The sequence below is a fragment of the Streptomyces sp. NPDC002926 genome, assembly GCF_053591755.1.
The window spans coordinates 1-54,345 of the sequence record NZ_JBSFUK010000032.1; the positions used below are offsets into that span (position 1 = coordinate 1).

A 54,345-nucleotide genomic window follows, 5' to 3' on the forward strand; every position below is an offset into this window, starting at 1 on the left:
CGGCGGGCGCCGAGGCGCGGCTGCCGCGGCTGGTGGTCGCCCTGCACGCCGACCTGAGCGGCAGCGGCCGTACGACGGGCCGCGCCCACGAGAACGGCGTACGGCTCGCCGTCGACCACCTCAACTCCCGCGCCGGCCGCGGCTTCGACCTGACACTCCAGGTGCACGACGACGAAGGCAGCGCGACCCTGGCACGCCAGGTCGCCCGGCGACTGGCGGCCGACGAGCGTGTCCGCGCGGTGCTCGGGCCGACCACCGATGCCTGTGCGAAGGCCACCCTCGGCCTCTACCAGCAGGCACTGCTCCCGATGGTCTCCGTGTCGGTCGGACTCGACGATGTCTCCCCCACCACCTACCGGGTGTACACGGCCACCCGCCCCAACGACACGACCCTGGCGGCGCCGGTCGTCGCGTACCTCGTCCGCACCGCCGGGACCCACAACACGGTGCTGATCGACGACGCCGCTGAGGGCGACTTCAGCTGGCGTCTGTGCGCGGGCGTCGACGAGGCCGTGCGATCCGGGCAGCGCACCACGGTTCGGCGCACCCTCGCCACCGAGGACGACTCGGCCGACGGCTTCCGTATCCTCGCGGAGTCGGTGACGGATGCCGGAGCGGACGCGGTGGTGTTCGCCGGCGGGTACGCGCGGGCCGCGCGGCTGGCCCGCGCGCTGCGCTCCGCCGGCTACTCCGGTGCGCGGCTGGCCACCCAGCGCGCCCTCGACTCCCGCTTCCTCGCCTCGGCGGGCGATGCCGCCGAGGGCTGGGTGTTCGCCACCGCCTTCCTCGATCCGACCACGGTGACTGCCGCGAAGTCGTTCGTCACCGCCTACCGCGCACGCTTCGGCACCGCCCCGCCCTGGTACTCCGCCGAGGCCTACGACGCGACGCACTTCGTGGCCCGCGCCATGACGGCGCTGGGCGCGGCGCGCGCGGAGCGGGGCGCGATCGTGGGCCGGTTGCGCGAGACCGACTACCGGGGGAACACCAAACGGCTGCGCTACGACTCGTCCACCTACCGCTACACGGACGCGATGTACCTGTTCCGGGTGTCCGGGGGCGCCTTCCGCTGCCTCGGCGACTACCGGGACGCCACGGCCTGAGCCATGCGTCGTTCCTCAACTGTGGTGCGTTGTTCACGCGCGACGGTCCAGGGCCGCACGCGTCATGAGGCCTGCCAGTGCCGAGCGGGACGGCACGGTGGTCTTCCGGTAGATGGCCGACAGGTGGGTTTCGACCGTGCGGCGGCTGAGGTACAGCTTCGTCGCGATGGCTTGGTTGCTCAGACCTTCGGCAACGAGTTCGGCGATCTCCCGTTCACGTGCGGTCAGTTGGTCGAGCTCCGTGGGTGCGCGCACGGATTCCTCGGCCTGGGGGCGCACCATCGAGGCCAGGTCGGACAGCAGGCGCGCGCCGCCGTCGTCGGCGAGACGGCGGGCCCGCTCCCACATGGCGACGGCGCGCGAACCGTCGCCGGCGGCCTGCGCCTGGGCGGTCGCCAGCAGCAGGGAGTACGCCTCCCAGAGCGTCGCACCGGACGGCGCGTACGCCTGCGCGGCGCGCTCGAAGAGGTGTGCTGCGGCGCGGCTGTCACCGTGGTGCTGGGCGAGCGCCGCCTCGGCGCGCAGTGCCGCCCCGCGCTGACCGTGAAGACCCATCCGGTCGGCTTCCTCGACGGCTTGTGCGGCCCAGCGCGCGGCCTGCTCGGCGTCGCCGATGGCGATGGCGGTGCTGACGAGGGTGTCCAGCTGGCCGGGGCGTATGGAGGGCTGCAGCCCCAGCAGTTCGGGACCGCCGGCGTTCAGGATGGCGTCCTGCGCACGGTGCGGGTCGCCGCTCACGAGCGCCGTGTGACCGAGCATGCACCTGGCCAACGACGCCCACCAGTGTCTGCTTCCACCGGCCGCGGCCACGGCCTCCTCGGCGGTCGTCAAGGCCCTGGTGTCACCCAGGGGGCTCCGCACGAGGAGGATCAGCGCCTTGAAGCACAGAGTGAAGGCCAGGAGGTCGCTGCTGCCGATGGCTCGTGCGACGGCTTCCGCCTCCTCGGCCGACTCCAGGGCGGACGGCAGCCGACAGGTGTTGAGGTGCACGAAGGCCTTGCTGCTCAGCAGGTGTGGCAGGACGTGGACCTGACCGCTGCGGCGGGCGATGTCCAGACCCCGGTCGGCGTGGCGTTCCGCGTCGGCGTAGCGCTCGAGCAGGGCTTCCGCCCAGGCCAGCCACACCAGCGACTCGCACAGTTCCGTGAGGTTGGGGTCGGTGAGACCGTCTGCGAGCCCGGCGGCGACATCGGCGAACCGGCGGGCAGCCGCCGTCTCCCCTTCGTATGCCTCTCCCAACGCCCCCAGCGCCAAGGCCCCCAGCTCTCCCATGAGGTCGCCGTGGGAGCGGGCCACCGCGAGCGTCCGCTCGATCTCGTCACGTACGTCGGGGTAGGAAACGGTGTTCAGGGCGGCCATGCCCAGCGCGAGTCCCATGGAGACCGCCTGGCGGGGCTCGGGGCCGGGACTGCGGGCCAGTTCCCGCTGCAGCAGGGCTGTCGCTTCCGGGGAGTGTCCGAGATGCCGTTCCATCATGGCGCACAGTGCTATCGCATCCCTGCGCAGCGACGCGTCGTCCTGCCCGGACCTACTGATCAGCGTGTGGAGCAGGTCACGGCTTTCCCGCAGGCTGCCGCCCACAGCGAGTGCTCTGGCGCGCGACAGCGTCAACTCTCCACGCTGCTGTGCGCAGGCGGGCGTGTCCGGCATGAGCCGGAGGACGACGTCCAGCAGATGAGCGGCCGTCGCGGGCGCCGTGTGGGCGCACTGGGCGGCCGCCTCACTCAACACGGCCGCCGACACGGGATCCCAGCCGACCAGCGACCGCTCGACGTGATGAGCACGCTCGGCGGCGGAGGCACCTGCCCGGGCCAGTTCGTCCGCCGCGCCACGGTGGATCTCGGCACGGCGTGGTGCGGCGGTGTTCTCGTAGACCAGTGCCCGCAGCAGCGGGTGGCGCAGTGTCCAGCGGCCGTCGGACCCCATGCGCAGCAGATCGCGCCGCGTCAGTGCACCGATGCAGTCGTCGAGTTCCTCCGGCGTGGTGTGTCCGGTCGTCAGGCTCAGCATTGTGGGCGTGGCATGGTCGCCGAGGACCGCCACGGCTTCGGCGGTACGGCGCTGCGTCGCGGTCAGCGCAGTCAGTTCGGCCAGAAGCAGGGATCCCAGTCCGCTCGGCACTGCGGACGCGATGTCGTCGTGGGCCCGGACGGTCGTGCCACGCGACGACGCGCCATGCCGGTAGGCGTGCAGAAGGCAGTGGAGGTACAGCGGGTTGCCCTCGCTGGATTCATAGATCTGCTTCGCGTCGCCCGGTGGCAGGTCGGAGGCGAGCGCCTCGATCGACGCCTGCTCGGGCAGCGGTCGCAGCGCCATGCGCAGTACGGCCCCACTGTCGACGCCGCGTGTCAGAGCAGCGGCAAGGGAATGCGGCGTCTGCCGTTCCCGTCGGGCCACGACCAGAAGCACCCGGCCGCCCACCGGGTGCCGGATCACATGGTCCAACAACTCCAAAGACGCGGGATCCGCCCAGTGCAGGTCGTCCAGGGCCATCACCAACCCGCTGCGCTCCCCGAGCCTGGTCAGCACTTCCGCGACGGCGCGATAGAGGCCGAAACGGTCACGGTTGCCCGAACCCGAATCCGAGCCCTGCACACCGTCGGCTCCGCGCAGCACCGTTGCCGCCACCTCGGGCACGGCATCCGAGTCGAGAAAGGCACGATCGACGTCGGCGAACGCATCCGTGAACGTCTGGAACGGAGTGTGCTGCTCGTACTCCGTGGCCCTGCCGCGCAGCACGGTCAGCCCATCCTGCCGCGCCCGCGCACAGAGCTCGCTCAGCAGCCGGCTCTTCCCCATGCCGGCTTCTCCGGCGATGTCTACGACAGCGGGAACGCCGTCCTGCCCCAGACTGCCGATCACCGAGATGAGCCGCTTCAGTTCGTCAGCTCTGCCGACCAGCATCGTGGCCGTCTGGTCCCACGCCGGTTCCACCGCGTCTCCATTCCCCCACCACATCCGCGTGTTCATTCCCGAGTGGTCGCTCCTCCGCAACCCTGACTGCACAACCAGCCGATACCTTCATAGAAACGTCATCATCCCCGTAGAGAGCCGACTGCACAGTCCCTCGGGGCGTCATTCGACCAGGTTGATTCCGGTCTGGCCTCCGTGTCCCACCGTAATGCCCGGCTGACGGTTCGCGGCAGGCGGCTGCTGGTCGGACGTGTCTGTGCCGGCCGCCCCATCGCACATGTCGCAGCCGAGATGGGCATCTCCCGCGCCACGGCCCACAAATGGACCCGCCGCCGGCGAGCCGAGGGAGATGGAGGGCCTGGACCGCTCCGGCCGACCCCGAACCACACCGCACCCCCGGATGACGGAGCAGCGGCTGCTGCCCGTCGTTCCGGCCGACGACGAACTCGTCTTCGTGTACTACGCGTACAAGCTCAGGACGGGCGCCCGGCTCCACAACGTCGAGGCGATCACCGTCCAGGACGGCCGCGGATGCGCCGATCCGAAGTCCACGGTCCCGGCCGAACCGCTGAGCGCCGTCCATCCTCCCTGGCGGTACCCGCCGAGGAGGATGATCTACGACCTGATTCCTCCCCGGCCGACAACAGAGCGCTCCCATCGGCCAAGCCGTCCGGAGTCGAGGACGTGGCCCCGGCCGGACACTCTCCCGGGCCTGGAGCCGGTGGCCAAGGTCAAGGCCCCGGCCAAGCCCGGCCGTTCGCTGGAGGACATTCGGGCGGCCGTGGCTCCCTGCAGGCGGACGGCCAGGACGTCAACGGCACGACGTACGCGGAGCCGGTGGGCGTGTCCGCCCGGACGGCCCGCCGGGACCTGGCCGCCTGATCCCGGACACAACACGGGCCCTCCAGGCTCACCGGGGGAAGTGGCGTGAGGATGGACGTATGACTGACACCTTCAGTACGCGAACCATCGACGTGACGACCGGCTCCAGTGAAACCGTGCACGACTTGACCGACGCATGTACGTCGTTCCTCCGTGAAGTGGCCCAGGCTCGGGACGGACTGCTCAACGTCTTCACACCCCACGCAACTGCCGGGCTGGCCCTTATCGAGACAGGGGCGGGGAGTGACGCGGACCTCCTGGCGGCCCTCCACCAGCTACTCCCGGCGGACAACCGTTGGCAGCATCGGCACGGTTCACCGGGACACGGCCGGGACCATGTCCTCCCCGCCATCGTCCCGCCCCACGCGACACTCCCTGTCATCGGTGGAGCGCTGCAGCTGGGGACCTGGCAATCCGTGGTCCTGGTGGACACGAACAGGGACAACACCCAACGTCAGGTCCGGCTCTCCTTCCTGGGGTGACCGCCCTCCGCCGGACACGACGAAGGGCCCCGATCTCCAGGTGGGGCCCAGGTGTCCGTCCGGGGCCAGGCATCCCCCCAGGCGGACACGTCTCATGTCCGGCCGGTCACTCCCGGCCCACGTCCGGAGGGGAGCCCGGCCAACCACCGATCAGCCGTGCAAACAACGCTTCAGGTCAATACACCTAGAGCTTTGCGATGTCCTTGTGGATCACTTCCATCCCGCCGTCGTGGTAAGCGGCTAGGCGCACCTTGAGCTGATGGCCCTTGGGTGCCTTGATGATCCGGTTGAGCGTCTCCCCCATGCTGCCGCCGTAACACGGAGGCTCGGAGTTGAGGGCGGCCCAGCCGTCCCCCACGTCCTTCGGGTCGTTCCACTCCACCCAGACGCAGTCGGGCTCGCCGGAGAAGGCCTGCAGCGAGATGATCTTGACCGAGTTCACCGCGCCGTCGACACGCTCATAGGTCACAGTCGCGGAATTGTGGTGAAGGCCGGCACCGGCCTCCAGGTTGACCGTGCTGGCCGCGGTGTCGGCAGCGGCTGGAGCCGCTCCTCCCGCTACCGTCGCGGCCAGGACCGCGACGGTGACAGACAGGGCAGGTAAGCGCATGATCCGTCTCCACGAAGCTAGTTGAGGAAGACTCACCTTGCAAGGTTGACTTCCGTGGGAAACGCGAAGCCTCCGGCTCCGCCGTCACACGACGAGCGCGTCGGAATTATCCCGCCTCCCAGAACGCCCTCACCCTCTCGCAGAGTAACGGCCGAGCGCATCGGTGAAACCACTTAGTTCGACTACGTAAGCGCGCGTTAACCTCGGTGTTTCATGACGGTCCGTCGGGTGTTCGGCGGGCCGTTTCGGCTGTTCAGGCTGAGTGTGGGCAGGTTGGGGAGCCGGCTGACGCGCGGTGGGCGGCGGGTTCCACGGCTCCGCCGGGTGGTGCGGGTGGCGTGGTTCAGGCAAGAACCGGAAGCCAGCTTTCCGTCCGGCTGAGTGTCCGGGACCGGCCGCTCGATGTTCTCCTCGTCCATGACAACGACGCCCAGGCCAAAAGGCGGCCACGGCGGACGCCATGACGGAGAGGGTTACGGACCTTTGTGCTCACGATGCGGCCCGGAGTGAAGTTGCACTTTCAACAACTCATTTACGCCTTTGCGGCGAGTAGACAACGCGAAGCGACCCGCCCACATGTCCCGGGGGAGAGACACGTGAGCAGGCCGCAAAATAGGAAGGAAGGGGCCCAGGGCACTTTCCTTGCCCCCGGACACGCGAAACGGCCCAGCCCCGTGATCGAACGGGGCCCGGGAGTGGGAGCGGGTCTCCTGGCGTCAGTCGTCCAGGGAGTCCAACTCCTGGAGAGCCGCCTCCGCCTGGTCCCGGGTCGCTTGCATCTGCTCCCGGAAAGTCCTTCGCTGGGCCGGGGACATGACCCGGAGGGAGGTCGTGGAGAACACGGCCACGCCGTGCTCGATCTGCTGTGCGAGCGTCACGAGCTGGGCCCCGGTCGCTTTTCCCTTGCGGGCCTCCTCGGCGGTGGCCTTGGCCGTGTCGGAGACCTCCGCCAGGGCCCTGGCCGCTTTCTTCTCCAGGCCCGCGCGTTCGCCACGCGTCAGCGGCTCCACACCGAACTTGTCCCACTTGGCCGGAGGGATGATCTCCCGCTTACGGTCCTCGACGTGGTGGAGGATGGCCCGCTGGGCCGACTTGTCCGCGCCCAGGTCCTGATACAGGAGGGCCGCCAGGGCCTGGTACTCCGATGACTGGCCGTTGTAGTCCGGATCTCCCCGGTACGTGAACATCTGGCGTAGCTCCATCAGCTTGGCGGACATGGCCCGCTTGGCCTCCGTCGCGCGGCCCTCCGCGTCCAGCCACTGACGGCCCAGAGTCTTGGTCTCCTGGTACGCCTGGGCCACATCCGCCCGCTTCAGCGCCCGCTCCGCATTGGGGTCCACGTGCTCCGTGACCACGCGGGTACCCTCCAGGACCTGGGGAGTGTGGACGACTACGGCCGCCGCTTTCTCCCTGGCCTCGGCCGCCGTACGGGCCTCCAGCTTCTCCGCGGATTCCGTGACGACCGGGGCCGACAGTTCCGCAGCGTCACGGCCGGCTGAACCCTCCATGTCCGCCGGGATCAGGCCCTCCGCCACGTTCCACACGTCCCCGTCGGCCACCACCACGCCGTCATCCCCCAGGAGAGCAAGGGCCCGGGACACCGTGGCCTGGGTAGTGCCGTACTTCTCCACGAGCTCCGCCACGTCCAGGCCCACGCCCCCCGCGTAGGTCCCCGCCCGGATCTCCTGACGGATGCCCTCCGCCACGGTTTCATACTTGGCTGACTTGGCCATCGCGCTCTCCCCCTGTCTCGATGGAGCGGGGCCACCGTACCGCCGGAGACCCCGTCGTCTCCCGCGTTTCGATGTCCCAGCCGATCCGAAAGGGGTTACACCCCAGGCCAATTCGGAGATCCAGGACGAGACGGACGCCCACTCGATTGCCGCTCAGGAACAGGCCCACATAAACGCGTCCCGCTTCAGGACCTGAGCTCTCAGGGCACGCCAATTACGGGGGAGCCTGGAGCGTCTGTCACTGCCATGCCACGCCACTGCCAACTCCCCCGAGGTCGGAACATGTTCTGAGACTCAACCCCGCACAGCATGCGAATCGCGGTTTCTCATCGAGCTGCGTTCGCGGACTTCCGCACCATGGCGAACGGTGGCGAATACCGCCATCCCAGGTCGCGGCCCCGCCTGCAGTCACCTACCGCAAGCCGTTCGCCACCCCAGGCATGCCCAGGTGCGTACGCAGTTGCGTACGCACCTGCGAGTTCCCTGAGGAACTGCTCGATCTCCCGGGGAACTTATGAGTCAATGAGATGCACGCGGCCGGGGCGCATCGAGGATTACGCACTCATCGGAGACATGCAGACCTCAGCGCCGGCCTGCCGGGACGGGACAGCGGACTGGCTGTGCCTGCCCCCCGCCTCCGCACCCGCCCTCGCGGACCTCTTGCCCAGGACCGTTGTCCCCGGCCGGGCCCCGCGACTCTTTCGAGTTACGGGCTACACGGCTAATGAACGACGCGCACCGCCAAATAGGCCGCCGGGAGTGGTCGATTTGCACGCCGACCTCTCCACCAGCCGTCGGAAACCGTCAACCTGAACGACGGTCCACTCTGCCGCTCGCCGACAGCCGCCGAATTGGAAGCCGATCCGGTCCATCCCCCATCAGGAGTCGTAGATTTGAAAGATCCACCTTGCGGGTCGCAGATTTGAAGGACACCGCTCCCATCACGCGCCAGGAGTCGCGGACATGAAAGATCCCCAACGCCGGCGGGTGACAGATTCTCAGTACTGCGAATCCGTCACCCGTTGACTGGCTCCAGGGCAACCAACTCCCCCCAACCAGTGGGTAGTCAAAAGCAGGTGAACGAGTTCACGCGCCTGACCAGCGCGGCTAGTCAACGCACATGAAACGTGCTGAAGTTGAACCGCGCGCACCGTTCCCGCGATGATGCGAAAGAAAGGCATGTCGTGAACCCGGAAACACCTTCGCCGTACTTTGTGCTGGTGGTGGGCACCTTTCGCGTGACCGCCGACCGGCTCCCGGTCCGGATCATCACGGCCATGGCGGGGGCAGCAACTTCCGCCCTCGGTACGTGGTTGTTCATGCGGTAAGTCAAGTGATGGGCTCAACACCCCGCTCCACCCGAAGGAGAGTACGGGGAGCGGGGGCGGAGCTGGGCCGAGCCGCTGCCACCTCCACGTCAGACGCGGGAGCGTGAGCCGGTGACCCGCCTTCATATGCACTGACTGGTGACGGTGACACATGGTCAGGCACGTTCACATCGCCAGGAGTTGGGCTCTCCGGCCAGGGGGCAGGAAAAGAGCCCATGGTCCTTCTTCTCCGCACACGCGTATAGCGAAGAAGGGTCCCAGGGCGCTTCTTGTGCCCTGGGACCCCGGTTCTTCACTGCCGGCTCGGCCGGCCATCGCAGAACGCAAGAGGGGTCGGCTCGTTGGCTGGGCTGACCCCCTCAATTCGCAAGACAAGCGTGGTGCCATGCGATGTCCTGGGCATCTTCCCGCGCGCTCCACCAGCACAGCGAAGATGATTCGCCGGCCGGGGACACTGGAGTCCAGGCCCTCCTTCACTACCCGGAGGCACACCCTCCGCTTTTCCGTTCGTCCGGCTGGAACCGTGGGCCCTCCGCTCAGGGCAGACTGAGCGACTGCCAAGGGGTTCGGCACGGAGGTTCGGTCGGCAGGTTCGGTACGCAGGTTCGCCACCGAGGTCCGGCACCCCGCCACCGGACGCGGTGACCGGTAGCCGCACATGGCGTCAGGGCTCGGCCCTCGCCGCCCGCCGCAGTGCCTCGATGAGCACCTCCACCGACGGCCGCCCCCGCGAGGCGGCGCGTACGGCCACCACGACATGGCGTTCGACCAGGTCGTCCAGCGGCACCGAGGCGATGCCCTCCGAGCGCAGCCTCAGCATCAGCCCGGTCAGCGGCGCCACGCCGAGCCCCGCCCCGACCATGGCCAGGGAGGTGGCGGTGTCGGTGACCTCGTGCGCGACGCGCGGTTCGAATCCGGCCCGGCGGCAGGCCGTACGTACGGCACGTCCGTAGTACGTGCGGTGCGCGGGCAGGATCCAGTCCCGGTCGGCCAGCTCGGTCAGCCGCCAGGACGTCGCGGCGGGCGGCGCCTGATCGGCCGGCACAGCCACAGTGAAGCGCTCCGAGTGGAGTCGTACGAGCTCGGAGACCTCGTCCCGGGCCAGCGGAGCGTCCGGATAGTCGAGTCCGAGCGCCAGGTCCACCCGACCGGCTGAGACCTCCGCGTGGGCCTGGTCGACGTCCACTTCCTGGCTCACCACCTCGACGCCGGGGTGGTGTTCGGCGAGCCGGCGCAGGGCGGGCGGCAGAAAGGCCGCAGCCGCTGTGCCGAACACGCCGAGCCGCAGCCGCGCCGAGATCTCCGTGCGGGTGCGCTCGATGGCGGCCGCCGCCTCGGCCTGGGCCCGCAGGATGTGGCCGGCGTGGATGACCAGGGTGTGCCCGGCGTCCGTGAGCTCGACCCGGCGCCCGGCTCTGCGTATCAGCTGCGCGCCCGCGGTCCGCTCCAGCTGGGCGATCTGCTGGGAGATCGCGCCGGGGGTGTAGCCGAGCGCCGCGGCAGCCGCCGTCATGGTGCCGTGGCGGGCGAGTTCGGCCAGTGCGCGCAGATGTACTCCGCCCAGTTCCATAGAGAGGATCTAAAAGATCGACTGCTGAAACTGTCAATGGACGCGAAGAGTCGGTGGCGTCCACCATGGATTCACCGCACTGGTTCCGCCTCATGCCGCGATGTACCGCGATGTGTCGAGCAGAGGGGACGGCTCTTTCATGGTTCACAGCGCTGAGGTCGTCATCGTCGGCGGTGGCGTCGTCGGGGCGAGCGTCGCCTTCCATCTGGCCGAGGCCGGGGTGCGGGACATCCTGGTTCTGGAGCGCGACGAACCGGCGTCGGGCTCGTCGGGCAAGCCGATCGGCGGGATTCGCGCCCAGTTCTCGGATCCGCTCAACATCAGGCTGGGGCAGCGCAGTCTGGAGGCCTGGCGGGCGTTCACCACCCGCCCCGGGGCCGACATCGGCATCGAGAGCGTCGGCTACCTCTTCCTCCTCGGCAGCGAGGAGGAGGTGGAGACATTCCAGCAGGCCGTCGACGTGCAGAACGAGCTCGGCGTCCGCAGCGGGATCATCACACCCCGCGAGGCGCACGAGCTGTGCCCCTACGTGGATCCGCGCTCCATCGTCGCCGCCGCGTACTCCCCCGACGACGGCTATGCGCTGCCGAAGGCGGCCGTGCACGGCTATCTGTGTGCCGCCCGGCGCCTCGGCGCGACCCTCCGTACGCACTGCACGGTCACCGGCATCGATGTCGACGGCGGGCGGGTGCGGGCGGTGCGTACGACGTCGGGGACCGTACGCACAGCGGCGGTGGTCTGCGCCGCGGGCCCCTGGTCCGCCGCTGTCGGCGCGATGGCCGGGGTCGAGCTGCCGGTCACCCCGCTGCGCCGGCAGATCGGACTGACCGGGCCACTGAGTCCGGTGCCGCCCCGGGTCCCCTTCACCCTCGACTTCGGCTCCACGCTCTACTTCCACAACGACGGAGCGGGCGGGCTGGTCCTCGGCCTGTCCGACCCACGTCAGGAGCCTGGATTCGGGCGCGAGTTCAGCCAGGAGTGGCTGGAGCCGTTCCGGGAGGCGGCGGCCCGGCGGGCACCAGCACTGGCCGGTCTTGAGGCCCGGAGCGGCTGGGCGGGTCTGTACGAGATGACTCCGGACCGCAATGCGCTGATCGGCCGGGCGGGCGAGGTGAGCGGCTTTCTGTACGCCACCGGATTCTCCGGACACGGATTTCTGCAGGCGCCCGCGGTCGGCGAGATCGTGCGTGACCTCTACCTCGACAGGACGCCCTTCATCGATGTCGGGCCGCTCTCCGCGGCCCGCTTCGGGGGACATGCCGCGGCCGTCCGCCCCGAGGCCCACATCATCTGATCCCGCGGTACACCGGAAGGGAAGGAGGAACGCATGATTCCCACCTGGCGGCTGCGCGCCGCGTTCGCCCGCCGTCTCTCCGACATGTACGGCGTGGAAGTTCCCGCGTACACCACGCTTCTGGAGGTGTCGGCGCAGGTCAACGACGAGGTGATCAGCAAGGACGGCGACGCGGGACGGCTGGGCGGCATCGAGAGGGTCACCGCGGAGCGGCACGGTGCCATCCGCGTCGGCACCGAGCACGAGATGCGCCAGGCCGCCCAGGTCTTCGCCGCGCTGGGTATGGAGCCCGTCGGCTTCTACGATCTGCGCGAGGCCGCGGCCAGCGCCGTCCCGGTCGTCTCCACCGCCTTCAGGCCCATCGAGGCCGAGGAGCTGGAGCGCAACCCCTTCCGGGTCTTCACCTCCATGCTCACCACGGCCGACCGGCGTTTTTTCGACGCCGGGCTCGAGGCCCGGCTGGAGTCCTTCCTCGGCCGCCGCGAGCTGTTCCCGCCGGAGCTCCTCGACCTTGCCTCGCGGGCCGAGCGGGAGCAGGGCCTCGACGAGGCCCCGGCGATGCGCTTCCTGACTCTGGCGGTCGCCGCCTTCGAGCTGTCACCCGAGCCCGTGGACCGTTCCTGGTACACGGAACTGGAGCGGATCTCCGCCGTCGCCGCCGACGTCGGCGGCGTCACCAGCACCCACATCAACCACCTCACCCCCCGCGTACTCGACATCGACGAGCTCTACCGGCGGATGGCGGACCGCGGCATCACGATGATCGACCGGATCCAGGGCCCGCCGCGCTGGGAAGGCCCGGATGTGCTGCTGCGCCAGACGTCGTTCCGGGCGCTGGCCGAGCCCCGCCGGTTCCGCGAACCCGACGGCAGTGTCGCGGCCGGTTCCCTGCGGGTCCGTTTCGGCGAGGTCGAGGCACGCGGCATCGCGCTCACCCGGTCGGGCCGCGCCCTCTACGACGAGCTGATCGGCGAACCGGCCGAGGTCTGGACCGGCCGTTTCCCGCGTACCGAACACCAACTGGCCGTCCAGGAAAAGGCGTTCTTCCGCTACGAGCCGGAAGAGAGCCGACCCGGCGACGGCCGGCGCCCGCCGGAGGATCTCGCGGGCCTCCTCGACGGAGGCTGGGTGAGCGCACACCCCATCGTCTACGAGGACTTCCTGCCCGCGTCCGCCGCCGGGATCTTCCAGTCGAACCTCACCGACGAGGGCACCCGGGACACCACCGTCACCGGCGCCCACTACGACCAGCAGCGGCTCTCCGGCGTGCTGGAGCGCACCGTCCACGACCCCTTCGACCTCTACGCCGCTCAGCAGGACACTTCACTTCGGCAGGCCCGCCGGGCCCTCGGACTCTCCAAGGACACGCCTTGACCACCAACGCCATCACGCTCCCCGACACCGACTCCCTGCGCACCCGGGCGAAAGAGAGTCTGCTCCGCTGCGGTGCGCAACTGCCCGCGGACGGTGGCGGTCTCATCGCCCGCACACCGCTGACCGGCGAGGCTCTCTTCACGCTGCCCGCCACGCCACCCGAGCACGCCGACGCGGCGATCGGCGCTGCCGAGGAGGCGTTCAGGCAGTGGCGTACCGTTCCCGCCCCGCAGCGTGGCGCGCTGGTCAAGCGGCTCGGCGAGCTGCTGACCGAGCACAAGGAGCACCTGGCCGACCTCGTCACCATCGAAGCCGGCAAGATCCGTTCCGAGGCGCTCGGCGAAGTACAGGAAATGATCGACATCTGTGAGTTCGCCGTCGGACTCTCGCGTCAGCTGTACGGGCGGACCATGGCCTCCGAGCGGCCGGGCCACCGGCTCTCGGAGAACTGGCACCCGCTGGGTGTCGTCGGTGTGATCTCCGCCTTCAACTTCCCGGTCGCCGTCTGGTCGTGGAACACCGCGCTCGCACTGGTCTGCGGTGACACAGTCGTCTGGAAGCCCTCGGAATTGACCCCGCTGACCGCTCTCGCCTGCGACGCCCTGCTCGCCAGCGCCGCCGCCGACACCGGTGCGCCCTCGGGCGTGCACCGGCTGCTGCTCGGCGGGCGCGGGGCAGGTGAGCGGCTGGTCGACGACGCGCGCGTGGCCCTGGTGAGCGCGACGGGATCGGTCCGTATGGGACGCGAGGTCGCTCCGCGTGTGGCCAGCCGCTTCGGCCGCTGTCTGCTCGAGCTGGGCGGGAACAACGCGGCGATCGTCACTCCGTCCGCCGATCTCGACCTCGCCGTGCGCGGGATCGTCTTCTCCGCCGCGGGCACGGCGGGCCAGCGCTGTACCAGCCTGCGTCGGCTGATCGTCCACGAGGACATCGCGGACCAGCTGGTGGAGAAGATCGTCCATGCCTACGGCCAGCTGCCGGTCGGCGACCCGTTCCAGGGGACCACCCTGGTGGGCCCGCTGATCTCCGGCACGGCGCACCGGGCCATGACCGAGGCACTGGCGGCGGCCGAGGCCGACGGCGGGAAGGTCCTGACCGGCGGCGACCGGCAGCTGGAGGAGCAGGCGCCGGAGGCGGCGTATGTACGGCCCGCGGTCGTGCGGATGCCCTCGCAGACCGCCGTCGTGCGCCGCGAGACCTTCGCCCCGATCCTGTACGTGCTCAGTTATCGGACCCTGGCGGAGGCCGTCGCGCTGCAGAACGGGGTCCCGCAGGGCCTGTCCTCCAGCATCTTCACGCAGGACCAGCGGGAGGCGGAGTGCTTCCTGGCCGCCGACGGCTCCGACTGCGGTATCGCCAATGTCAATATCGGCACGTCGGGCGCCGAGATCGGCGGCGCGTTCGGCGGGGAGAAGGAGACCGGCGGCGGCCGCGAATCGGGGTCGGACGCCTGGAAGGCGTATATGCGCCGGGCCACGAACACGGTGAACTACTCGGACAGCCTGCCGCTGGCCCAGGGGGTCAACTTCCTCTGACCCTTCGAACTCTCCGGTCCCTCGGGCCCATCCGAATCATCCGGTCCTTCCGAATCCTCGGAGCGGAGCGGGAAGGTCCATGCCCCTGACGCAGTTAGTAGAACCGTGAACAACTTCGGGGTGCGCGACGTGGCCGTCATCGTTATCGGCGCCGGACAGGCGGGGCTGTCCGGCGCCTACCATCTGCGACGCGCCGGACTGGAGCCGGACCGCGACTTCGTGGTGCTCGACCATGCACCGCGGGCCGGCGGCGCCTGGCAGCTCCGCTGGCCCTCGCTGACGTACGGCAAGGTCCACGGCATGCATGCGCTGCCCGGCATGGAGCTGACCGGAGCCGATGAAGGGCGCCCCTCCTCCGAGGTGATCGGCGAGTACTTCACGGCGTACGAGGAGCGCTTCGGCCTGAAGGTCCACCGGCCCGTCGATGTCACGGCGGTGCGCGAGGGCGCGGGTGGGCGGCTGCTCGTCGAGACCTCGGAGGGGACGTGGTCGGCGCGGGCGCTGATCAATGCGACGGGCACCTGGGACCGTCCGTTCTGGCCGCGCTACCCCGGCCAGGAGACCTTCCGGGGGCGGCAGTTGCACACCGTGAACTACCCGGGGCCCGAGGAGTTCACCGGGCAGCGGGTGATCGTGGTGGGCGGTGGCGCCTCAGGGACGCAGCATCTTATGGAGATCTCGGAGGTGGCCGCGGACACGACCTGGGTGACGCGCCGGCCCCCCGTTTTCCGCGAGGGGCCGTTCGACGAGGACGCCGGCCGGGCGGCGGTGGCCATGGTGGAGGAGCGGGTCCGGCTCGGACTGCCGCCGATGAGCGTGGTCTCCGTCACCGGGCTGCCGGTCAACGACGCCGTACGCCGCGCCCGCGCGAACGGGGTTCTCGACCGGCTGCCGGTGTTCGACCGGATCACTCCGACCGGGGTCGCCTGGGACGACGGGCGGACGGTGGAGGCGGATGTGATCCTCTGGGCGACCGGTTTCCGCGCGGCGATCGACCATCTCGCACCGCTGCGGCTGCGCGAGCCGGGCGGCGGCATCCAGCTGGCAGGCACCCGCGCAGTCCGGGACGCCCGCATCCATCTGGTCGGATACGGGCCATCGGCCTCGACGATCGGCGCCAACCGGGCGGGCCGGGCGGCGGTCCGTGAGATCCAGCGGTTGCTGGAGGGCGAACGTGAGATCGAACCGGCTCTTGGCTGAAGGTTGTCAGCCGCTGCTGCTCGCGCTCGCACGCTTGGCGTTGAAATCCTCGACGTTGCGCTGGTGCTCTCCGTAGCTGGAGGTGAACCGGGTGTCCCCCGGCGCCACGGTGACGAAGTAGAGCCATGTACCGGACGCAGGATTGACCGCCGCGTTCATCGCCTCCTCCCCCGGGTTGTCGATCGGGGTGGGCGGCAGCCCCTGGCGGTCATAGCTGTTGTACGGACTGTCGATCTTGATGTCGCTCGCCGTGGTGTCCAGGGTGCTGCGGTTCAGCGCGTAGTTCAGCGTCGAGTCCATCTGCAGCGGCATCCCCTGGGCGAGCCGGTTGTAGATGACCCGCGCCACCTTCCCCATGTCCTGGGGCGTATCGGCCTCGGCCTGCACGATGCTGGCGATGTTCACCGTCTGGTAGTCCGTCACTCCGCCGTGCTGGGCGCCGTTGCTGATGCGCTTGGCCCCGAACCGCTCCCTGGCCGTGTTGACCATGTAGCTGAGCAGGGTCGTGGGCGTGGTCTTGGAGTCGACCGGATAGGTGGCCGGGAAGAGATAACCCTCGGGATTGCCCTTGGCGTCGGCGGGCAGCTGCAGTTTCGCCGCACCTGCCGCCTTCCGGGTGGTGCCCGGTACCGCGTCGAGGGCCTTGTCCACCGCCGCGTACACCTGCGAGGCGCGCCAGCCCTCGGGCACGACCAGTGTCACCTTCTTCTCCTTCTTCTCCTTCTTCTCCGTGGTCTCCTTCAGCAGCGGCGGCACCAGCACCGCGGCGGCCGCGACGAGACCCGCGCTCAGCACGATCAGGACCAGTCGGCCACGGCGGGTCAGGCGGAACCTGCGCCCGGGCTGTGCCGACGAGGGTTCGTTCTTCATATAGGCACGCTAACCCGGAGCCTGTGCCGATCCCGGCACCCGGCGCGGCGACGCGAGCGGGGCGCCGGGAACCGTACGGCAGGAGGCCCACCGCGCGGCGTATGGCGGGAGGCCTCCCGCGCACGTCTACCGCACGAAGGGCGGCAGTGCCGCGAACTCCGGTACCACCTGCACGGCCTCGGCGAGGGTGTCGAGGGCGCGCCTGACCCTGGTCAGCGGGTGGTCGGGGAACTGCGCGTCCCACTGGGCACGGTCGGCGGCGTGGAAGGGCAGACCGCCCTGGACCTCCGGCGCGTACGGGTGCGGCCCGAAGTACTTGTCGGTGCCGACCTGGGCCATCACCATCGCCCTGGTCGTTCGCCCATACGTCGTTGTCAACGGGCCGGTATCCGGGCAGTCCCACCCCAAGAAGAGCTCTCATGGGCGGTGATCATGCCGTAGGGCACGGGGCACGGGGCCCGGCCCGTGTCAGGGTGCGACGGGGGCCAACTGTGCGTCCCTGCGCACCAGAGCGGCGTAGCGGCCGTCCCGGTCGAGCAGCTCCTCATGGCTGCCGCGCTCGGCTATGCGCCCGGCGTCGAGAACGACGATCTGGTCGGCGTCCCGGACCGTGGAGAGCCGGTGGGCGATGGTGATGGTCGTACGGCCTGCGGAGAGCGCGTCGATGGCCTGCTGCACGGCGTGCTCCGTACGGGTGTCGAGGGCGCTGGTCGCCTCATCGAGGATGAGGACGGGCGGATCGCGCAGGATGGTGCGGGCAATGGCGAGCCGCTGCTTCTCACCTCCGGAGAAGCGGTAGCCACGCTCACCGACCAGGGTGTCGTAGCCGTCGGGCAGGGACGCGATGTGGTCGTGGATCTGCGCGGCGCGGGCGGCCGCCTCTATCTCCGCCTCGGTGGCGTCCGGTTTGGCGAAGCGCAGATTGTCGGCGACGGAGGCATGGAAGAGGTACGTCTCCTGGGAGACGACGCCGACGGCCCGGGCGAGACTGTCGAAGTCGAGGTCGCGCACGTCGACGCCGTCGACTGTGACCCGGCCGCCGGTGACGTCGTACAACCGGGGCACGAGATAGCTGAGCGTGGACTTTCCGGAGCCGGTGGGACCGACGACGGCGAGGCTGCCACCGGCCGGCACCGTGAGGTCTATCCCGTCGAGGGTCGGCCGCGCCTGCTTCGGCTCGTAGGCAAAGTCGACGTCTTCGAAGCGCACTTCGCCGCGGACCTTTTCGAGGCGGACCGGTTCGGCCGGCTCCGTGATGTCCACCGGCAGGTCCAGATATTCGAAGATCCGCTGGAAGAGAGCGAGCGAGGTCTGCATCTGCACTCCGGTGGAGAGCAGGCTCACGGCGGGCCGGAACAGGCCCTGCTGGAGCGAGACGAAGGCGACGAGCGTGCCGATGGAGATCGCGGGCCCGCCGGACTGGAGCGCCAGGCCCGCGGCCCAGTAGATGAGGGCAGGCATGGCGGCCATCACGATGCCTATGGTCGACATCCGCCACCGGCCGGCCATGCTGGAGCGCACTTCGAGGTCGACGAGACGCTCGGACTCCTCGGCGAAGGACGTGGTGAGCGAGTCGGCCCGGCCCATCGTGCGGCCGAGGAGGATGCCGCTGACGGAGAGCGACTCGGTGACGGTGGCGGCCATGGCGGCCATCTGCTTCTGCCGCTGCGTGGTGATCTTCTTGCGCTCGCGGCCGACCCGGCGGCTGATCCAGACGAACAGCGGCAGCAGGAGCAGCGAGACGGCGGTGAGCCGCCAGTCCAGCGCGAGCATCGCGACGACGGTGGCGACCACGGCGGTGAGGTTGGAGACCAGGGAGGTCGCGGTGGAGGTCACCGTCGCCTGCATCCCGCCGATGTCATTGGCGATGCGCGACTGGACCTCTCCGGTGCGGGTCCTGGTGAAGAAGGCGAGCGGCATACGCTGCAGCTGGGCGTAGACGGCGGTGCGCAGGTCGTGCATGACGCGCTGGCCGACAGTGGTGGAGATCAGCGTCTGGAGCACACCGAAGACGCTGTTCATCACCGCGGTGAGGATCATGCCGAGAGCGAGCAGACTGAGCAGCCCGGTACGGCCCTGCGGGATGGCGGTGTCCAGGATCTCGCGCAGCAGGAACGGCGAGGCGACCGAGACGATCGACGCCGCGCCGACGAGCAGCCCGACGATCGCGAGCCGGCCGCGGTAGGGACGGAAGAGCCGGAGGATGCGCCGCACCTCGGCGGGCGGCTGCTCCGGGTCCGTGGGCGGGGGTGTCCAGGTGACGGGTTCGGGGTGCATGGGCTCCTTCGACAGGGGCTGAGGCGGGGTGGGACAGGGGCAGTTCAGCAAAGATTTGGAGAGCTTAGCTCACTGTTACCTATATTCACAATGAGCCTGCTCCTGATATTGTTCCGGCATGCTGTACTCATCTTCCGGGGCATCCGACGCCGACGGCCTGCTGGCGGAGCAACTGCTGCGGCTGACGCGACGACTCCACCGCAGTCAGAAGCGGCAGCTGGAGTCGGCCGACATCGCGATCACGCCCGCGCAGTCCCGGCTGCTGCGCACCGTCGCGCATTACGACGAGCCGCCGCGCATGGCCGATCTCGCCGCGCGTCTGGAAGTGGTGCCCCGCGCCGTGACCAGCCTGGTCGACGGCCTGGAGACGAGCGGCTGCGTCCGCCGCGTCCCCGATCCGAGCAATCGCAGGGTGACCCGGATCGAGCTCACCGACACCGGCCGCGCCACGCTCAGAGCGCTGCGCAGCGCGCGCCGCGCGGCCGCGGAGGACATCCTGGCCCCCTTGACCGCCGAACAGCGCGAGGTGTTCGGCGGTCTGCTGTCCGCCCTGGTCGACGGCCCGGGGCCGCGCTGCTGAAGCAGGCGATGGCACCGCGCCATGCGCTGCTGGGCCGATGCCGGAGGCTCTGTGTCCCGGTGCGGAGCGGACGCCGTCACCCGACAGGATGCCGCGACCGGCAGGCTCCGCCCCGCACAGGGTTCCGCGACCGGCAGGCTCCGCTCCGCGCGGCCGACGCGCTGCCTGTGAAGCCGTGCCCGCTTCAGCAGCGCAGCCGGTCCTCGGTCACCGTCCCCTGGACGGTCCGCAGGCCGCGGTCGTAGCAGCCACCGGAGCCGTACAGCCGGTAGCGCTCAGCCGTCGTCCCGACCGCGTGCCGCTGGTCGCGCGGGACATTGGCGGTGTAGGTCGCATCGCCGCTGTACGTGTCGTCGAGCCGCGTCCGGGCCGACCGCTTCCCGCGCTGTGCGACGACGGTGTCGGCCTTGTCCCCGAGAGTGAGGACGGTACGCAGCCGGTCGCCCGCGCCCAGCGTGGTGACTCCGTCCATCGTGTACGTCCGATGTGCGGCCGTGATCCGGAGTCCGCTGGTCACCGTCTCGTCGTCCGTCCAGGTGCCAGCCAGCGCGTCCAGGTTCTCGCCCTCGGTCCAGCGGTGTACGGAGGTGTTGCCCAGCACACGGGTCACGGTCGTCGCGACGCGACCGCGCGAGGTGTTGAGGTGACCGGCCACGGTGAGCCGGTGACCGCCCTCGGTGTCGAGCCGGTGCTCCGAACCGGGCGTGTACGTCACCGAGTTGACGGGCGCGCCCTCCTCGTGACGGGTCAGCGCGCCGGTGACGACGTCGCTCCCCTTGTCCTGCCATACCAGCACATTGGTGGGCGTGCTCCAGCCGGTCCGGCCGGCCGGGACTCCGACGACGGACACCTCGACGCGGTGCGGCCGGCCGTCGTTGAGCTGCGCGGCGAAGGGCGTGAGGTCGTACCGGATCGGCTGGATGTCGAAGGCGCGCGGCCCCGGAATCACGTACCAGAGGAAGGGGTTGGACCAGCCGCCCGTCCAGACCGTCGGAAACGGCGCGGCGATTCCCGCGAGTTGTCCGTCGACGCTGATCTGCACCTCGCGGTAAGGACCGCCCGCGGCCTTGCACGAGTACGGGGCGGCGTCCGGGACGGTCAGATACCAGTACTCCTCGCAGCCGCCACCGGACCCGGTGGCGTACACCTCAGCAAGGATCCGCCGGGAGTTGCGCGGAGTGGTGAGCGACGTACCGTCCAGGGCAAGCACCCTGTCCGGCACCTCGTCGGCCGGCGCCGCCGGCTGCGCTGCGCGCCCGGCCGCGTAGAAGGTCAGTGTGACCTTGACGTCGAAGACGCCGGTGTAGGTCTCGTTGACGACGTTGCCGATGAACATCTCGACCGGCCCGGTGCGGCGCAGTGTGTCGCTGTAGCGCGTGACGTCCTTCTCGACCGACCAGGCGATGCCGTCCGGCGAGGGCTGCGGCGTTGAGGTGCGCAGGATCTCCACGCCGCCGACGCTGAGATGACCGAGCCGGTCGTACTGCCGTCCCTTGACGCTCCCGTCGAGCCGCAGCACCACCTTGCTCCAGCGCTCGCCGCATCCCTTCGGCGGTGCGTAACTCCCTCTGTACGGCGTGAAATCGCGGAACTGCGCCTCGGCGAGGGTCACTTGGCAGGACTTCGCCCGTGGGCGGGCGACGGGCGGCGCGGCGGTGACCGGGTCGTGCCAGTCGGTGCCGAACTCCTCGGGCGGCGTATCGGCCGCGGCGGCGGGTCCGGCACCGAGCAGCGATCCCGCCGCCAGCGTCAGTCCCGCGATCATGGACATGATCTGTTTCTTCATGCGTCAGGAGTGAAGCGTGCGGCAGGTCAGGTGCGCCAGAGCGAGTGGCTGGATCTTGGCGCGTTCTGTGTCCCCCTCCGCAATATTCGATTGCCGCGGAGGGCTTCGAAAGGCGAACCTTGCACGGTTTGGGCCACACTTTCGAGCACTGGGACGTCATGCAGATTCGCGATCTTCCGTATCCCGATCCAGGCGATCCCGACGTCCGGTCCGGCACCCATTTTCTGCTGTGGCTCGGTCGGAATCAGCTGGGCGGTCAGCTCAAGGCCCTGCTCTGGGGGTTGATGCACCAGCTCGGCATCGCCGGGCTGCCGCTCGGGGTGGGCCTGGCCGTCCAGGCCGTGGTGGACCGCTCCGGCGAGCGGCTGGCGTACGCGGGCGGGCTGATCGCACTGCTCGGCGCGGCCGTCTCGCTGGGCGACACGATGCTGCACCGCACCGCCGTCACCAACTGGATCACCGCGGCCGCCCGTGTCCAGCAGCTGCTGGCCCGCAGGACCGCGGAGCTCGGCGCGGTGCTGACCCGCCGGGTCGCCGCGGGCGAGGTCGTCGCGGTCTCGACCGGCGACGTGGAGAAGATCGGCTGGTTCGTCGAAGCGCTGTCGCGGTTCGCGGCGGCCGCCACCACGCTGATCGTGGTCTGCGTCGGTCTCGTGATCTACCAGCCCGCCCTCGGGTTGATGGTCGCGATCGGCATACCGGTACTGGCCCTGGCCGTACTGCCGTTGCTGCCCCGCGCCACCCGGCGCGCGGACATCCAGCGCGAGAAGGCGGGCAAGGCCACCGAGCTGGCGTCCGACACGGTCGCCGGCCTGCGGGTGCTGCGCGGTATCGGCGGAGAGGAACTGTTCCTCGGCCGCTACCGCCGGGCGTCGCAGGAGGTGCGCAGGGCCGCCGTCCGCAGCGCCCGTATGTGGGCGCTGATCTCCGCGATCCAGGTGCTGCTGCCCGGTCTGCTGATGACCGCGGTGGTCGGGTACGGCGCGCAGCTCACACTCGACGGCCGCATCGAGGTGGGCCAGCTGGTCACCGTCTACAGCGCGGTGCTGCTGACGCACTACCCACTGCGGAACTTCGAGGAGATCGCCATGGCCTTCTCCTTCTCCCGGCCCTCCGCGAAGCGGGCGGCCCGGGTGCTGGCACTGCGCCGCACGACGGAGCCGTCCGGGGTCGCGTACGGCCGCCCCAGCGGTGATCTGTACGACCCGGTCACCGGTGTTCTCGCTCCGGCCGGCCGGTTCACCGCCGTGGTGTGCGGTGACCCGGACGCCGCCGGAGTGCTGGCCGAACGCCTCGGCGGGCATCCGGCCGCCGAGGCGGACCAGGTCACGTCCGTACTGCTCGGCGGCGTGCCGCTGGACGAGCTGGCGCTGGAGGAGTCCCGTGCCGCCGTCCTCGTACAGGACAAGGATCCGGTGCTGCTCTCCGGCACTCTGCGGGAGCTGCTCGATGTCCCCTCCTCCGGCCAGGTGTCCGCCGAGGACGCGCTCGACGCGGCCCAGTGCGGTGATGTGCTGGACGCTCTCGCCCAGGCGTCGGTGGACACCGCCGGCGACCCGATGGGCACACGGATCACCGAGCGCGGCCGGTCCCTGTCGGGTGGCCAGCGGCAGCGACTCGCGCTGGCCCGTTCGCTGGTCACCGACCCCGAGGTGCTGGTCCTGGACGAGCAGACATCGGCCGTCGACTCGCACACGGAGGCGCGGGTGGCGGCGGGCGTCAAGCGCCTGCGCGCGGACCGTACGACCGTGGTCCTCGCCTCGTCGCCGCTGCTGCTGGACCTCGCGGACCGGGTGGTGCTGGTGGACAACGCCGAGGTGGTGGCCGTCGGCCTGCACCGGGAGCTGCTGCGCACCGAGCCGCGTTACCGGGCCGTCGTCACCCGTGAGACGGATGACGAGGCCGAGGAGCGGCTGAAGGCGCCCGAAGCCGCCGGACTGGAAGCATTCGCGGAGATCGAGGGGTCGGCATGATCGGAATCGCACCGCCTCAGTACGACCCGGCGGCACCGGAGTCGGCGACGACGCTGCCCGTCGGCGGTACCGCGACCGTACGGTCCTATGTGCGCGAGCTGCTGCACCGGCACCGGCGCGCCTTCGTCGCACTGATCGCCGTCAACGCGATCGCGGTGATCGCCTCCATGACGGGCCCGTATCTGCTCGGCTCGGTGGTGGAGCGGCTGACGGACGGGGCGCGCGAGCTCCATCTGGAGCGCACCATCGCGGTGTTCACGCTCGCGCTCGTCGTCCAGACCGTGTTCGTACGGCTGGTACGGCTGCGCGGCGCGATGCTCGGCGAGGAGATGCTGGCCGATCTGCGTGAGGACTTCCTCGTGCGGTCGGTCGGCCTGCCGCCGGGCGTGCTGGAGCGGGCCGGTACCGGCGATCTGCTCTCCCGTATCACCACCGACATCGACCGGCTGGCCAACGCCATGCGTGAGGCCGTGCCGCAGCTCGCCATCGGCGTGGTGTGGGCGGTGCTGCTGCTGGGCGGTCTCACGGTGACTGCGCCGCCGCTGGCACTTGCGGTGCTGGTGGCCGCCCCGCTGCTGGTGGTGGGCTGCCGCTGGTACTTCAGGCGGGCGCCTTCCGCGTACCGCTCGGAGGCGGCCGGTTACGCGGCGGTCGCCGCCGTACTCGCCGAGACGGTCGACGCTGGCCGGACCGTCGAGGCGCATCGCCTCGGCGCTCGCCGCATCGCGCTCTCCGACCAGCGGGTCAAGGAGTGGACGTCCTGGGAGCGCTACACGCTCTATCTGCGCTCGGTCCTCTTCCCCGTCATCAACATCACTCATGTCACGGTGCTCGGGTCGGTGCTGATGATCGGCGGCTGGTTCGTCCTGCGGGGCTGGATCGACGTCGGTCAGCTGACCACGGGCGCGCTGCTGGCCCAGATGCTCGTCGACCCGGTCGGGATCATCCTGCGCTGGTACGACGAGCTGCAGGTGGCCCAGGTGTCGCTGGCCAGGCTGGTGGGCGTCCGGGAGATCGAGCCGGACGCGGGCGACGACAGGGTCAGTCCGGACGGACGCGACGTGCGCGCGGACGAGGTGCACTTCGGCTACCGCGAGGGCGTGGACGTGCTGCACCAGGTGTCCCTGAGCGTGGCGCCGGGCACCCGGCTGGCCCTGGTCGGTCCGTCCGGCGCGGGCAAGTCGACGCTGGGCCGACTGCTCGCGGGTATCTACGCGCCGCGGGCGGGACAGGTCACCCTCGGCAAGGCCGAGCTGTCCCGGATGCCCGCGGAGCGCGTTCGGGAACATGTAGCGCTCGTCAACCAGGAGCACCACGTCTTCGTGGGGTCGCTGCGCGACAACCTGCTGCTGGCTCGTACCGGTGCGTCCGACGCGGAGCTGTGGGCGGCGCTCGGCGCGGTCGACGCGGCCTCCTGGTCACGGAGTCTCGACGACGGCCTGGACACCGAGGTCGGCTCGGGCGGCCTCGCCCTGACCCCGGCCCAGGCCCAGCAGATCGCACTGGCCCGCCTGGTCCTCGCGGACCCGCACACGCTGGTCCTGGACGAGGCGACCTCGCTCCTCGACCCGCGTGCCGCACGGCATCTGGAGCGCTCGCTGTCCCGGGTCCTGGACGGCCGCACGGTGGTGGCGATCGCTCACCGCCTGCACACCGCGCACGACGCGGATGTGATCGCGGTGGTGGAAGAGGGCCGGATCAGCGAGCTGGGCAGCCACGACGAACTGGTGGCGGCCGACGGCGCGTACGCGGCACTGTGGCGTTCCTGGCACGGGTGAGCACCGCGGAACGCTAGATGTAGCCCATCGCCGCCGCGCCGCCCACTCCCCCGAGCAGCATGAACACCGGCATCAGCACCTTCAGTTCCACCCAGCTGCCCGCCCTGAACCGCATCGCCTTCGGCGGGCCGATCGGGTACCAGCGCTTGCGGCCCACCGGGATCGGCCACAGGATCGGGCAGCCCGAGATGGTCAGCGCGTCGCCGATGTCGTGCACCAGGGCGCCCAGCACTATCGGCAGGCCGAGCCACAGGTACTCCTGGCCCGGGGCCGTGAACAGCCAGTCCGCGCCGTTGCCCGGCTTGTCCAGCACTCCCGCCAGGATCCATGCGCTGGTGGCGCCCAGCAGCCACACCAGTACGTCGCTGGAGACCCGGGCGGCCCGCCACAGCAGGCCCTCCACCGCGAGCACCAGGTGGACGAAGAGGATCGCGAGGACCGCCCACCGGCCCCCCGTGATCGCCAGCGCCGAGGTGCCGGCGCCGATCAGTACCGCCCACAGCCAGGTGTGGGTGAGTGTGCGGTGGCCGCCGGTCCTGCGCTTGTCGCCGGGCTTCTTCGTCGCCTTGTAGACGGCGTACGACAGCTTGTCCACGACCTCGCACAGTCCGCGCGAGACGGGCCCGAAGGCCCGCGAGATCGTCGCCGCCTTGTGGTCGAGGTCGGGCGCGAGTGCCGCACCCGCGCAGATCAGCGCTCCGACGACGAGGACAGGCCACGGCATCGGGTGGCCGGCGGCGGCGGTCGCCGCGCCCACCCCCAGCCAGGCAGCCGCCCCGGACAGAGAGTGCGCCGGTCCCATCATGTGCGTTCCCGCCCCATTGCTCTTGTGGTGAAGCCCAGTTGACAGCGCAGCATATCGCCCATGATCTTGTCGCCGTCGCCCGGTTCCCTGATCCGGGCGGAAGGCAGGCAAGATGGGTGCGTGACCCTTATTGATCAGCTGCCGCCGGATGCCGACCCCGATGCCCTCTTCGAAGCCTTCTCCTCGTGGGCCGAAGGCCAGGGCATCACGCTCTACCCGGCTCAGGAGGAGGCGCTGATCGAGGTGGTATCCGGGGCCAATGTGATCCTTTCCACTCCCACCGGCTCGGGAAAGAGCCTGGTCGCGGCGGGTGCGCACTTCACGGCGCTGGCTCAGGACAAGGTCACCTTCTACACGGCGCCGATCAAGGCGCTGGTCTCCGAGAAGTTCTTCGACCTCTGCAAGCTCTTCGGCACGGAGAACGTCGGGATGCTGACGGGCGACGCGTCCGTCAACGCCGATGCCCCGGTGATCTGCTGCACCGCCGAGGTGCTGGCCTCCATCGCGCTGCGTGACGGCAAGGACGCCGATATCGGCCAGGTCGTGATGGACGAGTTCCACTTCTACGCCGAGCCGGACCGCGGCTGGGCCTGGCAGATCCCGCTTCTCGAACTGCCGCAGGCGCAGTTCATCCTGATGTCGGCGACGCTCGGTGACGTCTCCCGGTTCGAGGGCGACCTGACCCGACGCACCGGCCGTCCCACCTCGGTAGTGCGCTCCGCGAGCCGCCCGGTCCCGCTCTCCTACGAGTACCGGCGGTCGCCGATCACTGAGACGCTGACCGAACTGCTGGAGACCAAGCAGGCGCCGGTCTACATCGTGCACTTCACACAGGCGGCGGCCGTGGAGCGCGCCCAGTCGCTCATGAGCATCAACATGTGCTCGCGCGAGGAGAAGGACCGGATCGCCGAGTTGCTCGGCAGCTTCCGGTTCACCACCAAGTTCGGCCGCAATCTCTCCCGTTATGTACGGCACGGCATCGGCGTCCACCACGCCGGCATGCTTCCCAAGTACCGGCGGCTGGTCGAAAAGCTAGCCCAGGCGGGCCTGTTGAAGGTCATCTGCGGCACGGACACGCTCGGGGTCGGTGTCAACGTCCCCATCCGTACCGTGCTGTTCACGGCACTGACCAAGTACGACGGCACGCGTGTACGCACCCTGCGTGCCCGTGAGTTCCACCAGATCGCGGGCCGCGCGGGCCGCGCCGGCTTCGACACCTCCGGACTGGTCGCCGCCCAGGCGCCCGAGCATGTCATCGAGAACGACAAGGCGCTCGCGAAGGCCGGAGACGATCCGAAGAAGCGCCGCAAGGTCGTCCGCAAGAAGGCGCCCGAGGGCTTTGTCGCCTGGTCGGACACCACCTTCGAGAAGCTCATCGCCTCCGACCCGGAGCCGCTGACCTCCCGTTTCCGGGTCACGCACACCATGCTGCTGTCGATCATCGCCCGGCCGGGAAACGCCTTCGACGCGATGCGCCGTCTCCTGGAGGACAACCACGAGCCGCGCAAGAACCAGCTCCGCCACATTCGCCGCGCGATCGCCATCTACCGCTCGCTTCTCGACGGCGGCGTGGTCGAGCGGCTCGACACACCCGACCCCGAGGGCCGCATCGTCCGCCTCACCGTCGATCTCCAGCACGACTTCGCGCTCAACCAGCCGCTGTCCACCTTCGCGCTGGCCTCCTACGAGCTGCTTGACCCCGAATCGCCTTCGTACGCCCTGGACATGGTCTCGGTGGTGGAGTCCACGCTGGACGATCCGCGCCAGATCCTCGCCGCCCAGCAGAACAAGGCGCGCGGCGAGGCGGTCGCGCTGATGAAGGCGGACGGCGTCGAGTACGAGGAGCGGATGGAGCGGCTGCAGGACGTCTCGTACCCCAAGCCGCTGGAAGAGCTGCTGTGGCACGCGTACAACGTCTACCGCAAGAGCCACCCGTGGGTCGGCGACCATCCCGTCTCGCCGAAGTCCGTCATCCGTGACATGTACGAACGGGCCCTGTCCTTCACGGAGTTCACCTCCTTCTACGAGCTGGCCCGCACCGAGGGCATCGTGCTGCGCTACCTCGCGGGCGCGTACAAGGCGCTGGAGCACACCATCCCGGACGATCTGAAGTCCGAGGACCTCGAGGACCTGACCGCCTGGCTCGGCGAGATGGTGCGCCAGGTCGACTCCAGCCTGCTGGACGAGTGGGAGCAGCTCGCCAACCCGGAGATCGAGACGGCCGAGCAGGCACAGGAGAAGGCCGACCAGGTCAAGCCGGTCACCGCCAACGCCCGCGCCTTCCGGGTCCTGGTGCGCAACGCGATGTTCCGTCGGGTCGAGCTGGCCGCGCTGGACAAGGTCGGCGAACTCGGCGAGCTGGACGCCGAGTCGGGCTGGGACGCGGACGCCTGGGGCGAGGCGATGGACGCGTACTGGGACGAGTACGAGGAGCTGGGCACCGGTCCCGACGCCCGCGGGCCGAAGCTGCTGCTGATCGAGGAGGACGCGGAGCACGGCCTGTGGCGCGTCCGGCAGATCTTCGCCGATCCGAACGGCGACCATGACTGGGGAATCAGCGCGGAGGTCGATCTCGCTGCCTCCGACGAGGAAGGCCTCGCGGTCGTACGCGTCACCGCCGTCGGCCAGCTCTGACCCGGCCGGCCCTGAACACTGGAGAACACCTGATGACGAACCCGGCCGAGCGCCTGGTCGATCTGCTCGACCTGGAGCAGATCGAGGTCAATATCTTCCGCGGTCGCAGCCCCGAGGAGTCCCTGCAACGGGTCTTCGGCGGGCAGGTGGCGGGCCAGGCCCTGGTCGCCGCCGGGCGTACGACGGACGGCGAGCGGCCCGTGCACTCGCTGCACGCGTACTTCCTGCGGCCGGGAATCCCCGGCGTGCCCATCGTCTATCAAGTCGAACGGGTCAGGGACGGCCGGTCGTTCACCACCCGCCGGGTCACCGCCGTGCAGCAGGGCAAGACCATCTTCAATCTGACCGCCTCCTTCCACCGGCCGGAGGAAGGCAGCATCGAGCATCAGCTGCCGCCGCGCCTGGAATTCCCGGACCCCGAGTCCCTGCCCTCGGTCACCACCGAGATCCGTGAGCATCTCGGCGCCCTCCCCGAGGCGCTGGAGCGGATGGAGCGCCGTCAGCCCTTCGACATCCGGTATGTCGACCGGCTGCGCTGGACCCCGGAGGAGATCAAGGAGGCGGACCCGCGCAGCGCGGTGTGGATGCGCGCGGTGGGCCCGCTGGGCGACGACCCGCTGGTGCACACCTGCGCACTGACGTATGCGAGCGACATGACGCTCCTGGACGCGGTCCGTATCCCGGTGGAGCCGCTCTGGGGTCCGCGCGGCTTCGACATGGCATCGCTGGACCATGCGATGTGGTTCCACCGGCCGTTCCGCGCGGACGAGTGGTTCCTGTACGACCAGGAGTCCCCGATCTCGACCGGCGGCCGGGGACTGGCTCGTGGCCGTATCTACGACCGCGAGGGCAGGCTGCTGGTGTCGGTGGTGCAGGAAGGGCTCTTCAGACCGCTCGGCGGCTGAAGCGGTCCATGGGCCCCGGGGCCGGCGCCGGCGAGGAGCAGCGGGTCCCCGGTCGCGGTCCATACCGACGTCACCCTCGGCCGACTCCCCGGGGCCGACCGGCTTCGTGGCACCGCGTCCCCGGGGTCCACAATGAACATCGATTGCCCGCCACCGAGGAGAACCCGATGACCCTGTACGACATCCCGCTGCGCACGCTGACCGGCGAGCCCACCTCCCTGGCCGACTACCGCGGCCAGGCGGTCCTGCTGGTGAACGTCGCCTCCAAGTGCGGTCTGACCCCGCAGTACGCCGGCCTGGAGCGGCTGCAGAAGCAGTACGGCGAGCAGGGCTTCACGGTCCTGGGTGTGCCGTGCAACCAGTTCGCGGGCCAGGAGCCGGGAAGTGCGCAGGAGATCGAGTCCTTCTGCTCGGCCACATACGGTGTGACCTTCCCCATGCTGGAGAAGACCGAGGTGAACGGCGCGGACCGGCACCCGCTGTACGCGGAGCTGACGAAGGTCGCGGACAGCGAGGGCGAGTCCGGCGACGTGCAGTGGAACTTCGAGAAGTTCCTGATCGGCAAGGGCGGCGCGGTCGTGTCACGGATCCGCCCGCGCACCGAGCCCGAGGCCCCCGAGGTCGTCGCCGCGATCGAGGCGCTGCTCTCCGCCTGACGTCCTGCGTCCTCGACCGCAGGACGGGGCTTGCTGTGCTCTGTCCCCGGTCGGAAGGAGCTTGGTCAAGCTCCTTCCGACCGGGGGAAGAACCGACCGCGCTAGCGGATCGGCATGCCAGAGAGGGTTCTGGCGATCACCAGGCGCTGGATCTCGCTCGTGCCCTCGAAGATCGTGTAGATCGCGGAGTCGCGGTGCATGCGCTCCACCGGGTACTCACGGGTGTAGCCGTTGCCGCCCAGGATCTGGATGGCCTGCGCCGTCACCTTCTTGGCGGTCTCACTGGCGAACAGCTTGGACATGGAGCCCTCGGCGGAGTTGAAGGGCTTGCCCGTCACCGCCATCCAGGAGGCGCGCCACACCAGCAGTCGCGCCGCGTCGATCTGGGTGCGCATGTCGGCCAGCTGGAAGGCGATGCCCTGGTTGTCGATGATCGGGCGGCCGAACTGGGTGCGGGTCATGGCGTAGTCGAGTGCGACTTCGTACGCGGCGCGGGCGGTGCCCACCGCCATCGCGCCGACCGCGGGCCGGGACGCCTCGAAGGTGGCCATGGCCGCGTTCTTCACCCGCTCGCCGCCGGACTTGGCGCGCTCGCCCGCCCGGGCCAGGCGCTCGTCCAGCTTCTCCTTGCCGCCGAGCAGGCAGTGCCCGGGAAGGCGTACGTCCTCCAGCACCACCTCGGCGGTGTGGGAGGCGCGGATGCCGTGCTTCTTGAACTTCTGGCCCTGCGAGAGACCGGGGGTGTTCGGCGGCACGATGAACGAGGCGTGGCCCTTGGAGCCGATCTCCGGGTCGACGACCGCGACCACGACATGGACGTTGGCGATACCGCCGTTGGTCGCCCAGGTCTTGGTGCCGTTGAGTACCCACTCGTCCTTGGCCTCGTCGTACACCGCGCGCGTACGCATCGCGCCGACGTCCGAGCCGGCGTCCGGCTCGGAGGAGCAGAAGGCCGCGACCTTCACATCGTGCACGTCGCCGTACATCTGCGGAATCCAGGTGCCGATCTGCTCCTCGGTTCCGTTGGCGAGGACACCGACGGCCGCAAGTCCCGTACCGACGATGGAAAGGCCGATGCCGGCGTCGCCCCAGAAGAGCTCCTCCGTCGCCATCGGGATGCCGAGACCGGTCGGGTCGACGTACTGCTGGGCGTAGAAGTCGAGGGAGTAGATTCCCACCTTGGCCGCTTCCTGGATGACGGGCCAGGGGGTCTCCTCACGCTCGTCCCACTCGGCGGCGGCCGGGCGCATCACGTCCTTGGCGAAACCGTTCAGCCAATCGCGGACCTGCTTCTGGTCGTCGTTGAGTTCGAGCGTGAACTCGGCCATGTTCGCCTCCAGCGCTGCACGTTACTAACGGTAACATCAGTCTGTTACTGGCGAGTAGCCCGTGTCAACCGGCAACTGCCCGATCCCCTGTACACGCGGGCATGGTGTTACGTTGCGCAGGCGTCACGCAATCGTTCGGGCGGGGAGAAACAAACTATGGAGACCACACAGCACGCAGCCGGCCAGCAACGGTCGGCCGACCAGCGGCGCCGGGAGCTGCTCGAAGCCGCGGACCGGGTGGTGCTCCGGGACGGCCCGCAGGCCTCCATGAACGCCATCGCCGCCGAGGCGGGCATCACCAAACCCATCCTGTACCGGCACTTCGGCGACAAGGGCGGCCTCTACCGTGCGCTCGCCAAGCGCCACACCGACGCCCTGCTGGACGCCCTGCGGGCAGCGGTGGACGCTCCCGCCGACCGCCGCGAGCGGGTCGAGGCGACTCTCGACACCTACCTCGCCGCGATCGAGGCACGGCCGCAGGTCTACCGCTTCCTGATGCATCCGGCCGAGGACGCCCAGCCGTCGGAGGCCGGCTTCGACGTCGGCCGCCACTCGGCGCCACTGCTGCGCCGGCTCGGCGAGGAGCTGGCGAAAGTGATCTACGACCGGGTCGACCTGGGACCCGGCAGCGAACAGCTGGCCCGGGTGTGGGGCCATGGCATCGTCGGCATGATGCACGCGGCCGGTGACTGGTGGCTCGGCGAACGCCCGTGCTCCCGCGCCGAGTTGGTGCGCAGCCTCGCCGATCTGCTCTGGGGCCGGCTGGCCGCGGCCGGCGACCGCGCCGGCGGCCCGGTCTTCTGACGGGCCGAGCGGCATCGACGGCCGGTCGCCGAGAGCCGGTCGCCGAGAGCCGATTGCCGGCCGTCGGCTGTTGACGGCCGGTCAGGTGGCGCTTCCCCAGCCCGCCCGCCGGGCCGCGCGCAGCGCCCTGGCCCGGCGCCAGCCCCTGAGACGGTCCGTGTAGACCGTCCCCTCCAGGTGGTCGTACTCGTGCTGCAGGCACCGCGCGAAGAACCCGCTGCCCTCGACCCGTACCGGCTTCGCGTCCGCCGTCACACCCTCCACCACCACGTGGTCGAAACGCTCCGTACCGGCTTCGAGGCCCGGCAGCGACAGACAGCCCTCCGCGCCGCGCACCGTGACACCGTCCGCCTCCACCAGACGCGGGTTGACGATGTGTCCGAGGTGACGGACGTCCTCGTCGTCGGGGCAGTCGTAGACGAACACCCGCAGCGGTATCCCGACCTGGTTCGCGGCGAGGCCCACTCCCTGGGCCGCGTACATCGTCGCGAACATGTCCTCGATCAGCCTCGACAGCGCGGGAGAGAAGTCGGTGACGGTCTCGCAGGGGGCGTGCAGCAGCGGATCTCCGAGCAGGCTCATGGCCCTCACGAGTCCGGAACTGCCGGGGATCGGCCGGTTTCGCATGGCCGTAAGCGTACGTTCCGCCTGGACCTCCACGTTTTCCGACGGTGCCGAGGTGCGGGCGGCAGACAGGACATCGATAGGCTGAGCCCGACCGATGCAAGGAGGATCAAGGACGATGTCAGGCAACTCGGAGCCCCTGACGCCGCGCGCCAAGCTGGCCGTGACGGCAGGCAAGGCCGCAGCGGCGGTATCGCGCGCCGCCGGACGCGGCAGCGGATCGGTGATCGGCGGCCGGGTCGCGCTCAAGCTCGACCCCGATCTGCTGGGGCGGCTGGCGCAGCACCTGGACGTCGTCCTCGTGTCGGCGACCAACGGCAAGACCACCACGACCCGGCTGATCGCCGAGGCGCTGCGGGCCAGCGGCCCGGTCGTCTCCAACGCGCTCGGCGCCAATATGCCCGCGGGCATCACCTCCGCGCTGGCCGGTGGATCGGACGCCAAATTCGGTGTGATCGAGGTCGACGAGAAGTACCTCGCGGGCGTCGCCCGTGATGTGACGCCCAAGGCGATCGCGCTGCTCAACCTCTCGCGCGACCAGCTGGACCGCGCCGCCGAGACCCGCATGCTCGCCGAGAAGTGGCGTGAGGGCCTGTCCGGTACGAAGGCCATGGTCATCGCCAACGCCGACGACCCGCTGATCGTGTGGGCCGCGTCCTCCTCCCCCAACGTGGTGTGGGTGGCCGCCGGGCAGGAGTGGAAGGACGACGCCTGGTCCTGCCCGTCCTGCGGCGGTGTGATGCAGCGCCCCGGCGACGACTGGTTCTGCGGCGAGTGCGGCTTCCGCCGCCCCGCGCCGAGCTGGGTACTCAGCGGCGACCACGTCCTGGACCCGCACGGCTCCGCCTGGCCGATCCACCTCCAGCTGCCCGGCCGCGCCAACAAGGCGAACGCCGCCACCTCCGCCGCGGTCGCCGCCTGCTTCGGCGTGCCGCCGCAGGTCGCGCTGGAGCGCATGTACTCCGTGCAGGCCGTCGCCGGCCGGTACGACGTCGTCAGCTTCCTGGGCCGCGATCTGCGACTGCTGCTCGCGAAGAACCCGGCCGGCTGGCTGGAGACGTTCTCGCTGATCGACCCGCCGCCGACCCCGGTCATCCTCTCCGTGAACGCCCGCGGCGCCGACGGCACGGACACCTCCTGGCTCTGGGACGTCGACTACACCCGGCTCGCCGGGCATCCGATCTTCGTCATCGGCGACCGCAAGCTGGACCTCGCCGTGCGTCTGGAGGTGGCGGGCCTGGACTTCCGGGTGTGCGAGTCCGTCGACGAGGCGGTTCAGCTCGCCCCGCCCGGACGGATCGAGGCGATCGCCAACTACACCGCCTTCCAGGACCTGCGCCGCCGCGTCGGCAACTGACCCGCGGACCCCGAAAAGGACTTACGAGCATGAGCGACAACAGCCTGCGTCTGGTCTGGGTCTACCCGGACCTGCTGAGCACCTACGGCGACCAGGGCAACGCCCTCGTCGTGGAGCGCCGGGCCCGCCAGCGCCGCCTGGACGTGATGCGTATCGACGTACGCAGCGACCAGCCGATCCCGACGTCCGGAGACATCTATCTCATCGGCGGCGGCGAGGACCGGCCGCAGCGGCTCGCCGCCGAGCGGCTGCGCCGCGACGGCGGACTCAGCCGGGCCGCCGCCAACGGAGCGATCATCTTCTCGGTCTGCGCCGGCTATCAGATCCTCGGCCATGAGTTCATCAACGACCTCGGCGAGCGCGAGCCGGGGCTCGGCCTGATCGACGTGGTCTCCACCCGCGGTGACGGCGAGCGGTGCGTCGGCGACGTACTGGCGGACATCGACCCGCGACTGGGCCTGCCGCAGCTGACCGGTTTCGAGAACCACCAGGGCATCACCCACCTCGGCCCCTCTGCCCGGCCGTTCGCCCGGGTCCAGCTCGGCCGGGGCAACGGCACCGGCGACGGCACCGAGGGCGCGTACAACGACACCGTCTTCGGCACCTATATGCACGGCCCGGTCATGGCCCGCAATCCGCAGATCGCGGACCTGCTGCTGAAGCTGGCCCTCGATGTGAACGCGCTGCCGCCGACCGACGAGCGGTGGTACGAGGCGCTGCGCGCCGAGCGCATCGCGTCCGCGACGCAGCCCGCCTGAGACCCGCCCGACACCCGCCGGACGGCAAGCTGCCGTCCATCAGTCGGACGCCCGGTTCGGCCCCGCCACCTTGCGCCGGTAGGGTGGCGGGGATCCTGCCGGACGACGTGGTCCGGGAACCGGCCCACGTTGCAAAGGTATTTCGGGCTATGCGCATTGGTGTGCTCACCTCCGGTGGCGACTGCCCCGGTCTGAACGCCGTCATCCGTTCCGTCGTACACCGAGCCGTCGTCGATCACGGCGACGAGGTCATCGGCTTCCACGACGGCTGGAAGGGCCTTCTGGAGTGCGACTACCGCAAGCTCGACCTTGACGCGGTGGGCGGCATCCTGGCCCGCGGCGGCACGATCCTCGGTTCCTCCCGGGTCCAGCCCGCGCATCTGCGCGACGGCGTGGAGCGGGCCAAGGGGCATGTCGCCGAGCTCGGCCTCGACGCGATCATCCCGATCGGCGGTGAAGGCACTCTCAAGGCGGCCAACCTCCTCTCCGAGAGCGGGCTGCCGATCGTCGGCGTGCCGAAGACCATCGACAACGACATCGCCTCGACCGACGTCACGTTCGGGTTCGACACCGCCGTCGGTGTGGCGACCGAGGCGCTGGACCGGCTGAAGACCACCGCCGAATCGCACCAGCGGGTGCTGATCGTCGAGGTCATGGGGCGGCACACCGGCTGGATCGCGCTGCACTCCGGTATGGCGGCGGGCGCGCACGCCATCGTCGTCCCGGAGCGGCCCTTCGACATCGGCGAGCTGAGCGAGCGGGTGGGCGAGCGGTTCTCGGCCGGCAAGAAGTTCGCGATCGTCGTGGTCGCGGAGGGCGCCAAGCCGCGCGAGGGCTCGATGGAGTTCAACGAGGGCGGCAAGGACATCTACGGACACGAGCGCTTCGCGGGCGTGGCGCAGCAGCTCTCCGTCGAGCTGGAGCAGCGGCTCGGCAAGGAGGCCCGCGCGGTGATCCTCGGGCATGTGCAGCGCGGCGGCACCCCGACCGCGTACGACCGTGTGCTCGCGACCCGCTTCGGCTGGCACGCCGTTGAGGCGGCGCACCGCGGTGAGTTCGGCATGATGACCGCGCTGCGCGGCACGGACATCACCATGGTGCCGCTGGCGCAGGCCGTGGAGACGCTGAAGACCGTCCCGTCCGAGCGGTACGCCGAGGCCGAGTGCGTGCTCTGATTTTGGTACATGTGTGAATGAACTGCCCCCGGTCGCAGCCGCGGCCGGGGGCAGTTCTACCCTGGTGCGGACAACCGGTACGAAACAGATCCGGTCGGCATCAAGGAACGTTCCGGCGGGAGTGCGCAGATGGATCACAGCGGGCACGGCATGACGATGGATCTGCCGCCGTTCACGCTGGGGCGAGGGCTCGAGTACTCACCGGATCCGTTCTTCCTGGCCGGCTGTCTGCTGGGGCTGGCTCTCTACGGCTGGGGCGTGCTGCGGCTGCGCGGGCGCGGCGACAGGTGGCCGGTCAGCCGCACCGTCTTCTTCACACTCGGCGTACTGAGCGTCGCGCTGGTGATGTGCACCAGGCTCAATGACTACGGCATGGTCATGTTCAGCGTGCACATGATGCAGCACATGGTGATCAGCATGCTCTCGCCGATCGTGCTGCTGCTCGGCGCGCCGGTGACGCTGGCGCTGCGCGCGCTGCCGGTCGCCGGCCGGGGCCGAAAGGGGCCGCGCGAGCTGCTGCTGGCCCTGCTGCACAGCCGTTACCTGCGCATCGTCACGCACCCCGCCTTCACCATCCCGCTCTTCATCGCGAGCCTGTACGCGCTCTATTTCACCCCTCTCTTCGACTTCCTCATGGGGTCCAGGACGGGGCACGCGTCGATGATGGTGCACTTCCTTGCCGTGGGCCTGGTCTTCTTCTGGCCGATCATGGGCGTGGACCCGGGGCCGCACCGGCCCGGCTATGTGATGCGCATGCTGGAGCTCTTCGCCGGCATGCCGTTCCACGCCTTCTTCGGTATCGCGCTGATGATGGCGACCGAGCCGATGATCAAGGCGTACGAGAATCCCCCGGCCTCGCTCGGTATCGACGCGCTCACCGACCAGAACGCTGCGGGCGGTATCGCCTGGGCGTTCAGCGAGATCCCCTCGGTACTGGTGCTGATCGCGCTGGTCTTCCAGTGGTACCGCTCCGAGCAGCGGCAGGCCAGGCGGTCGGACCGGGCCGCGGACCGCAATGGGGACAAGGAGCTCGAGGCGTACAACGCATATCTCGCCTCGCTCCAGGCGCGCGGGCAGTAGCGCGGAGCCCTCCTCCCGGGTGACGATGATTCCGACGGCCGTGGCCGTCGGAGGAGGGCGCGCATGTCCGGATCCACGAAGGCGATGGGAGTGCTCACCGTCGGGACCCTGGTGGTCGTGACGGCCTACACGGCAGCACTGGGAAGCAATGGCTGGCTCTGGTTCGGCTGGGTTGTGCTCGGTCTGGTGACGATCGGGGTGGTCGCGTCCCGCACCGGCTGACCAGGGGGCCTCAGAAGCGGAAGACGACTCCGGTCGCCACGTCGAGCGCGCACGCGTTCGGATAAGTCCTGTGCCAGGCGATGGGGAGGCCGCGCCAGGTGCCGGTGGCACTGACCGTGACCGGGTCGAACCTTCTGTCGCACGGTCGCGGATCGCCGGGCAGCGCGTCCAGGTCTCCGTCGGCCGCGGAGAGTGCCGCGCAGGCGGCACCGGCGTGCGGGTGCGGTCCGTCGGCCTGCGCCGGGCACTGCAGCAGGACCCCGCGGATCCAGGTGTCCTCGGAACCCGACACGGTCAGGAGCAGGCCCTCGGCGGGCATGGGCACCTCGGCGGCGGTATGCGCGGGCGAGGCCGCTGCGGGGGCAGCGGCCGAGAGGGCGATGATGGCGGCTGCGGCGAACGTGGCAGTGCGGTGCATCGAGTACTCCAGGGGCTCGGGCCCGACGCACGGTCGGGCCGGGCACAGGGCCAGAGCACCTTTCGATGCCGGCGCAGGCAAGTGGCCGCGCCGCCGGGGTAGCGCGTACGGGCGCGGCGATTCGCCCGCCCGACAGCTATGACGTGCCGTCACCAGGCCTGACGTGCCACGGAGCCCGGGGCCGCGCCGGCGCGGGTGCCTCGGCCGCGGCGAAGGGCACCGGCCGAAGGGCACCGGAAGATCTGACATAGCATCAGGATCTTCGGAGTTGAGCCCTCATTGAGTCAGTATCTGTCCGGTCCCAGACGCTTACACCCGGTGACGACTGCACCTAGACTGACCCTCCCCCGGCATACCTGATGACCTGGCACAACGCAGCCCTGGAGCCGGTTCCGCGGAGTGAGGAGCGCCCCATTGTTCTATTACGTGCTCAAATACGTCATTCTGGGGCCGCTGTTGCGGTTGCTGTTCCGGCCCAGGATCGAGGGACTCGAGCACATCCCCGCGGAGGGCGCGGCGATCGTCGCGGGCAACCATCTTTCGTTCTCGGACCACTTCCTGATGCCGGCCATCATCAAGCGGCGCATCACCTTCCTCGCGAAGGCCGAGTACTTCACGGGCCCGGGCCTGAAGGGCCGGCTGACCGCCGCGTTCTTCCGCAGCGCGGGGCAGATCCCGGTGGACCGCTCCGGCAAGGAGGCGGGCAAGGCGGCCATCCGCGAGGGGCTGGGAGTGCTGAGCAAGGGCGAGCTGCTGGGAATTTACCCCGAGGGCACCCGCTCGCACGACGGCCGTCTCTACAAGGGCAAGGTCGGTGTCGCGGTGATGGCGCTCAAGGCGCAGGTGCCGGTGGTGCCGTGCGCGATGGTGGGGACGTTCGAGATCCAGCCGCCCGGACAGGTCATGCCGAAGATCAAACGGGTCACCGTCCGCTTCGGCGAGCCGATGGACTTCTCTCGGTACGCGGGCATGGAGGACGAGAAGGCGGCCATCCGCGCCGTGACCGACGAGATCATGTACGCGATCCTCGAGCTGTCGGGCCAGGAGTACGTGGACCGCTACGCCGCCGACGTGAAGGCGGAACTGGAGCAGCCGAAGAAGTTCCCGCGACGACGAGGCTGAGAGCGAATCTGCGCTCGGCGAAGAGGCCTGGCCCGGCATCCACCGCGCACCTAGCGTGCCTTCCATGACCAGAGGAAGCGTGTTCGTGCTCGGTGCGACAGGACAGGTGGGACGGGCGGCGGTGACCGCGCTCGCCGCGGACGGCTGGGAGGTACGGGCGGCCTCGCGCGGCGGCGGCCGGGACGAGCGGTGGCCCGCGGACGTACAGGTGGTCCGGGTCGACCGGGAGAACGACGCGGCTCTGGCCGCCGCGCTCGGCGACGGCTGCGACGTGCTGGTGGACATGGTCGCCTACGGACAGGGCCACGCACGGCAGTTGCGGGCTCTCTCCGACCGGATCGGCTCGGCGGTCGTGATCTCCAGCGGCGCGGTGTACGAAGACGACCGGGGCCGTAACTTCGACACCCAGGACGCGCCCGACGGCTTTCCGCGCTATCCGGTGCCGATTCCGGAGTCGCAGCGGGTCGTGACGCCCTCAGAGGCGACGTACGGCACCCGCAAGGTGGCGCTGGAGCGGGAACTGCTGGCGGCGGGCGACGAGTTGCCGGTGACCCTGCTGCGCGCGGGCGCCATCCACGGAATGCACTGCCGTGGTCCGCGCGAACTGTTCTTCGTGAAGCGAGCGCTGGACCGGCGCCCGGTGCGCGTCCTCGCGTACAACGGGCAGTCCCGCTTCCACCCCGTCCATGTCGGCAATCTCGCCGAGTTGATCCGGCTGGCGGCGGCAATACCGGGCGCGAGGGTGCTCAACGCCGGTGATCCGGACGTGCCGACGGTCGCGGAGATCAGCGCGGGAGTGGACGCGGCGCTCGGCGTGAGAAGCGAGACCGTCCTCATCGACGGACCGGCGCCGGTGGGCGCGGTGGGTCTCACTCCGTGGGGGCTGGACCATCCGATCGTGTACGACATGAGGGCGGCGGAGCGGGAGTTGGGGTACCGAGCCGTCACCGGCTATGCAGAATCGCTGCCGACGACCGTCGAGTGGCTCGCCCGGCAGCTCGACGGCCGCGACTGGCGCGAGATCTTCAGCGGACTCGTGAAGTACAAGGACGACTGGTTCGACTACGCGGCGGAGGACTCCTGGCTGAGGGGGAGCGCGGTGAGCGATCGGGGACATACGCCGAGCTGATCCGCCCCGCTGGACCGGCGGGCACGGCCCCGGACCGTGCGCCGGGCGCTGCGTTGCGTACGGCCGACTGCACGGCGGCCGCGGAACGGCGGCCGGCGCTGCTGAGATCCGCAAGCGACAAGGAGGGGCGGCCGTGACCGGCCGCCCCTCCCCGTAACACTGCGCCTTACGGCTTCGGCGTGGCGTGCGGAGTGCACGTCACATCGCTGCCGTCCAGCTTGCCGCTGAGCAGGTAGGCGTCCACCCGCCCGTTGATGCACGGGTTGACCAGGCCGGTCACACCGTGCGAGCCGGCGTCCTTCTCGATGATCAGACGCGAGCCCTTGAGCCGCTTGTGCAGCTCGACGGCGCCGTCGAAGGGAGTGGCGGCGTCACGCGTGGACTGCACGATGAGCACCTGCGGCAGGCCCTTGCCCGTCTTCACGTTGACCGGGGTCTGCTGCTTGGACGACCAGGTGGCACACGGGAGGTTCATCCAGGCGTTGGCCCACGTCATGAAGGGGTAGTCCTTGTGGAGCCGGGTGTTGTCCCGGTCCCACTTCTTCCAGCTGGTCGGCCACTTGGAGTCCGCGCACTCGACAGCCGTGTAGACGGCGTTGCCGTTCTCCGAGGCGATGTTGCCCGCGGTGTCGGACAGATCGGGCGCCGCGGCGTCGACCAGTGCCTGGGTGTCACCGGCGACGTACTTGCTCCAGGTCTGGGCGACGGGCGCCCAGGAGGAGTCGTAGTAGGGCGCGCTCTGGAAGAAGCTGATGAGCTCCGCCGGTCCGACGACCCCGCCGAGCGGGCTCTTCTTGGCGGTGGCCCGCAGCTTCAGCCACTGCTGCTCGACCTTCTCGGGAGTGTCCCCGATGTGGAAGGTCGCGTCGTTCTTGGCGACCCAGGCCTTCCAGTCGTTCCAGCGCATCTGGAAGGCGACGTCCTGGTCGAGGTTGGCCTCGTACCAGATCTTCTCGCGCGAGGGGTTGACCACGCTGTCGACGATCATCCGGCGCACATGGCCCGGGAACAGCGTCGCGTAGACCGCGCCGATGTACGTGCCGTAGGAGACGCCCAGGAAGTTGAGCTTCTTCTCCCCGAGGGCGGCCCGGATGACGTCCAGGTCGCGCACGGTATTCGGCGTCGTCATGTGCGACAGCATCCAGCCGCTGCGCTCGGCGCACCCGTCCGCGTACTCCGCGGCGAGCTTGCGCTGGGCGCGCTTGTCGGCCTCGCTGTCCGGCACCGGGTCGGCCTTCGGCGCCTTGACGAACTCCTGCGGGTCGACACAGGAGATGGGCGTCGAGTGGCCGACGCCCCGCGGGTCGAAGCCCACGAAGTCGTACGCCTTCGCGGTGTTGGCCCAGAGCGGGTTCTTGTTCGTGACCCGGGTCGGGAAGCGCATGCCCGAGCCACCGGGGCCGCCCGGGTTGTAGACCAGGGCGCCCTGGCGCTCTGCCTTGGTGCCGGTGTTGCCGATCCGGTCGACGGCTATCTTGATCTGCTTGCCGTTCGGCCGCGCGTAGTCGAGCGGCACGCTCACCCAGCCGCACTGGATGGGCTTGGCGAAACCCCAGTCCGCCGGGCAGTCCGCCCAGTCGATGCCCCGTTTGGCGGCCCGCGCCGCGGCCACCTGAGCGCCGCGGGCCTCGGACCAACCGCTCTGGCGGCTCTCGGCGTTGGCCGCCGGAGCCACGATCGCGCCCGTTATGAGGGTGCCCGCGATCAGAGTGCCGGCCGAGCCGAGCACTGCTGTGCGTCTCACGTAGAACTCCCCCTTCTGTAGTCGAGTTCTCCTGGGGGATCCTTTCGTCTCCGGGGCAGCCGGGAACAGGCCGGACTGGTGTTTCTTTACCGAACCAATAACCGGTAAGTAGTGTCCCGCTGAGCGGTGCACCGAAATGGCCGGGATCTCCCGGTTCTCTCACTCGGACAGTTCCGCGTGCAGCACCTCGTCGAGTACGCGGCGCAGTTGACGGGCGTCAGGCGCAACGGCATTGACCAGTACGGCAGGACCGGCGAGCGGTGTAAGAGCCGCGTTCGGACCCAGCAGCCGGGACTCCGCGGGCTTCTCCTCGAACGCGGGGTCCACGATGAGGAGTTGACCCACGGCCCGGTGGCCGCCCAGTACCGCCCCGCCGTCCCAGCCGCCGGGCGCGCCGGGTCCGTAGCCCAGCTCCTGGTCCAGCAGAGGGCGTCCCGCGCGGTGGACGGTGAGGCGGGTCGAGAGGGTGCCGGGCTGCTCGCCGTACCGGCCGAGGATCTGCTCCTCGCGGAGCACCAGCCGTGCGGTGGCGGCGAGTTCGACGCGGGTACGCATCCGCAGATCGCTGCCGCGCGCGGAGATGAGCGGTTCCGGCAGCCAGCGCAGTTCGGCGTGGTCGCCCACCTTCAACCGGACGTCGTAGTGGGCCTGTTCGGGGATGCGTCCGGGCAGTGCGATGGTCGCCGCGGCGGAGTCGACGGTGAGCCGGGTGCCGTCCTCCACCCCGACCTCGATGGCGAGCCGGTCACCGCCGAGCGGTGCGCTCATCGCGCCGACGACGGTGACCCGGGTGAAGGCACCGGTGGCCCTGGTGCGGCGCAGTGCGAGCGGCCCGTCGCTCTCCAGCACCGGCAGTCGGTCCCGGGTGGCGACGATACGGGCCGTGGCCCGGACGCTCATGCGGTCCAGGCGGCGAGCTGCGCGCGCACCCAGTCGGCGACCGGTGCCACCCCTTCCCCGCCCTTCAACGAGGTGAAGGCGACGGGGAGTTCACCGCGCTGCTCCTTGGCATCCCGCGCCATCCGGCCCAGGTCGGAGCCGACATACGGTGCGAGGTCGGTCTTGTTGATCACGAGCAGATCGGCGGTGGTGACGCCGGGGCCGCCCTTGCGCGGGATGTCGTCGCCGCCTGCCACATCGATGACGAAGACCTGAGCGTCGACAAGGCCCTTGGAGAAGGTCGCGGTGAGATTGTCGCCACCGGACTCGACGAGGATCAGGTCGAGGGGGCCGACGCTCTCCTCCAGGTCCTCGACCGCTTCGAGGTTGGCGGAGATGTCGTCGCGGATCGCGGTGTGCGGGCAGGCGCCGGTCTCGACGGCCTGGATGCGCTCGGGCGGCAGTACCGCGTTACGGAGCAGGAATTCGGCGTCCTCGCGGGTGTAGATGTCGTTGGTGACGACGGCGATGGACAACTGGTCGCGCAGGGCGCGGCAGAGCGCGGCAACGGTCGCGGTCTTGCCGGAACCGACGGGGCCGCCGAGACCGATGCGCAGGGCGCGACGAGCGCCGTCGGGGCGCACGGCGTCGGCGCTGACGGCGGCCGGGCCGTGGTGGGAGTGATCGAGGTGCATGGTGCGGCTCCTGTCGGTCCTACGAGGCGAAGAGGCGTACGGGCCAGGCTGCGTGGGCCTCAGCGGTGAGGTCGAGCAGCGGGGCGGAGGCGGCGGGCAGCGCGTCGAGCCCTTCGACGGCCGCCGCGGCCGCCGCGCGCGCCGCCTGTCCGGCGACGGCGTCGAGTTCGGGCGCCAGCCGGGCCAGCACCGCCGTCGCCTCGAAGGGGTCGAGGCTGAGGAGGCGCACGGCCGCGGTGGCCGGCCCGCTGACCGCCTCGTACACGGCGCAGTGCGCCGCGTCCTCGGGGCCAAGGGCCGCGGAGCGGGCGGCGAGCCCCAGTACGACCGGCTGGTGTGCGCCGCGCGGGCGTGCCGCGGCAAGCGCGTCGAGCTCCTGGCTCGGCCAGGTGGAACGGGCTGCCCGCATCATCTGCCGGCCGAGTTTGCGGGCGGTGGCCCGCAGGGCGGGCGAGGGGGTACGGGCGTCGGCGGCCTCGTCCAGCGCGAGCGGGTCGAGGCCCAGGGCGGCCGCGGCGGCGAGCGCCGCCGAGGTGAGGCCGGTGGTGTGCAGCCGGCCCCGGCAGAAGTCGGCCAGGTCCCGGGCATCGCGTATGCGGCCCGCCTTGACGGCCGGCTCGGCACCGCCGGAGTGGGCGTGGCCCCCGGCGGGGAATCGGCCGTCGGCGAGGACGAGAAGTGCGGCGCGGCTCATCGCGTACTCATCAGAAGAGGAAGTAGCGCTGGGCCATGGGCAGTTCCACTGCCGGTGCGGGCTCGACCACATCGCCGTCGATGGTCACCGTGAAGGTGTCGGCGTCGACCTCGACACGGGGCAGCGCGTCGTTCTCCCGCATGTCCGCCTTGGTGATCCGCCGGGTGTTCTTGATCACTGCGAACTGCTTGTCCAGGCCCAGGCGTTCGGGCAGTCCGTCCTCGATCGCCGCCTCGGCGACGAAGTTGAGCGAGCTCACCGACGCCGCCCTGCCCAGGGCGCCGAACATCGGCCGGGGCAGCACCGGCTGCGGAGTCGGAATGGAGGCGTTGGCGTCGCCCATCTGCGCGTACGCGATCTGGCCGCCCTTGATGACGAGCTGCGGCTTGACGCCGAAGAAGGCCGGCTCCCAGAGCACCAGGTCGGCCAGTTTACCCGTCTCGACCGAGCCGATCTCGTGGTCGAGGCCCTGAGCGACCGCCGGGTTGATCGTGTATTTGGCGACATAGCGACGTGCCCGGTGGTTGTCGGCGCGACCGTCGCCGGGCAGTGCTCCGCGGCGCTTCTTCATGACGTGCGCGGTCTGCCAGGTCCGCATCACCACCTCGCCGATGCGTCCCATGGCCTGCGAGTCGGAGGAGATTATCGAGATGGCGCCGAGGTCGTGCAGGAAGTCCTCGGCCGCGATGGTGGAGGGCCGGATGCGGGACTCGGCGAAGGCGAGATCCTCCGGGACGGCCGGATTGAGGTGGTGGCACACCATCAGCATGTCGAGGTGTTCCTCGATGGTGTTGACGGTGTGCGGCCGGGTCGGGTTGGTGGAGCTGGGCAGGACGTACGGCTCGGAGACCACGGTGATGATGTCCGGTGCGTGCCCGCCGCCCGCGCCTTCGGTGTGGTACGCGTGGATGGTGCGTCCGGCGATGGCGGCGAGCGTGTCCCCGACGAAGCCCGCCTCGTTCAGTGTGTCCGTGTGGATGGCGAGCTGGGCGCCGCTCTCGTCACAGACGCTCAGACAGGCGTCGATGACGGCGGGGGTCGACCCCCAGTCCTCGTGGATCTTGAATCCGAGCGCTCCGCCGCGCAGTTGGGAGCGCATGGCCTCGCGGGACATCGTGTTGCCCTTGCCGAGCAGTCCGATGTTGACGGGGAGGGTGTCCAGTGCCTCGAACATCCGGGCGAGGTGCCAGGGGCCAGGGGTGATGGTGGTGGCCTTGGTGCCCTCGGCCGGGCCGGTGCCGCCGCCGACGAGGGTGGTGACACCGGTCGCCAGGGCCTGGTCGATGAGGGTCGGCGAGATGAAGTGGACGTGCGCGTCGATGGCGCCCGCGGTGACGATCTTCCCGTTGCCGGCGATGACTTCGGTCTCGGGACCGATGACGAGATCGGCGTGAACGCCGTCCATTGTGTCGGGGTTGCCTGCCTTGCCGATGCCGGTGATCCGGCCGTCGCGGATGCCGATGTCGGCTTTGACGATGCCCCAGTGGTCGATGATGACCACACCGGTGACGACCGTGTCGGGTGCGCCTTCGGCCCGTGTCGTACGGGACTGGCCCATCGACTCGCGGATCACCTTGCCGCCGCCGAACACGGCCTCGTCCCCGGCGAGTCCGGGTCCCCCGGACCGGTCCTCCTCGATCTCGACGAGCAGGTCGGTGTCGGCGAGCCGGATGCGGTCACCGGTGGTGGGGCCGAAGAGATCGGTGTAGACAGCGCGGTTCAGCTCAGGCATCGAGGGGACCTCCGGTCTCGCCGCGCAGCCCCGGGACGACCCGAGCTCCGGTGAACGGGACGAGTTCGACGTCGACGGGGATGCCGGGCTCGAAGCGCACGGCCGTACCTGCGGCGATGTTCAGCCGCTTGCCGCGGGCGGCCGCGCGGTCGAAGTCCAGACCGGGGTTCGCCTCGGCGAAGTGATAGTGGGAGCCGACCTGGACGGGCCGGTCGGCGGCGTTGACGACAGCGAGTCGGGTGACCTCGCGGCCCTCGTTGAGGGCGATGGGGCCGTCGGCGAAAAGGATCTCTCCGGGAATCATCCGCGTACCTCAGACGATCGGGTCATGGACGGTGACGAGCTTGGTGCCGTCCGGGAAGGTCGCCTCGACCTGGACGTCGTGGATCATCTCGGGGATGCCCTCCATGACGTCGGCGCGGGTGAGCACCTTGCGTCCCGAGGCCATGAGTTCGGCGACGGTACGGCCGTCCCTCGCGCCTTCGAGTATGTGAGCGGTGATCAGCGCGACGGACTCGGGATGGTTCAGCAGCACCCCCCGCGCGCGGCGCTTCTCCGCCACGTCGGCAGCCACATGAATGAGCAGTCGTTCCTGCTCGTGCGGGGAGAGTTGCATGGGCCCACCTCACTGTCGTCCGGCCCCGCCTGGACGCAGCGGGAACACAGCTCACTTCACACTCTGCTGAGCTGTGCGCGGGAGTCTCCCGACCTGGGGGTGAACGGTAAGGCGCAAGTTTTTCCGGCGCGTTAACTGGCCTTGGGATCCCCCATCGACATCAGCGCCCGGAGTCCGTCCTCCAGGACCTCGACCTGGACATCGCCGAAGAGTGCCTGCTGGGCGATGAAACCCTGGGCGGTGGCGATGAGGGTGCGGGCCACATGGTCGGCGGGTACATCCGCGGCCATCAGGCCGTTGTCGCGATAGGCGTCCACGAGCCTCGACCAGGCCTGGCGCATGCCGACGTACCCCTCGTCCAGCGTGGCGGCGAGCTGCTCGTTCCGCAGGGTCTCGGTCCACACCTGCACGATCAGCCGCGCAAACGCCTGCCGGTCGCCGCCGGGCACCTGCTCCTCCAGCATGACGCGCAGCACACGACCGAGAAGTACGTCGGGGGTGGGCGGCGGGGTGGTCCTGGCGGCCTCGTCGAAGGCCCCGCGGATCGCGCTGAACGCCTCATCGGCGATGGCCGCGATCAGCTCCTCCTTGCTGCGGAAGTACCGGTAGACCGCGCCGGCCGACAGGCCTGCCTCACGCAAGATGTCCTGCATCGACGTGGCGTGGAAGCCGTTGCGGGCGAAGCAGCGGGCGGCGCCGTCCAGGATCTGGCGGCGGCGGGCGTCGAGGTGTTCCTGGGATACGCGGGCCATGCCGCCAATCTAAAACGAACATTCCTTCTTGACAAGAAAGCGGGCCCGACGGGACAGTGGGGCAACAACAAAAACGAACGATCCTTCTCTTTGAAACGAGGGCCATCATGTCCGCCACCTCCACCCGCCGCATGATCGCGGTGATGGTCCTGATCCCAGCCCTGGTGGCGCTGGCCCTCTGGGCCTTCGCGTGGCCGGCCGCCCGCATCGCGCCCCGCGACGTACCCATCGGCATCGCCGGACCGGCGGCCGCGACCGCACAGCTGGAGCAGCGATTCGAGCAGCGCGAGGGAGCCTTCGACGTACACCGCTACGACGACGAGGCCGCCGCCCGCTCCGCGATCGAGGACCGGGTCGTATACGGAGCTGTGGTCGTCACCACCGAAGGACCACGGCTGCTGACCGCATCGGCGGCCGGCCCGGCGGTCGCCCAGCTCCTCAAGGAGGCCGTCACCTCACAGGCTCCGGCCGGTACGCAGGTGCAGATCACGGACGTGGTGCCCACGTCCTCCGGTGATCCGCGCGGCAGCGCTCTGGCGGCGAGCATCCTGCCGCTGGCTCTGGCCGGTGTCGCGGCCGGCGCCGTCGTGACCCTGCTGGGACTCCGCGGGGCCCGCGCGGCAACCGCACTGACCGGCACCGCCGTCCTGGTCGGCATCACCGCCGCCGTACTCGCCGACAGCTGGCTCGGTGTGCTCACCGGCCCATGGTGGACCCAGGCCGGAGTACTCGGCCTGACCGTCCTGGCCATCGGCGCGGCCGTGGCCGGGCTCGCGGCCCTGATCGGTACGCCCGGGCTCGCCCTCGGAGGACTTCTCATGGTGCTCATCGGCAACCCGTTCTCGGGTGCCTCGAGCGCGCCCGAACTCCTGCCGGAGCCTGCCGGACTGATCGGCCAGTGGCTGCCGCCGGGCGCGGGCGGGACGTTGCTCCGGTCGGTGGCGTACTTCGAGGGCAACGCCGCCGGGGCGGCCGTCCTCACTCTCTCGCTCTGGGCCGCACTCGGACTGGCCGCGGTTGTGGCAGGCGGGCGCCGTGGCGGGCGATCGGTGGCGGCCGCGGCCGCGGGACATCGCGAGGCCGAACCGGTACCTGTCGGCTGAGCCCTCCGATGCCCGTCGCCCGAGCAATTCGAGGCGCATCGGGGCCCATCGACCGGCCGCGTGTCCCCGCTGTAGCGGACGGGGCGCGCGGCCTCTTCGCGTGGTGGGGCCCGTCCGCGTGGTGGCGCGCGCTCAGCCGCGCCGGTCGGGGGGCCGGTGCTCGGCACCGAGACCGAAGCGCCCGCGTTCGCCGGAAGCGGAGGCGACCGAGCCGAGCGAGGAGACCGAGCTGATCACCTGCTCCTCGGCAGTCTCCTGATCCTTCTCGAGTCGTTCCAGGTCAGCGGCGGAGACCAGCGCTACGAGGGGCTTTCCGTGCCGCGTCACGACGACACGCTCCCCGCCGTAGACAACGCGGTTGATCAGTTCGGCGAGCTCTGCGCGGGCTTGCGTCACCGGAATCTCGTAGGCCATGGTTCCCAGCTTACGGACCCTCCTTGGCCTCACAGAGACCACTGCCGCCGCCGGGGAACGCCCTCGACAACGCACCTCCGCTCACGACGGCGCCCCTCTGTGCGTTGCTCACACGGCAACTCAGAGGGCACCCTTCTGCGTCCGGGGTCAGGCCTGCTTCTCCCCCAGGGCGGCACGCAGCCAGTCCAGCGATCCCTGAGAGAGGAGCTCGTCCGCGAGGCGCTGCCCGGTTTCGGTGACAAGCCGACCGCGGCTGTTGTCGATCCACCGCTGCGCGTTCTCGTGACCCTGCGCCTTGTACTCGATGCCCTGCAGCATGCACTCGAGTTTGTCCGCATCCCGTGCGCAGATCGCTTCCGGGGTCTCCTTCGCCTCGTACTCGGCCACCAGGTCCCGCACGGTCGAGGCCAGGACCTCGGGCATGCCGGCTGTCTGATCGGCAGTCACGTCCTCCGGGTTGGCCCCTGAGGAGTACTTCTTGCCGAGGTAGTTCACGTCCCCGGTGCGTGTCTCCTGAGAGTCGTGCCACACCGCGAGGAACGCTGCCCGCGCAGGGTCGGCGCCCTCAAGCTTCGCGATGATGGACGCGATCAGCGACGTGCGCCACGAGTGCTCGGCGACGCTCTCGGGATCGCGGACCCCGGCCATCCACCATCCCGTGCGCCGCGCGTGCTTGAGCGTGCCTGCCTCGTACAGGAAGTGCGCCACCGCGGACAGGTCGTCAGCCACCGTCCGTCTCCTCTCACGCCTCGGCGAGGCGGATTGCGTACCGGATGCCCTCGAACTCTCGGCGCGCCCGCGTCGACAGCTCTCGGCTATCCAACATCACGGGCAGCCGCTCGCGCAGGGCGCGGCCCGCAGGAGTGGGGCGCAGAAGGCTCGGGCGGGCGGCGAGGAGCGTCCACAGGGTGTGCACGTTGAGATCGAAGAAGCCGTGGTGTGGCGTGAGACCGCGGATCAGGTGGCGCATCAGCCTGTCGCCTTGCCAGGCACCCGCGTCCGACGCGGCGATGAAGTCGTCGGACAGCTGGATATGCGGAGCCTCGCCGATCCAGTAGGCCCAGTAGTTGAGGTTGGCGGCCTCCCCCGCGTCGTCGTCCGCGAGGGTCGTGGTGATGAAGTGGCCCATCCGATCACGGTCGCCCTGCCGTGCCGCCACCGCGGCGACGGAGCGGGCGTTGAGCCACCTGGTCAGCCAGTCGTCGGGGCGCTCCGTGCGCTGCTGCTGAGTCAGCCACTCGGAGGTGTCCGCCTCCTCGTCGTAGCCGGCCAGATAGAGCGCCTGGCGGCGGAGGAGGAAGTTTTCAGCCCCGCGGGCCTGTTCGGCAGTGCGACGCATACGGGAGAAGAAGCGTCTGCGATCGTCGGTCGACAGCTCCGGCCCTTCCGGGACGGGGCCGCGGCGCGGTCGACGCGGGGCGGGGAGGTCCCGAAGCGGAGTGGGTGCGATGCCGTTGAGAGGCCAGGAGAGAACCTCGACCAGATCGCGCTGCATGACCCAGGCACCGATCGGGTTGCCTGCGGCGGAGACGTCTTCGTCCAGGGCGCTCGCCAGCAACACGTCAGCTTCCATGGCTCGTTCGAGGGCGGAGAGGAGCGAAGGACCGGTACCCAGCTGCATGAGCCAGTGGCGGTGTACGAGCATCTGGCCAACGGGCACGGCGGTGAGCGGCCGGCGGCCGGACTCCCACCCCGCGATGGTGTCGGGCGAGACGCGGAAGTGTTCGGCGAGAGTGTCCTGCGTGTGGCCCAACTGCTCGCGGATGAGCCGGAAGACGTACCCGGAGACTGTGCCGCCGCGGCCACGCTGAGCGGTTCCCTGACCCGTGGTCGGGGTGGATCGCGGGTGGTTGTCCATGGCGTCCCCCTTGCCCGTACAGAGCGGCCGGTTACCCGTACCTGCGGTCACTTCAAGCGGTGATCTGCGCTTTCTACCGTCGTAACAGCAGTGATGACCGGGCAACTCAGCGTAGTAGGAAGGCCGTCGTCGTGGAGATCGAAGAGCCCACCCCGTCAGTGGAGACGCCGCGCGCCTTCATCTACGACCGGCACGCCACCGCCTCGACCGTCATTCTCGACATCCGTCTCGACCGCTGCCGTGCCTACGCCGAGTCGCGGGGATGGGACGTCGCAGGTATCTGGCTCGACCTCGGCGACCACGCCCTGAGTCATTACAGGCCGCAGTTCGACGCGCTGTGCCTGGCCATGGACCGAGACCCCGGGCACATCGTCTGCCTCGTCGACGGATGGGACCGGCTCACCCGGGACGCCTCGCAGTGCTCGGTCATGCGACACCGCGTCGCGCAGGCCGGCGGGCACTGCGTAACAGCCGAGGGCGAGAGCGACGCGCCCGCCGAGAAGCAGCGCGGTCGGCTCTGCACACCCCACTGACGCCCGCCCCGGCCGATGCATCCGGCCAGGAAACCCCGGCCGGGGCGGAGCGATCCCCATCTGGAAGAGGAGATCAACGTGAGCGTACCTCCGGCCCCATTCCCCGACCCGCCCGGCAACCCGATCCCGGTCCTGGTCCGCTGCCTGATCACGGACAAGCAGTTCACCAGCTGCCGTAAGACCGTGATGGACGCCAACCCGGACATGGCCGAGGAGATGGCCGGCCGCATCGTCGAGGAGTCGCTGAAGTTCGTGGTCACCTGCTCGCGATACTCCGCGGTCGGGCTTGCCCCGTCCCGCATCGTCGACGAGGGATGGCATGCGCTGATCCTTCACACGGCGATGTACGCGGAGCTGTGCGAAGAACTCGGCAGCTTCGTGCACCACTATCCGGGCTACGACCCGACGCACTACGACCCGGCGATCCTCGACCGCACACGGGAGATGATCGCCAAAGTGGGGTACACGGCGGACCTGGAGCTGTGGAGCGCGCCGTCTGACGAGACGCTGGTGTCGGTGGCGGCGCAGTGCCAGCACGCACCGGAGTGCACGATCCGCCCCATGCCGACCCCTCAGCCGCCCGTAGTCTGAACGCAGGAGGTGGCTCATGGCCGAGTGGATTGACCCGCGGTACGCGGAGATGGTCGCAGCGTGGAAGCGCGCCCAGGCTCCCGAGTCCCGCGACCCGGAGCCCAGGCCCGTGAGGGGATTCGTCCTCCCGCACAAGACCTGACGCTCCATCTGCCCCGGTCTGTCTGTGTCCCCCGTCGCGGACAGGCCGGGGCTCTTTCACGCCCTTCTGGGCGTCGGCGAGGGACCTCCTCAGAACTCGATGTGGGAGATGGTGAGACATCGGCCCGCACCCGCCCCGCACAACGAAAATAGGGCCGCATCTGACCTGCCGCTTCTCCTGGATCACTAGGCCATCGCCCTCATCGAACTGTACGTCCTGTACATTTTTTACAGAGGTCGCATTCGAGGAGAGGTACGCCATGAGCCGCCCTGCCGCCCGCTACGTCCTGCCCCAGTTCACCGAGCGCACCAGCGCGGGAGCCCGCACCCTCGATCCGTACTCGAAGCTGCTCGAGGAGCGGATCATCTTCCTCGGGACCGCCGTCGACGACACCTCCGCCAACGATGTGATCGCGCAGTTCCTGCATCTCGAGTACGCCGCCCCGGACCGGGACATCTGCCTGTACATCAACTCCCCCGGCGGCTCGCTCAGTGCCATGTCCGCGATCTACGACACGATGCAGATCGTCACCTGCGACGTGGAGACAACCTGCCTCGGTCAGGCCGCATCGACCGCCGCGCTGCTGCTCGCCGCCGGTGCCCCGGGCAAGCGGATGGCGCTGCCGGGTGCCCGGATCGTCGTCCAGCAGCCCGCTACCGAGGAGGGGTTGCAGGGCCAGCTGTCCGATCTGGACATCCAGGCACAGGAATTGCTGCGGCTGCGCACCCAACTCGCCGAGATGCTTGTACGCCACACCGGCCAGACCCCGGAGCGGATCGCCGCGGACCTGGAGCGCGACAAGATCTTCGACGCCGAGGACGCCAAGGCGTACGGCTTGGTGGACCACGTGATCAGGAACCGCAAGGCGTCGCTCGCCGACACCAGTGCCCCGTGAGCGCCCGATGCTGCCACCCGAACTGCCGCCGCTGCCCGCACTGACCCGCGCCGAGGCCGAATTCATCGACAGCTATCTCGAAGTCGTCGATCTGCTGGGGCGGATCAACCCGGCCCGCGCCACGCACACCTACGGCGCACTGCGCGCGGCGCAGGCCCTGCTCGGCAGGGCGGCCGCGCTCAAGGACGCCCTGACGCTGATGCATGTGCGCGGCGAGAGCGACGTACATGCGGCGACCCTCGCCGAAGCGCTCAGGGTTCTCGACGGCGAACGCAGGACGGGCCGGGTGACGATGCCGCCCGCTTCCTCGAGTTGACGAATCCGCCACATTCGTCTACGCCAACGGGGTATCGGGCAGCCTCCCCCATTCGGTGTAGTCACGATCCCGACCGCGGTACCGCACAACTTGCACAACGCGACTACCGATCTGGCGGAATGAGGCCTTCCGGTGCTGGTGCGGCGTTCCTCAGGGGTCGCGGGCCGGTCACTAAAACGGCCCTGTCCACCCGAACAGGTCAGGGGTGACGAGCCTCACAAACCGTCGTTTCGACTCGGAAATCCGGCACGGCATGAGTCAAGATCCCTGGGACGACAAGCCCCCGCCACCTCGGCGGGGCGGTCCGGGCGGACGCTGAGTCCTGCCGCCGCTCCGGATGTCTGGTCGACAGGAGTGCATCGGCAGGAGTGGAGGACCCAATCGTGACGGGTGACCGGGCAGTCCGGTCGTCCCTAGGGGTGAAGCCGCATCAGCGGCCGGGCATCTTCGTCCGTCCGAACCCGACAGGTCATCCTTCACAGGCGGTTGACGAAGGGTTGCGCATGACTGCGCAGATTCATGTCCCGTCTCTGATGTCCCGGGCGAGTGCCGTATCGGCCCTGACCCTTGCCGCCGTCGGCGGCACCCTGCTGGCGCCGGGCGCCACTTCCGAGGCTCACGCGGCTACGGCCTACGCGAGCAAGGCGCTCAAGGTGGCCGCATCGAAGAAAGGATCGCCGTACCGGTACGGCGCCACGGGCCCACACCGGTTCGACTGCTCGGGCCTGACGCTCTACTCGTACAAGAACGCGGGCAAGAAGCTGCCACGCACCGCCCAGCAGCAGTACAACAGGACCAAGCATGTCTCGGCCGCCTCCCGGCAGCGCGGGGACCTGGTCTTCTTCCACTCCGGAAGCTACGTCTACCACGTGGGGATCTATGCCGGCGGCGGCAAGATCTGGCATTCGCCCAAGAGCGGCACCGTGGTGCGGCTGGAGAAGATCTGGACGAAGAGCGTCTGGTACGGCCGGGTCCGCTGACGGCCCGCGGCTGACCCGCCCGCGTCTCACCGGCCGCGTCTCGCCACTCTCGGCCGGTCGCTCACGGTCCGCCGGTCGCCGACGGTTGTCGGCGAC

At 69.8% G+C, this 54,345-nt stretch carries 49 protein-coding genes, 2 pseudogenes and 1 riboswitch; of the genes and pseudogenes, 28 read left to right on the forward strand and 23 right to left on the reverse strand.

Annotated elements, in window-relative coordinates; genetic code table 11:
* Positions 1-1,103: branched-chain amino acid ABC transporter substrate-binding protein (locus ACWDZ6_RS29085; RefSeq protein ID WP_451505211.1), on the forward strand; the 1,103-nt coding region annotated here is incomplete at its 5' end.
* A 33-nt stretch (positions 1,104-1,136) separates the two neighbouring features.
* Here the strand turns inward: ACWDZ6_RS29085 and ACWDZ6_RS29090 are convergent.
* On the reverse strand, positions 1,137-4,073 hold the full coding sequence (locus tag ACWDZ6_RS29090; RefSeq protein ID WP_451505212.1) for an ATP-binding protein: 2,937 nt from the start codon (positions 4,071-4,073) through the stop codon (positions 1,137-1,139).
* A gap of 138 nt (positions 4,074-4,211) precedes the next feature.
* On the opposite strand from ACWDZ6_RS29090, the pseudogene ACWDZ6_RS29095 reads away from it, so the two are divergent.
* Positions 4,212-4,434 (forward strand): annotated as a pseudogene (locus tag ACWDZ6_RS29095) (leucine zipper domain-containing protein); the annotation flags it as partial.
* Positions 4,435-4,957: 523 nt separating this feature from the next.
* Entirely contained in the window at positions 4,958-5,380 is a 423-nt protein-coding gene (locus ACWDZ6_RS29100; protein ID WP_366732685.1) for a secondary thiamine-phosphate synthase enzyme YjbQ, read from the forward strand.
* 184 nt (positions 5,381-5,564) lie between these two features.
* Here the strand turns inward: ACWDZ6_RS29100 and ACWDZ6_RS29105 are convergent, their stop codons facing one another.
* The 3 genes from ACWDZ6_RS29105 to ACWDZ6_RS29115 all read right to left on the reverse strand — a co-directional run bounded on the left by ACWDZ6_RS29105 (position 5,565) and on the right by ACWDZ6_RS29115 (position 10,621).
* Entirely contained in the window at positions 5,565-5,990 is a 426-nt protein-coding gene (locus tag ACWDZ6_RS29105; protein WP_451505213.1) for a hypothetical protein, read from the reverse strand.
* A 716-nt stretch (positions 5,991-6,706) separates the two neighbouring features.
* Complete coding sequence (locus ACWDZ6_RS29110; protein WP_451505214.1) at positions 6,707-7,723, reverse strand: GntR family transcriptional regulator; 1,017 nt, start codon at positions 7,721-7,723, stop codon at positions 6,707-6,709.
* Between the two features lie 1,992 nt (positions 7,724-9,715).
* On the reverse strand, positions 9,716-10,621 hold the full coding sequence (locus ACWDZ6_RS29115; protein ID WP_451505215.1) for a LysR family transcriptional regulator: 906 nt from the start codon (positions 10,619-10,621) through the stop codon (positions 9,716-9,718).
* A gap of 139 nt (positions 10,622-10,760) precedes the next feature.
* On the opposite strand from ACWDZ6_RS29115, the gene ACWDZ6_RS29120 reads away from it, so the two are divergent.
* The 4 genes from ACWDZ6_RS29120 (at position 10,761) to ACWDZ6_RS29135 (ending at position 16,024) form a co-directional block, all read left to right on the forward strand.
* Positions 10,761-11,915 (forward strand): NAD(P)/FAD-dependent oxidoreductase, encoded by a 1,155-nt coding sequence (locus ACWDZ6_RS29120; protein ID WP_451505216.1) that lies wholly within the window; start codon positions 10,761-10,763, stop codon positions 11,913-11,915.
* 33 nt (positions 11,916-11,948) lie between these two features.
* Positions 11,949-13,289 (forward strand): 2-oxoadipate dioxygenase/decarboxylase, encoded by a 1,341-nt coding sequence (gene hglS / locus ACWDZ6_RS29125; protein ID WP_451505217.1) that lies wholly within the window; start codon positions 11,949-11,951, stop codon positions 13,287-13,289.
* Entirely contained in the window at positions 13,286-14,824 is a 1,539-nt protein-coding gene (gene amaB / locus ACWDZ6_RS29130) for an L-piperidine-6-carboxylate dehydrogenase (protein WP_451505218.1), read from the forward strand. The genes hglS and amaB overlap by 4 nt, the downstream gene beginning before the upstream one ends.
* A 105-nt stretch (positions 14,825-14,929) precedes the next feature.
* Positions 14,930-16,024, forward strand: coding sequence for an NAD(P)-binding domain-containing protein (locus ACWDZ6_RS29135; protein ID WP_451505219.1), 1,095 nt, complete (start codon positions 14,930-14,932; stop codon positions 16,022-16,024).
* Positions 16,025-16,030: 6 nt separating this feature from the next.
* Here the strand turns inward: ACWDZ6_RS29135 and mltG are convergent, their stop codons facing one another.
* The 3 genes and pseudogenes from mltG to ACWDZ6_RS29150 form a co-directional block, all read right to left on the reverse strand.
* A complete protein-coding gene (gene mltG, locus ACWDZ6_RS29140; RefSeq protein WP_451505220.1) occupies positions 16,031-16,894 on the reverse strand; it encodes an endolytic transglycosylase MltG in 864 nt (287 codons plus the stop codon).
* A gap of 126 nt (positions 16,895-17,020) precedes the next feature.
* Positions 17,021-17,242: pseudogene (locus ACWDZ6_RS29145) on the reverse strand (hypothetical protein); the annotation flags it as partial.
* 120 nt (positions 17,243-17,362) lie between these two features.
* On the reverse strand, positions 17,363-19,171 hold the full coding sequence (locus ACWDZ6_RS29150) for an ABC transporter ATP-binding protein (protein ID WP_451505221.1): 1,809 nt from the start codon (positions 19,169-19,171) through the stop codon (positions 17,363-17,365).
* Between the two features lie 118 nt (positions 19,172-19,289).
* On the opposite strand from ACWDZ6_RS29150, the gene ACWDZ6_RS29155 reads away from it, so the two are divergent.
* Positions 19,290-19,751 (forward strand): MarR family winged helix-turn-helix transcriptional regulator, encoded by a 462-nt coding sequence (locus ACWDZ6_RS29155; protein ID WP_351450512.1) that lies wholly within the window; start codon positions 19,290-19,292, stop codon positions 19,749-19,751.
* Positions 19,752-19,935: 184 nt separating this feature from the next.
* Here the strand turns inward: ACWDZ6_RS29155 and ACWDZ6_RS29160 are convergent, their stop codons facing one another.
* Entirely contained in the window at positions 19,936-21,537 is a 1,602-nt protein-coding gene (locus tag ACWDZ6_RS29160) for a peptide-N4-asparagine amidase (RefSeq protein WP_451505222.1), read from the reverse strand.
* Positions 21,538-21,695: 158 nt separating this feature from the next.
* On the opposite strand from ACWDZ6_RS29160, the gene ACWDZ6_RS29165 reads away from it, so the two are divergent.
* Both ACWDZ6_RS29165 and ACWDZ6_RS29170 read left to right on the forward strand, forming a co-directional pair.
* Positions 21,696-23,510 (forward strand): ABC transporter transmembrane domain-containing protein, encoded by a 1,815-nt coding sequence (locus tag ACWDZ6_RS29165; RefSeq protein ID WP_451505243.1) that lies wholly within the window; start codon positions 21,696-21,698, stop codon positions 23,508-23,510.
* Entirely contained in the window at positions 23,507-25,288 is a 1,782-nt protein-coding gene (locus ACWDZ6_RS29170) for an ABC transporter ATP-binding protein (protein ID WP_451505223.1), read from the forward strand. The genes ACWDZ6_RS29165 and ACWDZ6_RS29170 overlap by 4 nt, the downstream gene beginning before the upstream one ends.
* Before the next feature lie 13 nt (positions 25,289-25,301).
* Here the strand turns inward: ACWDZ6_RS29170 and ACWDZ6_RS29175 are convergent, their stop codons facing one another.
* Positions 25,302-26,093 (reverse strand): metal-dependent hydrolase, encoded by a 792-nt coding sequence (locus tag ACWDZ6_RS29175; RefSeq protein ID WP_326648336.1) that lies wholly within the window; start codon positions 26,091-26,093, stop codon positions 25,302-25,304.
* A 60-nt stretch (positions 26,094-26,153) separates the two neighbouring features.
* Between ACWDZ6_RS29175 and ACWDZ6_RS29180 the strand changes: the two genes are divergently transcribed.
* From ACWDZ6_RS29180 to ACWDZ6_RS29190, 3 genes are all read left to right on the forward strand, one after another.
* On the forward strand, positions 26,154-28,727 hold the full coding sequence (locus ACWDZ6_RS29180) for a DEAD/DEAH box helicase (RefSeq protein ID WP_451505224.1): 2,574 nt from the start codon (positions 26,154-26,156) through the stop codon (positions 28,725-28,727).
* A 32-nt stretch (positions 28,728-28,759) separates the two neighbouring features.
* Positions 28,760-29,632 (forward strand): acyl-CoA thioesterase, encoded by an 873-nt coding sequence (locus ACWDZ6_RS29185; RefSeq protein WP_326648338.1) that lies wholly within the window; start codon positions 28,760-28,762, stop codon positions 29,630-29,632.
* Between the two features lie 167 nt (positions 29,633-29,799).
* Positions 29,800-30,288 carry a glutathione peroxidase gene (locus ACWDZ6_RS29190; protein WP_451505225.1) on the forward strand — a complete coding sequence of 163 codons (489 nt, stop codon included), beginning with the start codon at positions 29,800-29,802 and terminating at the stop codon, positions 30,286-30,288.
* A gap of 101 nt (positions 30,289-30,389) precedes the next feature.
* On the opposite strand, the gene ACWDZ6_RS29195 is transcribed toward ACWDZ6_RS29190, so the two are convergent.
* On the reverse strand, positions 30,390-31,616 hold the full coding sequence (locus ACWDZ6_RS29195; protein ID WP_366732669.1) for an acyl-CoA dehydrogenase family protein: 1,227 nt from the start codon (positions 31,614-31,616) through the stop codon (positions 30,390-30,392).
* A 156-nt stretch (positions 31,617-31,772) separates the two neighbouring features.
* Here ACWDZ6_RS29195 and ACWDZ6_RS29200 point away from each other — a divergent pair, with 156 nt between their 5' ends.
* Positions 31,773-32,420 (forward strand): TetR family transcriptional regulator, encoded by a 648-nt coding sequence (locus ACWDZ6_RS29200; protein WP_366732668.1) that lies wholly within the window; start codon positions 31,773-31,775, stop codon positions 32,418-32,420.
* Between the two features lie 81 nt (positions 32,421-32,501).
* Here the strand turns inward: ACWDZ6_RS29200 and def are convergent, their stop codons facing one another.
* The gene (def, locus tag ACWDZ6_RS29205) at positions 32,502-33,047 is read right to left on the reverse strand and encodes a peptide deformylase (RefSeq protein WP_451505226.1); all 546 of its coding nucleotides are present in this window, start codon (positions 33,045-33,047) and stop codon (positions 32,502-32,504) included.
* A gap of 115 nt (positions 33,048-33,162) precedes the next feature.
* Here def and ACWDZ6_RS29210 point away from each other — a divergent pair, with 115 nt between their 5' ends.
* The 5 genes from ACWDZ6_RS29210 to ACWDZ6_RS29230 all read left to right on the forward strand — a co-directional run bounded on the left by ACWDZ6_RS29210 (position 33,163) and on the right by ACWDZ6_RS29230 (position 37,636).
* Positions 33,163-34,401 (forward strand): Mur ligase family protein, encoded by a 1,239-nt coding sequence (locus ACWDZ6_RS29210; protein ID WP_366732666.1) that lies wholly within the window; start codon positions 33,163-33,165, stop codon positions 34,399-34,401.
* Between the two features lie 29 nt (positions 34,402-34,430).
* The gene (locus tag ACWDZ6_RS29215) at positions 34,431-35,159 is read left to right on the forward strand and encodes a type 1 glutamine amidotransferase (protein WP_326648345.1); all 729 of its coding nucleotides are present in this window, start codon (positions 34,431-34,433) and stop codon (positions 35,157-35,159) included.
* A gap of 149 nt (positions 35,160-35,308) precedes the next feature.
* On the forward strand, positions 35,309-36,334 hold the full coding sequence (locus ACWDZ6_RS29220; protein ID WP_366732665.1) for a 6-phosphofructokinase: 1,026 nt from the start codon (positions 35,309-35,311) through the stop codon (positions 36,332-36,334).
* 129 nt (positions 36,335-36,463) lie between these two features.
* Positions 36,464-37,414 carry a cytochrome c oxidase assembly protein gene (locus tag ACWDZ6_RS29225; RefSeq protein ID WP_451505227.1) on the forward strand — a complete coding sequence of 317 codons (951 nt, stop codon included), beginning with the start codon at positions 36,464-36,466 and terminating at the stop codon, positions 37,412-37,414.
* A 63-nt stretch (positions 37,415-37,477) separates the two neighbouring features.
* Entirely contained in the window at positions 37,478-37,636 is a 159-nt protein-coding gene (locus ACWDZ6_RS29230) for a hypothetical protein (RefSeq protein ID WP_326648349.1), read from the forward strand.
* Between the two features lie 10 nt (positions 37,637-37,646).
* Here ACWDZ6_RS29230 and ACWDZ6_RS29235 read toward each other — a convergent pair whose 3' ends face one another.
* On the reverse strand, positions 37,647-38,054 hold the full coding sequence (locus ACWDZ6_RS29235; protein WP_451505228.1) for an SSI family serine proteinase inhibitor: 408 nt from the start codon (positions 38,052-38,054) through the stop codon (positions 37,647-37,649).
* Positions 38,055-38,468: 414 nt separating this feature from the next.
* Between ACWDZ6_RS29235 and ACWDZ6_RS29240 the strand changes: the two genes are divergently transcribed.
* Together ACWDZ6_RS29240 and ACWDZ6_RS29245 are read left to right on the forward strand one after the other, a co-directional pair.
* The gene (locus ACWDZ6_RS29240) at positions 38,469-39,176 is read left to right on the forward strand and encodes a lysophospholipid acyltransferase family protein (protein ID WP_366732662.1); all 708 of its coding nucleotides are present in this window, start codon (positions 38,469-38,471) and stop codon (positions 39,174-39,176) included.
* 64 nt (positions 39,177-39,240) lie between these two features.
* The gene (locus tag ACWDZ6_RS29245; RefSeq protein WP_451505229.1) at positions 39,241-40,305 is read left to right on the forward strand and encodes an NAD-dependent epimerase/dehydratase family protein; all 1,065 of its coding nucleotides are present in this window, start codon (positions 39,241-39,243) and stop codon (positions 40,303-40,305) included.
* Between the two features lie 166 nt (positions 40,306-40,471).
* Here the strand turns inward: ACWDZ6_RS29245 and ACWDZ6_RS29250 are convergent, their stop codons facing one another.
* The 8 genes from ACWDZ6_RS29250 to ACWDZ6_RS29285 form a co-directional block, all read right to left on the reverse strand.
* Positions 40,472-42,049 (reverse strand): alpha/beta hydrolase, encoded by a 1,578-nt coding sequence (locus tag ACWDZ6_RS29250; RefSeq protein ID WP_451505230.1) that lies wholly within the window; start codon positions 42,047-42,049, stop codon positions 40,472-40,474.
* A 159-nt stretch (positions 42,050-42,208) separates the two neighbouring features.
* Entirely contained in the window at positions 42,209-42,949 is a 741-nt protein-coding gene (locus ACWDZ6_RS29255) for an urease accessory protein UreD (RefSeq protein ID WP_451505231.1), read from the reverse strand.
* Positions 42,946-43,623 (reverse strand): urease accessory protein UreG, encoded by a 678-nt coding sequence (ureG, locus tag ACWDZ6_RS29260; RefSeq protein ID WP_389183658.1) that lies wholly within the window; start codon positions 43,621-43,623, stop codon positions 42,946-42,948. The genes ACWDZ6_RS29255 and ureG overlap by 4 nt, the downstream gene beginning before the upstream one ends.
* Positions 43,624-43,642: 19 nt before the next feature.
* Entirely contained in the window at positions 43,643-44,317 is a 675-nt protein-coding gene (locus ACWDZ6_RS29265) for an urease accessory protein UreF (protein ID WP_366732657.1), read from the reverse strand.
* 10 nt (positions 44,318-44,327) lie between these two features.
* Positions 44,328-46,049: an urease subunit alpha gene (locus ACWDZ6_RS29270; protein WP_451505232.1), complete on the reverse strand. Its 1,722-nt coding sequence runs from the start codon at positions 46,047-46,049 to the stop codon at positions 44,328-44,330.
* Positions 46,042-46,353 carry an urease subunit beta gene (locus ACWDZ6_RS29275; protein ID WP_451505233.1) on the reverse strand — a complete coding sequence of 104 codons (312 nt, stop codon included), beginning with the start codon at positions 46,351-46,353 and terminating at the stop codon, positions 46,042-46,044. Before ACWDZ6_RS29275 ends, ACWDZ6_RS29270 begins: the two co-directional genes overlap by 8 nt.
* 9 nt (positions 46,354-46,362) lie before the next feature.
* Entirely contained in the window at positions 46,363-46,665 is a 303-nt protein-coding gene (locus ACWDZ6_RS29280) for an urease subunit gamma (RefSeq protein WP_326648362.1), read from the reverse strand.
* A gap of 131 nt (positions 46,666-46,796) precedes the next feature.
* Positions 46,797-47,417 (reverse strand): TetR/AcrR family transcriptional regulator, encoded by a 621-nt coding sequence (locus ACWDZ6_RS29285; RefSeq protein WP_451505234.1) that lies wholly within the window; start codon positions 47,415-47,417, stop codon positions 46,797-46,799.
* A 107-nt stretch (positions 47,418-47,524) separates the two neighbouring features.
* On the opposite strand from ACWDZ6_RS29285, the gene ACWDZ6_RS29290 reads away from it, so the two are divergent.
* Complete coding sequence (locus ACWDZ6_RS29290) at positions 47,525-48,520, forward strand: ABC transporter permease (RefSeq protein ID WP_451505235.1); 996 nt, start codon at positions 47,525-47,527, stop codon at positions 48,518-48,520.
* A gap of 132 nt (positions 48,521-48,652) precedes the next feature.
* On the opposite strand, the gene ACWDZ6_RS29295 is transcribed toward ACWDZ6_RS29290, so the two are convergent.
* The 3 genes from ACWDZ6_RS29295 to ACWDZ6_RS29305 form a co-directional block, all read right to left on the reverse strand.
* Positions 48,653-48,934, reverse strand: a complete 282-nt coding sequence (locus tag ACWDZ6_RS29295; protein WP_451505236.1) for a type II toxin-antitoxin system Phd/YefM family antitoxin — start codon at positions 48,932-48,934, stop codon at positions 48,653-48,655.
* A 147-nt stretch (positions 48,935-49,081) separates the two neighbouring features.
* Entirely contained in the window at positions 49,082-49,663 is a 582-nt protein-coding gene (locus tag ACWDZ6_RS29300; protein WP_451505237.1) for an HD domain-containing protein, read from the reverse strand.
* Positions 49,664-49,676: 13 nt separating this feature from the next.
* Entirely contained in the window at positions 49,677-50,792 is a 1,116-nt protein-coding gene (locus ACWDZ6_RS29305) for a helix-turn-helix domain-containing protein (protein WP_451505238.1), read from the reverse strand.
* Positions 50,793-50,923: 131 nt separating this feature from the next.
* On the opposite strand from ACWDZ6_RS29305, the gene ACWDZ6_RS29310 reads away from it, so the two are divergent.
* The 6 genes from ACWDZ6_RS29310 to ACWDZ6_RS29335 all read left to right on the forward strand — a co-directional run bounded on the left by ACWDZ6_RS29310 (position 50,924) and on the right by ACWDZ6_RS29335 (position 54,249).
* Positions 50,924-51,325 (forward strand): recombinase family protein, encoded by a 402-nt coding sequence (locus ACWDZ6_RS29310; RefSeq protein WP_451505239.1) that lies wholly within the window; start codon positions 50,924-50,926, stop codon positions 51,323-51,325.
* Between the two features lie 78 nt (positions 51,326-51,403).
* Positions 51,404-51,916: a glycine-rich domain-containing protein gene (locus tag ACWDZ6_RS29315; RefSeq protein ID WP_451505240.1), complete on the forward strand. Its 513-nt coding sequence runs from the start codon at positions 51,404-51,406 to the stop codon at positions 51,914-51,916.
* A 16-nt stretch (positions 51,917-51,932) separates the two neighbouring features.
* The gene (locus ACWDZ6_RS29320) at positions 51,933-52,058 is read left to right on the forward strand and encodes a hypothetical protein (protein WP_451505241.1); all 126 of its coding nucleotides are present in this window, start codon (positions 51,933-51,935) and stop codon (positions 52,056-52,058) included.
* 259 nt (positions 52,059-52,317) lie between these two features.
* Positions 52,318-52,953 (forward strand): ATP-dependent Clp protease proteolytic subunit, encoded by a 636-nt coding sequence (locus ACWDZ6_RS29325; RefSeq protein WP_366732611.1) that lies wholly within the window; start codon positions 52,318-52,320, stop codon positions 52,951-52,953.
* A gap of 7 nt (positions 52,954-52,960) precedes the next feature.
* Entirely contained in the window at positions 52,961-53,269 is a 309-nt protein-coding gene (locus ACWDZ6_RS29330) for a hypothetical protein (RefSeq protein WP_451505242.1), read from the forward strand.
* 345 nt (positions 53,270-53,614) lie between these two features.
* Positions 53,615-53,769: riboswitch (cyclic di-AMP (ydaO/yuaA leader) on the forward strand.
* A 3-nt stretch (positions 53,770-53,772) separates the two neighbouring features.
* The gene (locus tag ACWDZ6_RS29335; protein WP_366732609.1) at positions 53,773-54,249 is read left to right on the forward strand and encodes a C40 family peptidase; all 477 of its coding nucleotides are present in this window, start codon (positions 53,773-53,775) and stop codon (positions 54,247-54,249) included.
* The last annotated feature ends 96 nt before the right edge of the window (positions 54,250-54,345 follow it).

Coding starts and splice junctions, on each gene's coding strand:
- ACWDZ6_RS29090 (WP_451505212.1), bottom strand. CDS start 4,073: ATGAACACGCGGATGTGGTGGGGGAATGGAGACGCGGTGGAACCGGCG.
- ACWDZ6_RS29100 (WP_366732685.1), top strand. CDS start 4,958: ATGACTGACACCTTCAGTACGCGAACCATCGACGTGACGACCGGCTCC.
- ACWDZ6_RS29105 (WP_451505213.1), bottom strand. CDS start 5,990: ATGCGCTTACCTGCCCTGTCTGTCACCGTCGCGGTCCTGGCCGCGACG.
- ACWDZ6_RS29110 (WP_451505214.1), bottom strand. CDS start 7,723: ATGGCCAAGTCAGCCAAGTATGAAACCGTGGCGGAGGGCATCCGTCAG.
- ACWDZ6_RS29115 (WP_451505215.1), bottom strand. CDS start 10,621: ATGGAACTGGGCGGAGTACATCTGCGCGCACTGGCCGAACTCGCCCGC.
- ACWDZ6_RS29120 (WP_451505216.1), top strand. CDS start 10,761: ATGGTTCACAGCGCTGAGGTCGTCATCGTCGGCGGTGGCGTCGTCGGG.
- hglS (WP_451505217.1), top strand. CDS start 11,949: ATGATTCCCACCTGGCGGCTGCGCGCCGCGTTCGCCCGCCGTCTCTCC.
- mltG (WP_451505220.1), bottom strand. CDS start 16,894: ATGAAGAACGAACCCTCGTCGGCACAGCCCGGGCGCAGGTTCCGCCTG.
- ACWDZ6_RS29150 (WP_451505221.1), bottom strand. CDS start 19,171: ATGCACCCCGAACCCGTCACCTGGACACCCCCGCCCACGGACCCGGAG.
- ACWDZ6_RS29155 (WP_351450512.1), top strand. CDS start 19,290: ATGCTGTACTCATCTTCCGGGGCATCCGACGCCGACGGCCTGCTGGCG.
- ACWDZ6_RS29160 (WP_451505222.1), bottom strand. CDS start 21,537: ATGAAGAAACAGATCATGTCCATGATCGCGGGACTGACGCTGGCGGCG.
- ACWDZ6_RS29165 (WP_451505243.1), top strand. CDS start 21,696: ATGCAGATTCGCGATCTTCCGTATCCCGATCCAGGCGATCCCGACGTC.
- ACWDZ6_RS29170 (WP_451505223.1), top strand. CDS start 23,507: ATGATCGGAATCGCACCGCCTCAGTACGACCCGGCGGCACCGGAGTCG.
- ACWDZ6_RS29175 (WP_326648336.1), bottom strand. CDS start 26,093: ATGATGGGACCGGCGCACTCTCTGTCCGGGGCGGCTGCCTGGCTGGGG.
- ACWDZ6_RS29180 (WP_451505224.1), top strand. CDS start 26,154: ATGATCTTGTCGCCGTCGCCCGGTTCCCTGATCCGGGCGGAAGGCAGG.
- ACWDZ6_RS29185 (WP_326648338.1), top strand. CDS start 28,760: ATGACGAACCCGGCCGAGCGCCTGGTCGATCTGCTCGACCTGGAGCAG.
- ACWDZ6_RS29190 (WP_451505225.1), top strand. CDS start 29,800: ATGACCCTGTACGACATCCCGCTGCGCACGCTGACCGGCGAGCCCACC.
- ACWDZ6_RS29195 (WP_366732669.1), bottom strand. CDS start 31,616: ATGGCCGAGTTCACGCTCGAACTCAACGACGACCAGAAGCAGGTCCGC.
- ACWDZ6_RS29200 (WP_366732668.1), top strand. CDS start 31,773: ATGGAGACCACACAGCACGCAGCCGGCCAGCAACGGTCGGCCGACCAG.
- def (WP_451505226.1), bottom strand. CDS start 33,047: ATGCGAAACCGGCCGATCCCCGGCAGTTCCGGACTCGTGAGGGCCATG.
- ACWDZ6_RS29210 (WP_366732666.1), top strand. CDS start 33,163: ATGTCAGGCAACTCGGAGCCCCTGACGCCGCGCGCCAAGCTGGCCGTG.
- ACWDZ6_RS29215 (WP_326648345.1), top strand. CDS start 34,431: ATGAGCGACAACAGCCTGCGTCTGGTCTGGGTCTACCCGGACCTGCTG.
- ACWDZ6_RS29220 (WP_366732665.1), top strand. CDS start 35,309: ATGCGCATTGGTGTGCTCACCTCCGGTGGCGACTGCCCCGGTCTGAAC.
- ACWDZ6_RS29225 (WP_451505227.1), top strand. CDS start 36,464: ATGGATCACAGCGGGCACGGCATGACGATGGATCTGCCGCCGTTCACG.
- ACWDZ6_RS29230 (WP_326648349.1), top strand. CDS start 37,478: ATGTCCGGATCCACGAAGGCGATGGGAGTGCTCACCGTCGGGACCCTG.
- ACWDZ6_RS29235 (WP_451505228.1), bottom strand. CDS start 38,054: ATGCACCGCACTGCCACGTTCGCCGCAGCCGCCATCATCGCCCTCTCG.
- ACWDZ6_RS29245 (WP_451505229.1), top strand. CDS start 39,241: ATGACCAGAGGAAGCGTGTTCGTGCTCGGTGCGACAGGACAGGTGGGA.
- ACWDZ6_RS29255 (WP_451505231.1), bottom strand. CDS start 42,949: ATGAGCGTCCGGGCCACGGCCCGTATCGTCGCCACCCGGGACCGACTG.
- ureG (WP_389183658.1), bottom strand. CDS start 43,623: ATGCACCTCGATCACTCCCACCACGGCCCGGCCGCCGTCAGCGCCGAC.
- ACWDZ6_RS29265 (WP_366732657.1), bottom strand. CDS start 44,317: ATGAGCCGCGCCGCACTTCTCGTCCTCGCCGACGGCCGATTCCCCGCC.
- ACWDZ6_RS29270 (WP_451505232.1), bottom strand. CDS start 46,049: ATGCCTGAGCTGAACCGCGCTGTCTACACCGATCTCTTCGGCCCCACC.
- ACWDZ6_RS29275 (WP_451505233.1), bottom strand. CDS start 46,353: ATGATTCCCGGAGAGATCCTTTTCGCCGACGGCCCCATCGCCCTCAAC.
- ACWDZ6_RS29280 (WP_326648362.1), bottom strand. CDS start 46,665: ATGCAACTCTCCCCGCACGAGCAGGAACGACTGCTCATTCATGTGGCT.
- ACWDZ6_RS29285 (WP_451505234.1), bottom strand. CDS start 47,417: ATGGCCCGCGTATCCCAGGAACACCTCGACGCCCGCCGCCGCCAGATC.
- ACWDZ6_RS29290 (WP_451505235.1), top strand. CDS start 47,525: ATGTCCGCCACCTCCACCCGCCGCATGATCGCGGTGATGGTCCTGATC.
- ACWDZ6_RS29295 (WP_451505236.1), bottom strand. CDS start 48,934: ATGGCCTACGAGATTCCGGTGACGCAAGCCCGCGCAGAGCTCGCCGAA.
- ACWDZ6_RS29305 (WP_451505238.1), bottom strand. CDS start 50,792: ATGGACAACCACCCGCGATCCACCCCGACCACGGGTCAGGGAACCGCT.
- ACWDZ6_RS29320 (WP_451505241.1), top strand. CDS start 51,933: ATGGCCGAGTGGATTGACCCGCGGTACGCGGAGATGGTCGCAGCGTGG.
- ACWDZ6_RS29325 (WP_366732611.1), top strand. CDS start 52,318: ATGAGCCGCCCTGCCGCCCGCTACGTCCTGCCCCAGTTCACCGAGCGC.
- ACWDZ6_RS29330 (WP_451505242.1), top strand. CDS start 52,961: ATGCTGCCACCCGAACTGCCGCCGCTGCCCGCACTGACCCGCGCCGAG.
- ACWDZ6_RS29335 (WP_366732609.1), top strand. CDS start 53,773: ATGACTGCGCAGATTCATGTCCCGTCTCTGATGTCCCGGGCGAGTGCC.